Source organism: Streptomyces sp. CNX435 (genome assembly GCF_059570575.1).
The window spans coordinates 1-48,871 of the sequence record NZ_JCANTA010000035.1 but is presented as its reverse complement, the minus strand read 5'-3'; the positions used below and the strand labels follow the sequence as shown (position 1 = coordinate 48,871).

The 48,871-nt window shown below is 73.9% G+C and carries 37 protein-coding genes and 2 tRNA genes; 27 read left to right on the top strand and 12 right to left on the bottom strand.

Annotated features, from left to right (window positions below; all coding sequences use genetic code 11):
• Positions 1-1,331 (top strand): WD40 repeat domain-containing protein (locus tag T328_RS33880; RefSeq protein ID WP_496500091.1); only part of this gene is annotated, 1,331 nt, incomplete at its 5' end.
• A 24-nt stretch (positions 1,332-1,355) separates the two neighbouring features.
• Here T328_RS33880 and T328_RS33875 read toward each other — a convergent pair.
• From T328_RS33875 to T328_RS33865, 3 genes are all read right to left on the bottom strand, one after another.
• The gene (locus tag T328_RS33875) at positions 1,356-2,519 is read right to left on the bottom strand and encodes an alkaline phosphatase PhoX (RefSeq protein ID WP_496500090.1); all 1,164 of its coding nucleotides are present in this window, start codon (positions 2,517-2,519) and stop codon (positions 1,356-1,358) included.
• Positions 2,520-2,736: 217 nt separating this feature from the next.
• Positions 2,737-3,414, bottom strand: a complete 678-nt coding sequence (locus tag T328_RS33870; protein ID WP_496500089.1) for a hypothetical protein — start codon at positions 3,412-3,414, stop codon at positions 2,737-2,739.
• A 146-nt stretch (positions 3,415-3,560) separates the two neighbouring features.
• Entirely contained in the window at positions 3,561-4,391 is an 831-nt protein-coding gene (locus T328_RS33865) for a sirohydrochlorin chelatase (RefSeq protein WP_496500088.1), read from the bottom strand.
• 160 nt (positions 4,392-4,551) lie between these two features.
• Here T328_RS33865 and T328_RS33860 point away from each other — a divergent pair, with 160 nt between their 5' ends.
• Positions 4,552-6,645, top strand: coding sequence for a molybdopterin oxidoreductase family protein (locus T328_RS33860; protein WP_496500087.1), 2,094 nt, complete (start codon positions 4,552-4,554; stop codon positions 6,643-6,645).
• A 64-nt stretch (positions 6,646-6,709) separates the two neighbouring features.
• On the opposite strand, the gene cutA is transcribed toward T328_RS33860, so the two are convergent.
• Complete coding sequence (cutA, locus tag T328_RS33855; RefSeq protein ID WP_496500086.1) at positions 6,710-7,033, bottom strand: divalent-cation tolerance protein CutA; 324 nt, start codon at positions 7,031-7,033, stop codon at positions 6,710-6,712.
• Entirely contained in the window at positions 7,030-7,812 is a 783-nt protein-coding gene (locus tag T328_RS33850; RefSeq protein WP_496500085.1) for a sulfite exporter TauE/SafE family protein, read from the bottom strand. Before T328_RS33850 ends, cutA begins: the two co-directional genes overlap by 4 nt.
• Before the next feature lie 105 nt (positions 7,813-7,917).
• On the opposite strand from T328_RS33850, the gene T328_RS33845 reads away from it, so the two are divergent.
• The 7 genes from T328_RS33845 to dnaG all read left to right on the top strand — a co-directional run bounded on the left by T328_RS33845 (position 7,918) and on the right by dnaG (position 18,452).
• Positions 7,918-8,655 (top strand): SanA/YdcF family protein, encoded by a 738-nt coding sequence (locus tag T328_RS33845; RefSeq protein ID WP_496500094.1) that lies wholly within the window; start codon positions 7,918-7,920, stop codon positions 8,653-8,655.
• 257 nt (positions 8,656-8,912) lie between these two features.
• The gene (locus T328_RS33840; RefSeq protein ID WP_496500084.1) at positions 8,913-10,238 is read left to right on the top strand and encodes an NAD(P)/FAD-dependent oxidoreductase; all 1,326 of its coding nucleotides are present in this window, start codon (positions 8,913-8,915) and stop codon (positions 10,236-10,238) included.
• A 1-nt stretch (position 10,239) separates the two neighbouring features.
• Positions 10,240-12,894 carry a nitrite reductase large subunit NirB gene (nirB, locus tag T328_RS33835; protein WP_496500083.1) on the top strand — a complete coding sequence of 885 codons (2,655 nt, stop codon included), beginning with the start codon at positions 10,240-10,242 and terminating at the stop codon, positions 12,892-12,894.
• Positions 12,891-13,283 carry a nitrite reductase (NAD(P)H) small subunit gene (locus T328_RS33830; RefSeq protein WP_496500082.1) on the top strand — a complete coding sequence of 131 codons (393 nt, stop codon included), beginning with the start codon at positions 12,891-12,893 and terminating at the stop codon, positions 13,281-13,283. Before nirB ends, T328_RS33830 begins: the two co-directional genes overlap by 4 nt.
• A gap of 185 nt (positions 13,284-13,468) precedes the next feature.
• Complete coding sequence (locus T328_RS33825; protein WP_496500081.1) at positions 13,469-14,764, top strand: deoxyguanosinetriphosphate triphosphohydrolase; 1,296 nt, start codon at positions 13,469-13,471, stop codon at positions 14,762-14,764.
• A gap of 328 nt (positions 14,765-15,092) precedes the next feature.
• Entirely contained in the window at positions 15,093-16,388 is a 1,296-nt protein-coding gene (locus T328_RS33820; RefSeq protein WP_496500080.1) for an NAD(P)/FAD-dependent oxidoreductase, read from the top strand.
• 123 nt (positions 16,389-16,511) lie between these two features.
• Positions 16,512-18,452: a DNA primase gene (gene dnaG / locus T328_RS33815; protein ID WP_496500079.1), complete on the top strand. Its 1,941-nt coding sequence runs from the start codon at positions 16,512-16,514 to the stop codon at positions 18,450-18,452.
• A gap of 26 nt (positions 18,453-18,478) precedes the next feature.
• On the opposite strand, the gene T328_RS33810 is transcribed toward dnaG, so the two are convergent.
• A complete protein-coding gene (locus T328_RS33810) occupies positions 18,479-18,781 on the bottom strand; it encodes an SPX domain-containing protein (protein ID WP_496500078.1) in 303 nt (100 codons plus the stop codon).
• A gap of 351 nt (positions 18,782-19,132) precedes the next feature.
• Here T328_RS33810 and T328_RS33805 point away from each other — a divergent pair, with 351 nt between their 5' ends.
• A complete protein-coding gene (locus T328_RS33805; RefSeq protein WP_496500077.1) occupies positions 19,133-20,236 on the top strand; it encodes an RNA polymerase sigma factor in 1,104 nt (367 codons plus the stop codon).
• Positions 20,237-20,476: 240 nt separating this feature from the next.
• Entirely contained in the window at positions 20,477-21,910 is a 1,434-nt protein-coding gene (locus T328_RS33800) for an alpha-amylase (protein WP_496500076.1), read from the top strand.
• A 95-nt stretch (positions 21,911-22,005) separates the two neighbouring features.
• Here the strand turns inward: T328_RS33800 and T328_RS33795 are convergent, their stop codons facing one another.
• A complete protein-coding gene (locus T328_RS33795) occupies positions 22,006-23,046 on the bottom strand; it encodes a LacI family DNA-binding transcriptional regulator (RefSeq protein ID WP_496500075.1) in 1,041 nt (346 codons plus the stop codon).
• A gap of 148 nt (positions 23,047-23,194) precedes the next feature.
• Here T328_RS33795 and T328_RS33790 point away from each other — a divergent pair, with 148 nt between their 5' ends.
• The 7 genes from T328_RS33790 (at position 23,195) to T328_RS33760 (ending at position 35,072) form a co-directional block, all read left to right on the top strand.
• Entirely contained in the window at positions 23,195-24,469 is a 1,275-nt protein-coding gene (locus tag T328_RS33790) for an extracellular solute-binding protein (RefSeq protein WP_496500074.1), read from the top strand.
• 44 nt (positions 24,470-24,513) lie between these two features.
• On the top strand, positions 24,514-25,452 hold the full coding sequence (locus T328_RS33785) for a carbohydrate ABC transporter permease (protein ID WP_496500073.1): 939 nt from the start codon (positions 24,514-24,516) through the stop codon (positions 25,450-25,452).
• Positions 25,449-26,321, top strand: coding sequence for a sugar ABC transporter permease (locus T328_RS33780; protein ID WP_496500072.1), 873 nt, complete (start codon positions 25,449-25,451; stop codon positions 26,319-26,321). Before T328_RS33785 ends, T328_RS33780 begins: the two co-directional genes overlap by 4 nt.
• 103 nt (positions 26,322-26,424) lie before the next feature.
• Positions 26,425-28,116, top strand: coding sequence for a glycoside hydrolase family 13 protein (locus T328_RS33775; RefSeq protein WP_496500071.1), 1,692 nt, complete (start codon positions 26,425-26,427; stop codon positions 28,114-28,116).
• A gap of 92 nt (positions 28,117-28,208) precedes the next feature.
• Positions 28,209-28,859, top strand: coding sequence for an SLATT domain-containing protein (locus T328_RS33770; protein WP_496500070.1), 651 nt, complete (start codon positions 28,209-28,211; stop codon positions 28,857-28,859).
• Between the two features lie 7 nt (positions 28,860-28,866).
• Complete coding sequence (locus T328_RS33765) at positions 28,867-32,997, top strand: FtsK/SpoIIIE domain-containing protein (RefSeq protein WP_496500069.1); 4,131 nt, start codon at positions 28,867-28,869, stop codon at positions 32,995-32,997.
• Positions 32,994-35,072: a metallophosphoesterase family protein gene (locus T328_RS33760; RefSeq protein WP_496500068.1), complete on the top strand. Its 2,079-nt coding sequence runs from the start codon at positions 32,994-32,996 to the stop codon at positions 35,070-35,072. The genes T328_RS33765 and T328_RS33760 overlap by 4 nt, the downstream gene beginning before the upstream one ends.
• A gap of 160 nt (positions 35,073-35,232) precedes the next feature.
• Here the strand turns inward: T328_RS33760 and T328_RS33755 are convergent, their stop codons facing one another.
• On the bottom strand, positions 35,233-36,831 hold the full coding sequence (locus tag T328_RS33755) for an FGGY family carbohydrate kinase (protein WP_496500067.1): 1,599 nt from the start codon (positions 36,829-36,831) through the stop codon (positions 35,233-35,235).
• A gap of 129 nt (positions 36,832-36,960) precedes the next feature.
• Entirely contained in the window at positions 36,961-37,296 is a 336-nt protein-coding gene (locus tag T328_RS33750) for a YtxH domain-containing protein (protein WP_496500066.1), read from the bottom strand.
• A 180-nt stretch (positions 37,297-37,476) separates the two neighbouring features.
• Between T328_RS33750 and T328_RS33745 the strand changes: the two genes are divergently transcribed.
• Both T328_RS33745 and T328_RS33740 read left to right on the top strand, forming a co-directional pair.
• Positions 37,477-37,549 (top strand) — tRNA-Asn (locus T328_RS33745).
• 257 nt (positions 37,550-37,806) lie between these two features.
• A tRNA-Ile gene (locus tag T328_RS33740) sits at positions 37,807-37,880 on the top strand.
• Between the two features lie 72 nt (positions 37,881-37,952).
• Here the strand turns inward: T328_RS33740 and T328_RS33735 are convergent.
• Positions 37,953-38,291 (bottom strand): hypothetical protein, encoded by a 339-nt coding sequence (locus T328_RS33735; RefSeq protein ID WP_496500065.1) that lies wholly within the window; start codon positions 38,289-38,291, stop codon positions 37,953-37,955.
• An 86-nt stretch (positions 38,292-38,377) separates the two neighbouring features.
• Positions 38,378-38,539 carry a response regulator transcription factor gene (locus T328_RS33730; protein WP_496500093.1) on the bottom strand — a complete coding sequence of 54 codons (162 nt, stop codon included), beginning with the start codon at positions 38,537-38,539 and terminating at the stop codon, positions 38,378-38,380.
• Positions 38,540-40,689: 2,150 nt separating this feature from the next.
• On the opposite strand from T328_RS33730, the gene T328_RS33725 reads away from it, so the two are divergent.
• The 7 genes from T328_RS33725 to T328_RS33695 all read left to right on the top strand — a co-directional run bounded on the left by T328_RS33725 (position 40,690) and on the right by T328_RS33695 (position 48,217).
• Positions 40,690-41,301 (top strand): (2Fe-2S)-binding protein, encoded by a 612-nt coding sequence (locus tag T328_RS33725; RefSeq protein ID WP_496500064.1) that lies wholly within the window; start codon positions 40,690-40,692, stop codon positions 41,299-41,301.
• Positions 41,301-42,272 (top strand): FAD binding domain-containing protein, encoded by a 972-nt coding sequence (locus T328_RS33720; protein ID WP_496500063.1) that lies wholly within the window; start codon positions 41,301-41,303, stop codon positions 42,270-42,272. Before T328_RS33725 ends, T328_RS33720 begins: the two co-directional genes overlap by 1 nt.
• Positions 42,273-42,274: 2 nt before the next feature.
• Positions 42,275-44,503, top strand: a complete 2,229-nt coding sequence (locus tag T328_RS33715) for a xanthine dehydrogenase family protein molybdopterin-binding subunit (RefSeq protein ID WP_496500092.1) — start codon at positions 42,275-42,277, stop codon at positions 44,501-44,503.
• Between the two features lie 23 nt (positions 44,504-44,526).
• Positions 44,527-45,672 carry an XdhC family protein gene (locus T328_RS33710; RefSeq protein WP_496500062.1) on the top strand — a complete coding sequence of 382 codons (1,146 nt, stop codon included), beginning with the start codon at positions 44,527-44,529 and terminating at the stop codon, positions 45,670-45,672.
• 200 nt (positions 45,673-45,872) lie between these two features.
• Positions 45,873-47,003 (top strand): sensor histidine kinase, encoded by a 1,131-nt coding sequence (locus T328_RS33705; RefSeq protein ID WP_496500061.1) that lies wholly within the window; start codon positions 45,873-45,875, stop codon positions 47,001-47,003.
• The gene (locus T328_RS33700; protein ID WP_496500060.1) at positions 47,000-47,668 is read left to right on the top strand and encodes a response regulator; all 669 of its coding nucleotides are present in this window, start codon (positions 47,000-47,002) and stop codon (positions 47,666-47,668) included. Before T328_RS33705 ends, T328_RS33700 begins: the two co-directional genes overlap by 4 nt.
• A gap of 225 nt (positions 47,669-47,893) precedes the next feature.
• Complete coding sequence (locus T328_RS33695) at positions 47,894-48,217, top strand: hypothetical protein (protein WP_496500059.1); 324 nt, start codon at positions 47,894-47,896, stop codon at positions 48,215-48,217.
• A gap of 141 nt (positions 48,218-48,358) precedes the next feature.
• Here T328_RS33695 and T328_RS33690 read toward each other — a convergent pair.
• The coding region (locus tag T328_RS33690) for a class I adenylate-forming enzyme family protein (RefSeq protein WP_496500058.1) at positions 48,359-48,871 on the bottom strand (513 nt) is incomplete at its 5' end.

Below are 48,871 nucleotides of genomic sequence, written 5' to 3'. Positions count from 1 at the left end.
CCGCACCCCCCGCCCCCGGCGACGTCACGCGCACCGCCGCCGCCCCGCCGGGCGCCGCGCCCGGCGCACCCACCCCTCCCGCCGCCCCCGGGCCCCCCGGCACTCCGGCGGCGCCCGCCCCGGACCCGTACGCCCAGACCCGGACCGTCACCGCCGGCGCCCCGCCGGCCCCCGGCGCCGTGCCCCACCCCCCGGACCCCGGCGACGGCACCCGGACGCCCGCGCCGCTGGCCCTGCTGCTGGGCGGGGCCGGCGCGGTCGTCCTCGTCGTCGTGCTCCTCGCCGTCCTCCTGCCCTCGTCCGGCTCGTCCGGCTCGTCCGGCTCCCCCGGCAAGCAGGAGGGGGACTCCCCCTACGACTCGTACGAACCCACCGGCACCCTCGCCTTCCCCGCCCGGTCCAAGGGTGCCGCCGGCATCGCCTTCAGCCCGGACGGCAAGACGCTCGCCACCGGCGACGACGACGGCAAGGTCCGGCTCTGGGACGTCGCCGCCCGCAAGGTGCGCACCGGCTTCACCAACCGCGACCCGGCCGACAACATCTCCAGGGTCAACAGCGTGGCGTTCAGCCCCGACGGCAGACTCCTCGCCACCGGCGGCGCCACCGGCACGACAGGGCTGTGGAACGTGGCCGATCGCCGGCAGCTCTACTTCCTCCACATGGGCGGCGAGAGCGTGGAGTTCGCCCCGGAGGGCGAGGCGCTGCTCGCCCTCGGCAGCAGGACGGGCTCGGTGTACCTGTGGGACCCGGCCGAGCGCTCGGACGACATCGTCGCGTACTTCGACCACGAGTCGCCCGTCTCCGGGGTGGCCTTCAGCCCGGACGGCAGGACACTGGCCTCCGCGAGCGACGACTCCGGCAGCAATCGCACCCCGGAGAACTCGGTGCGCCTGTGGGACGTCGCGGGCCGCGACCCGGAACCGTACGGCCAGGGCGACCCCCGCGCCGCCCTCGACCACAGGTTCCCCGTGCTGAGCGTGGCGTTCAGCTCCGACGGCAAGACCCTCGCCACCGGCGACGGCGACGGCGTGGTGCGGCTGTGGGACACGGCCGACGGCCGGCGGAAGGCGACCCTCCGGAACGACTACCTCACCTCGGTCGTCGACCTGGCGTTCAGCCCGGACGGCAGGACGCTCGCGACCACCACCGCCCTCGGCGGCGGCGTCCTGCTGTGGAACGTGGCCGACGGCAAGCCGCGCGCCCTGCTGGAGACCGGCGAGGACGAGGGGAAGGGCGTGGTCGAGGACGTGACCTTCAGCCCGGACGGGAAGCTGATCGCGGGCAACGACCGCAAGGACCGCGCGGTGCGGCTGTGGAAGGCCCCCCGGTGAGTCCGCCGGCCGGCACGGGAGCGGTCAGGTGCGGAAGGGGCCCGTCACCTCGTACGTGAGGCCGCCCGCGGAGCTGCCCGAGGTGCCGCGCTGGCTGGAGAAGTACAGCCGCGTGCCGTCCGGGGTGAAGGCCGGGCCCGTGATCTCCGAGCCGCCCTGGCCCTCGACGCGCAGGAACGGGGCGACGACGTCGTCCGGGGTGATCAGGCAGATCTCCATGGTGCCGCCGTCCTCCGCGACGTAGAGGTCGCCGGCGCGGCTGCCGGTGACGTTGTCGACGCCGGTGAGCGGGGCGGTGCCGGAGACGAGGGAGTCGTCGTAGGCGAGTTCCAGCGTCTCCGCCGCCGCGTCGTACTGCCAGACCCGGCCGTCGCCCTTCGTCGTGAACCAGCAGATGCCTTCGTCGCTCGCGTAGTGGCAGCCCTCGCCGCCGTCGAACCGCTTGGCGCCCGCCACCTGGTCCCGCGTCGCCGCCGACGCCCCGCCCGGGTCCGGCACCGGCGCCCACGTCACCGGGCCCGAGGTGCCCGATCCCATCCGCAGCACCTCCAGCGTGCCCGCCGACAGCGAGCCCCAGGTGGCGGGCCGGAAGCGGTAGAAGCAGCCGTCGGAGACGTCCTCGGTGAGGTAGACGACCTGCCGCTCCGGGTCGGCCGCCGCCGCCTCGTGCTTGAAGCGGCCCATCGCGTCGCGCCGCACGGCGGCCTTCGCGCCCCAGGGGTCGGTCTCGTAGACGTAGCCGCGGTCGACCTCCTCGCACGACAGCCAGGTGTCCCACGGCGTCCTGCCGCCCGCGCAGTTCTGCCGGGTCCCCGACAGGATGCGGTACGCGCCCGCCACCTCGCCGGCGGCGGTGAAGCGTATCGAGCCGGCGCCGCCGGAGGGGTTGACCTCGGAGTTGGAGACGTAGATCCAGCCGTCGCCGTCGGCGAAGCAGGCGCCGCCGTCGGGCGCCGGGTGCCAGGTGTACGACGTACCCGCCACCGGCTGTCCGGAGCGCGCCACGACCCGGCTGCTGAAGCCCTGGGGCAGCCGGATCCCGTTCGCGTCCGCCGGCTCCAGACCCCCGTACGGGCCGGTCCCCGGCTGCGCCGGGTCCGCCGCGGCCGATCCCATCCACAGGCTGCCGCCGAACGCCGCCGCCGAACCGCCGACGACCGCTCCGCGCAGGAAAGAACGGCGCTCCACGACCATCCACTCCTTGAGGTGGGGGGAGCCCGGGACAGCCGCCCGCGGGCCGCATGTCGCACGTTAGAGCTGCGAGGTTGACGGAGCATGAACACCCATCCGTCCATGGGTTCCCTGCAGTCCAACAGGCAGGGAGCAGGGCCGGGCCGGGACCCCCGACTCCGTGCGCACACATCCCCACCGGCTGTAGTACCAGCCATCCGCCGGGAAAGCGCGGCTAGCTCACGCCGGTGCCGCAGTCGGTACGGATGTGCGGGCTGGCGGCCCAGGACTCGCCGACCGTGACGGGGTCGACCTCGACCCTGACCGCGAGGCGGTAGTTGTACGTGCCCGTCCTGCCCTGCGGGCACAGCTCCGTGACGGCGGGGCCCTGCTGGCTCTGCGCCCTGGTCCACGGCGTGTGCTGCGGGTCGCCGTAGTGGCGCCAGCCTGACCAACTGTCGCGCTCGAGCGCGTAGACCTGCCGCATCCGGCCCGGCAGCTCACCGTGGCACTCGGTGGCGAACTCCTCGCCGCCGATCTCGGCACGGGGCTTGGCGCCGCCCTCGACGATCTCCCCCTCGACCGCGATCGGCTCGACGGTGGTGGTGCACCACCAGTCGCTGACCGTCTCGATCCGCACCGTCTCGCACTCCGTGACGGCTTCCGGCGCCCGGTAGTCGAGGGTGCGCACGGCATCGGGGTCCTCGGGAGCCGCGTCGACATCGCCCACGATCATGGCCACCGAGCCGTCCTCGAACTCTTCGGCACGGTAGGCGAGCCGGGTGCGGTCCGGTGGCGCGGGAGTGTGCTCCGGGCTCCACGAGGCGCACGGCGTCGGGGACTCGGGCAACACCGAGCTGCCCGGCTCGCGGACGTCCTTACAACCGCTGACCCCCAGCACGACTGCCGCCACCACAGCCCATATTAAGCAGCCACGTCCCCGCACCGTCGTCCCCCCCGTCATCCCCGTCGCCCCCGTGTCCGCATGCCCGAACACACCGGGGCGCCACCGTAACAGGACACGATCCGACCCGACCCGCCGTATCGCGCGAGGCGTACTCAGGCAGCGGCGCGGGCGGATGAGGGGGAGGCAGCGCGTTGCTCGTCGTAGCGGTGGAGTACGAGCCGCGCGAGCGCCGGGTGCGCGCCGAGGGGCGCCGCGGCGGGCAGGCCCAGGGCGCGGGCGTCCGCGGCGGTGCGGGCGGCGAAGAGGCCGGGTGCCGTGAAGCAGCAGGCGACCCCGATACGGCGGCAGCCCCGGGCGGCGAGGGTACGGGCCGCCTCCGCGACGGTCGGCGCGGCTGCGGAGGCGTACGCGGGCAGCACGGGCACCCCGAGCCGGGCGGCCAGCAGCGCGGCGGTGGCCCCGGTGTCGGCCGCCGACCGGGCGGCGCGGGACCCGGCGGCGGCGAGCACGACCCCGTCGCCGCCGCGCCAGCCGGCTTCCGCCAGCCGGTCGGCGAGGGCGGCGGCGAGGAGGGGGTGCGGGCCGAGGGGGGCGGCGACCCGGGCGGAGAAGGAGACGGCGGCGGCGCCCTCCGGGATGTCCCGCGTCACGTGGTGGCCGCGGCCGAACAGCAGCGGCACCAGCACCGCCTCGCCGCCCTCCCGCGCCAGCGCCGCCAGCGTGTCCGGCAGCAGCGGCTCGTTCAGCTCCACGTGCCCTAGCCGCACCGGCACCTCCGGCCGCAGCGTCCGCACCGCCGCCAGCAGCGCCCGTACCGTACGCACCGCCTCCGGATCGCGGCTCCCGTGCGCCACCGCCACCAGCACCGGCGCCTCCGGGCGCCCGCGCGGCCGGCCCACCGCGGCCAGCCGCGCGGTCAGCTCGGCCGTGATCCTGGTCAGCAGCTCTGCCGCGGTCCCCGGGGGCGGTGAAATGGCCGTCATAGGGCGAGCCTGGCGCAGCGCCGTTGCACCCCTGTTTCACCGCCGGGTCGTCGTGTTGACGGCTGCTCACGCCCGTACGCCCCGGCCGCTGAGGTCGCCGAACCCGTCCCGTAATATCCCCGTTCACCAGGGGTGACATCCGTCCCGCACCCTCACTGACATGGACGTCGACACCCACTGCCCGTACTGCTCCCTCCAGTGCGGCATGACGCTCGCCACCGCCGCCGAAGGCGGTCTCGATGTACGGGAGCGCACGGCGTTCGACGTCAACCGCGGCGCCCTGTGCGGCAAGGGCCGCACCGCGCCCGCCGTCCTCGACTCCGCCGCCCGGCTGACCGAGCCGCTGGTACGCGACGACCCCGCCGCCCCGCTCCGCCCCGCCTCCTGGCCCGACGCCCTCGACCGCGTCGCCGCCGGCCTCGCCCGCGCCCGGGACGCGCACGGGCCGGACGCCGTCGGCGTCTTCGGCGGCGGCGGGCTGACGAACGAGAAGGCGTACGCGCTCGGCAAGTTCGCCCGTATCGTCCTCGGCACCTCCCAGATCGACTACAACGGCCGTTTCTGCATGTCCTCCGCCGCCGCCGCGGGCAACCGCGCCTTCGGCCTCGACCGCGGCCTGCCCTTCCCCCTCGCCGACATCCCCCGCACCGGCTGCGTCGTCCTCGTCGGCGCCAACCCCGCCGAGACCATGCCGCCCGCCCTGCGCTACTTCACCGAGCTGCGCGCGAACGGCGGCACCCTCGTCGTCGTCGACCCGCGCCGCACCCGCACCGCCGAACAGGCCGACCTGCACCTCGCCCCGCGCCCCGGCACCGACCTCGCGCTCGCCCTCGGCCTGCTGCACCTCGTGATCGCCGAGGGCCGCACCGACGACGACTTCATCGCCGCCCGCACCACCGGCTGGGCGGACGCCCGCGCCACCGCCATGGCGCACTGGCCGGAGCTGGTCGAGCGGATCACCGGCGTGCCCGTACCGCAACTGCGCCGCGCCGTCGAGCTGTTCTGCGCGCCGGAGTCGGCCATGGTGCTCACCGCCCGCGGCCCCGAGCAGCAGGCCAAGGGCACCGACACCGTCGGCGCGTGGATCGACCTGTGCCTGGCCACCGGCCGCGCCGGGCGTCCGTACTCCGGCTACGGCTGCCTCACCGGCCAGGGCAACGGGCAGGGCGGTCGTGAGCACGGCCAGAAGGCCGACCAGCTCCCCGGCTACCGGATGCTCACCGACCCCGCCGCCCGCCGGCACGTCGCGGCCGTCTGGGGCGTGGACCCCAGGACGCTGCCGGGGCCGGGGCGCAGCGCGTACGAGCTGCTCGACGCGCTCGGCGCCCCCGGCCCGGACGGGGTCCGGGCGCTGCTGCTCATGGGCTCCAACCCGGTGGTCTCCGCGCCGCGCGCCGCGCACGTCGAGCGGCGGATCCGGTCGCTGGACTTCCTGGCGGTCGCGGACGTGGTGCTGTCCGAGACCGCGGCGCTCGCGGACGTCGTGCTGCCCGTCACGCAGTGGGCCGAGGAGACCGGCACGCTCACGAACCTGGAGGGCCGGGTGCTGCTGCGCCGCCGCGCCGTCGACCCGCCGCCGGGCGTACGCGGCGACCTCGACGTGCTGCGCGGCCTCGCCGAGAAGCTGGCGCCGGAGCGGGCGGCGGGGTTCCCGGTGGCGGCGGAGGAGGTCTTCGCGGAGCTGCGGCGGGCGTCGGCCGGGGGGAAGGCGGACTACTCGGGGATCTCGTACGAGCGGATCGAGGCGGAGGACGGCGTGTTCTGGCCGTGCCCGGAGGGCGGGGAGCCGACGCCGCGGATGTTCCTCGACCGGTTCGCGACGCCGGACGGGCGGGCGCGGTTCTCGGGGGTGCAGCACCGGCCGGCGGCGGAGGAGACGGACGCGGAGTACCCGGTGTGGCTGACGACGGGCCGGGTACTCGCGCAGTACCAGTCGGGCGCCCAGACGCGCCGGGTGAGCGAGCTGAACGCGGCCTCCCCCGGGCCGTACGTGCAGATGCACCCGGAGCTGGCCGCCCGCGTGGGCGCCGACGACGGCGACCCGGTCGCGGTTCTCTCCCGACGCGGCCGGGCCGTCGCCCCGGCGCGGATCAGCGCGGCGATCAGGCCGGACACGGTGTTCATGCCGTTCCACTGGCCGGGCGCCGGGCGCGCGAACACGCTGACCAACCCGGCGCTGGATCCGGTGTCGCGGATGCCGGAGTTCAAGGTGTGCGCGGTGCGGGTGGAGCGGGCGGCGGGGGAGGGGGCGTAACAGGGGGAGGGAACAGAACGGGGGGGCAGGTCGCGTACGAACCGGGCAGGTCGCGTACGAACCGTCAGCGCGCCGTCGTCTCGCCCTCGACCCACGCCAGATACCCCGCGCTCCCGTGCGTCACCGGCGTCGCGATGATCTCCGGCTCGTCGTAGTCGTGCGCCGCCCGCAGGTGCGCCTCCAGCTCCGCGTACCGCGCCGTCGTCGTCTTGAGCAGCACCTGCCACTCCGTCGACTCCTCGACCGCGCCCTGCCAGCGGTAGACCGATGTGACCGGCGCGCTCACCTGCGCACACGCCGCCAGCCGCGCCTCCACCACCCCGCGCGCCAGCGCCTCCGCCTTCTCGCGGGCGTCCGTCGTCGTGAGCACCGTCAGGAAGTCCGTCATGACCACTGATCGTAGGCGAGCCTGGCGACCAGCCCGACGACCGTGACGACCAGCACCCCGCGCACGAAGCCGCTGCCCTTCTTCAGCGCCATGTGCGCGCCGAGCCAGCCGCCGCCGAGGTTGAACACCGCCAGCGGCACGGCCAGCGACCACAGCACCGTGCCCTGGACCGAGAACATCACCAGCGCGCCGAAGTTGGTGCAGACGTTCACGATCTTGGCGGTGGCGGACGCCTGCACGAGGTTCAACTGCAGCACGGCCGTCAGCGCGAGCACCAGGAACGTGCCCGTGCCCGGGCCTATCAGCCCGTCGTAGAAGCCGATGCCCAGCCCCGCCACCACCACCGCGACGGCCACCCGCCGCGCCGTCACCGGGCCGGTCGCGGGCGCGACGTCCGTGCCGAACGACGGCCGCAGCACGACGAACCCGAGCACCGCGAGCAGCACCCCCATGATCACCGGCCGCAGCACCTCGCTGCTCACCCCGGCGGCGAAGAACGCCCCCAGCGCCGACCCGGCGAGCGCCGCCGCCCCGATGCGCACGGCCAGCCGCACGTCGACCGGGGACTTGCGGGCGTACGTCACCGCCGCCGCGGAGGTGCCGACGATGGCCACGGCCTTGTTCGTACCGAGCAGATACGCGGGCTGGTGGTGCGGGAAACCGAGGAGCAGCGCGGGCAGCAACAGCAGCCCGCCGCCGCCGACGACGGCGTCGATCCAGCCCGCCGCGGCGGCGGCGAAACACAGCATGACCAGGGTCAACACGGGTATGTCGGGCATCGTCGGGCGAGCGTAACCCGGGGCGGCGGGCGGCCCGGTCGGCGGGGTGGAACCAGAGATCGTGCGGGGCGCGTTCAAGGGGGTGGGAGGGGAGTCTTCGTGGGGATTCTGTGGGGGGACCGGGCGATACGGCTGGCGGCGCGGGTACGGGAGCGGCGCCCGTGGGTGCGGCTGCCCCGGTCGCCCCGGCTGCCGCGTACCCGGGCCGGGCGGCGGCGGGCGCTGCGCGCGGCGGTGCTGGCCTGCGCCCTCGGGCTGCTGCCCTCGGCGTGGCTGTTCGTCGCCGCCGGCGACCGCGTCGTGGCCGCCGAGCGGGCGCCGCACGCGCCGGTGGCCCTCGTCTTCGGCGCCGGCCTGTGGGGCGAGGAGCCGTCCCCGTACCTCGCGCACCGGCTCGACGCCGCCGCCGAGCTGTACGAGCTGGGCAAGGTCGACGCCATCCTCGTCAGCGGCGACAACAGCACCCGCGACTACAACGAGCCCACCGTCATGCGCCGCTACCTCGTCGGTCTCGGCGTCCCCGCCGACGCCGTCGTCCGCGACCATGCCGGCTTCGACACCTGGGACAGCTGCGCCCGCGCCCACCGCGTCTTCGGCGTCGACCGGGCGCTGCTCGTCAGCCAGGGCTTCCACATCCGCCGGGCGCTGGCGCTGTGCCGGGCGGCGGGCATCGACGCGTACGGCGTCGGGGTGGACGAGCCCCGGCGCGGGGCGTGGTACTTCGGCGCGCTGCGGGAGATCCCCGGCGCGGTGAAGGCGGCGTACGACGTGGCGTTCACGCCGGACCCGCACCACCTGGGCCCGCGGGAGCGGGGCGTGGACGAGGCGGTGGCGGCGGGGTAGGCGGGGGCGTGCGTCGGGTGAGGTCCGGTGCTCCTGGCAGCTCTGCTATGCCCGGCCCTCGGGAGTGACCAGTTGGGGGCTGATGAATCGGCTGTTCCAGACGAAAATCGGTCCCTAACTGGTCAGATCGGGTGGTGCGCGGTCCCGCGCCGCCCGCGCCCTGCTCACAGCGGCGGGCGGGCGCCGCTGAGGGCAGCGTTGCGTACAGGAAACCGGCGTGATGCGGCGGGGTAACGGCCCCGGCGCAGGGTGGACCCATGAGCCCGACCGTGTCCGTACCCGCAGCTCCGGCGACCGCCGCGGCCTCCGTGGAGGGGCGCCGCGTCGTGATCGTCGGCGGCGGCATGGCCGGTACCCGGCTCGCCCGGCAGCTGGCGCCCGCGGGGGCGCGGGTGACGCTCGTCGGGGAGGAGCCGCACGCCGCGTACAACAGGGTGCTGCTCGCCGAGGTCCTCGCCGGGCGCTACGAACCGGGCGTGATCCGCCTCCCCGACCTCCCGGCGGCCCCGGCCGTCCGCACACTGCGCGGGGTGCGCGCGGTGCGCGTCGACCGTGCCGCGCGCCGGGTGCAGTGCGACGACGGGCGGGCGATCCCGTACGACGTGCTGGTGCTGGCCACCGGCGCCGGGCCGGTGCTGCCGCCGCTGCGCGGGCTGTTCGACGACGTCGAGGGCGGCAGCGCGCTGCCCGCCGGGGTGCATGCCTTCCGCACGATGGACGACTGCCTCGCGCTCGCCGGGGCGACGACGCCCGACGCGGCGGCGGTCGTGGTCGGCGGCGGGCTGCTCGGCGTCTCGGCGGCGCGGGCGCTGGCGCGCCGCGGGGCGCGGGTGGTGCTGGCGCAGCAGGGGGAGCGGCTGATGGAGCGGCAGCTCGACCCGGCCGCGGCGCGGCTGCTGCGGGCGCACCTGGAGGAGCTGGGGGTGGAGGTGCACACGGAGTGCCGGGTACGCGGGGTGCGTACGAGCCCGGCGCCGCCGGGAGACGCCGCCACCCGTGCCGTCACCGGCGTCGAACTCGCCGACGGCTACGTCCTCGACGCCCGGCTCGTCGTCCTCGCCTGCGGCGTCCGCCCCCGCGTCGGGCTCGCCCGGGCCGCCGGGCTCGACATCGCCAAGGGCATCGTCGTCGACGACGCACTGCGCACCAGCGACCCCGCCGTCCACGCCATCGGCGACTGCGCCGAGCACGACGGGATCCTCTACGGCCTCGCCACCCCCGCCCTCGAACAGGCCGACCTGCTCGCCCGGGTCCTCACCGGCGCCAGCGGCAGCCGCGCGCACCGCTACGCCGGCACCCGCGCCCTCACCCGCCTCACCCTCCCCGCCGCCGACAGCCCGCTCGACCTCGCCGCCTTCGGCGAGACCGAACCCGCCCCCGGCGACGACGTCGTGCACCTCGCCGACGCCACCCGCCGCGTCTACCGCAAGGTCGTCGTCCGCGAGGACCGCCTCGTCGGCGGCATCCTCCTCGGCGACCTCGGCGCGGTCGGGAACCTCGCCCGCGCCTGGGAGGACGACGAGCCGCTGCCCGCCGACGCCCCGCTGCACCACCTGCTCACCGACCACCTCGGAGGCTCCTGAGATGTCGACGACCACCCGCACGCCGCCGACCCCGCAGCCGCCGCAGGCGCCCCGCACCCTCGTTCTCGTCGGCCACGGCATGGTCGGCCAGCGCTTCCTCGAAGCGCTCGCCGAGCACGGCGTCACCGACACCGACCGCGTCATCGTCTTCTGCGAAGAGCCCCGCCCCGCCTACGACCGCATGCACCTCACCTCCTACTTCTCCGGCACCACCCCCGACGAGCTGTCCGTCACCCCCGCCGGCTTCATGGCCGAGCACGGCATCGAACTGCACGTCGACGACCCCGTCGTCGCCGTCGACCGCGAGGCACGCACCGTCACCTCCGCCGCCGGCCGCACCGTCGGGTACGACGTGCTGGTGCTGGCCACCGGCTCGTACCCCTTCGTCCCACCGGTCCCCGGCAAGGACGCCCGCGGCTGCTTCGTCTACCGCACCGTCGACGACCTGCTGGCCATCGAGGCGTACGCGCAGGGCGCGACCGCCGGCGTCGTCGTCGGCGGCGGGCTGCTGGGCCTGGAGGCGGCCGGCGCGCTGCAGGGGCTGGGGCTGCAGACGCACATCGTGGAGTTCGCGCCCCGGCTCATGCCCGTACAGGTCGACGAGGGCGGCGGCGCGGCACTGCGCCGCACCATCGGCGACATGGGGCTCGACGTGCACACCGGCGTCGCCGGGAAAGAAATCCGTACCGACGAGGCGGGCGCCGTGACGGCGATGGAGCTGTCGGACGGCTCGGCCGTCGCCGCGGACCTCGTCGTCTTCTCCGCCGGCGTACGCCCCCGCGACCAGCTCGCCCGCGAGGCGGGCCTGGACGTCGGCGAGCGCGGCGGCGTCGCCGTGGACGAGCGGTGCCGGACCTCCGACCCCGCGGTCTTCGCCATCGGGGAGTGCGCGCAGGCCGCAGACGGCCGGGTGTACGGGCTGGTGGCACCCGGGTACGACATGGCCGAGACCGCCGCCGCCGCGATCGCCGCGGCGCAGCCGGCGCCCCCCGCGGCCGCCGCCGCCAAGACCTTCACCGGCGCCGACACCTCCACCAAACTCAAGCTCCTCGGCGTCGGCGTCGCCTCCTTCGGCGACGCCCTCGGCGCCGCCGACGGCTGCCTCGACGTCGTCTACTCCGACTCCCGCGCCGGCCTCTACAAGAAGCTCGTCGTCGACCGCGACGGCACCCTCCTCGGCGGCGTCCTCGTCGGCGACACCGACGCGTACGGCATGCTCCGCCCCCTCACCGGCAGCGTCCCGCCCGTCCCGCCCGAGCAGCTCGTGCTGCCCCCCGGCGCCGGTGCCCCCGTCGCCCTCGGGCCGTCCGCGCTCCCCGACGACGCCGTCGTCTGCAACTGCCACAACGTCACCAAGGCCGCCATCCGCGGCGCCGTCGCCGACCACGACTGCACCACCGCCCGCGAGGTCGAGAAGTGCACCCGCGCCGGCTCCGGCTGCGGCTCCTGCGTGAAGGTCATCACCGCGCTCGTCAACGACGAGCTGGAGGCGCGCGGCGTCGCCGTCGACAAGGGCCTGTGCCGCTGCTTCGCCCACACCAGGACCGAGCTGTACGAGATCGTCCGCGTCAAGCGCATCAGCTCCTACGTCCGCCTCCTCGACGAGCACGGCCGCGAGGAGGCCCGCAGCGGCGACGGCTGCGAGGTCTGCAAGCCGGCCGTCGCCTCGATCTTCGCCTCGCTCGCGCCGGTCATCGGCGCCGACGGCTACGTGCTCGACGGTGAGCAGGGCGCCCTCCAGGACACCAACGACCACTTCCTCGCCAACCTCCAGCGCAACGGCTCGTACTCCGTCGTCCCGCGCGTACCCGGCGGCGAGATCACCCCCGAGAAGCTGATCGTGCTCGGCGAGGTGGCGCGCGACTTCGGGCTCTACACGAAGATCACCGGCGGCCAGCGCATCGACCTCTTCGGCGCCCGCGTCGACCAGCTCCCGGCCATCTGGGCCCGCCTGGTCGACGCCGGGTTCGAGTCCGGGCACGCGTACGGCAAGGCGCTGCGCACCGTGAAGTCCTGCGTCGGGTCCACCTGGTGCCGCTACGGCGTGCAGGACAGCGTCCGCATGGCCATCGACCTGGAGCTGCGCTACCGCGGGCTGCGCTCGCCGCACAAGCTGAAGAGCGCAGTCTCCGGCTGCTCGCGCGAGTGCGCCGAGGCGCAGGGCAAGGACTTCGGCGTCATCGCCACCGCGAACGGCTGGAACCTGTACGTCTGCGGCAACGGCGGCGCCACCCCGCGCCACGCCGACCTGCTCGCCCAGGACCTCACCGACGAGGAGCTGATACGGCTCATCGACCGGTTCCTGATGTTCTACATCCGCACCGCGGACCGGCTGGAGCGCACCTCGGTATGGCTGGGGCGGCTGGAGGGCGGCCTCGATCACCTGCGGGACGTCGTCGTCGACGACTCGCTCGGCATCGCGGCCGAGCTGGAGGAGCTGATGGCCGCGCACGTCGCGCACTACCGCGACGAGTGGGCCGCCACCCTGGCCGACCCGGAGCGGCTGGCGCGCTTCGTCTCGTTCGTCAACGCGCCGGGCGTGCCGGACCCCACCGTGCAGTTCGTCCCCGAGCGCGACCAGGTCAAGCCCGACCTCACCCTGCTGTCAGGCCCCGCCATCCCGGTGCGCGGGGCCCTGGAAGGAGCATCCGCATGACGACGACGATGACGACGGCGGACGCCCCCGCGCGGACCGTGCTGCGCGTCGAGATCCGCACCGCGGCCGGCTGGCACCCGGTGTGCGACCTCGGCCTGCTCACCCACGGCCGCGGCGTCGCGGCGCTGCTTCCGGACGGCACGCAGGCCGCGGTCTTCCTCGGCCGCACCGGCGACGCCTACGCGATCGGCAACCGCGACCCGTTCACCGGGGCGTACGTGCTGTCGCGGGGGCTAATGGGGTCGACACCCTCCTCCCAGGGGAGCCGGCCGTTCGTGGCGTCGCCGCTGCTGAAGCAGCGCTTCGACCTGGAGACCGGCCGCTGCCTGGACGACGAGGAGGTGGCCGTGCCGGTGTATGCGACGCGGATCGCGGAGGTGACGGCGTAGCGGGGGGTACGGACCGGGGGCCGGGGGCCCGCGTTCGTACGGACCGTGGACGACGGTTCCGTACGAACCGGGGGGTCCACGTCCGTACGAGCAGGTGCCGCTCCGGGGGGTCCACCTCCGTACGGGCAGGGGCCGGCCCGTACCGCCGCGGACCCCCGCGGCGCGCCCGGGCTACCGTTCGACCCATGGGGTACACCGACGCCGACCTCGAACGCTGGGCCCCCGAGCCCGACAAGCGCCCCGGCCGCACCGCCTTCCAGCGCGACCGCGCCCGCGTGCTGCACTCCGCCGCGCTGCGCCGGCTCGCGGGCAAGACCCAGGTCGTCACGCCCGGCGTCAGCGACGACGGCGCGGCCGAGAGCGACCAGACCGTGACGTTCGCCGACGCCACGCCCCGCACCCGGCTCACGCACTCGCTGGAGTGCGCCCAGGTCGGCCGCGAGCTGGGCGCCGCTCTCGGCTGCGACCCCGACCTCGTCGAGACCGCGTGCCTCGCGCACGACCTCGGCCACCCGCCGTTCGGGCACAACGGCGAGCAGGTCCTCGACGAGCTGGCCGCGCCCTGCGGCGGCTTCGAGGGCAACGCGCAGTCGCTGCGCCTGCTCACCCGGCTGGAGCCCAAGCGCTTCACCGCCGACGGCCGGCCCGTCGGACTCAACCTCACCCGGGCGGCCCTGGACGCCGCCACCAAATACCCCTGGCCACGCGGCGGCGCGCCCGGCCGGACAGGTGCGCCGGACCCGGTCAAGTTCGGCGTCTACCCCGACGACCTGCCGGTCTTCGACTGGCTGCGCGCCGGCGTGCCCGCCGCGCCCGCGCCGGCCACCTGCTTCGAGGCGCAGGTCATGGACTGGTCCGACGACGTGGCGTACTCCGTGCACGACGTCGAGGACGGCCTGCACGCCGGGCACCTCGACCCCGCGATGCTGCTCGCCGGGCCGGAGCGCGCGGAGGTCCTCGCCGTCGCCGCCGGCCGCTACGCCCCGGGCACGGCCGCGGCCGAACTGGCCGACGCGCTCGACCGGCTGCTCGCCCAGGAGTGGTGGCCGCACGGCTACGACGGCACCGCCGCCGCGCAGGCCCGCCTCAAGGACGCCACCAGCCAGCTCATCGGCCGGTTCTGCCTCGCCGCCGAGGGCGCCACGCGCGCCGCGTACGGCACGGGCCCGCTGTCCCGCTACGCCGCCGAGCTGATCGTGCCGCGGCCGGTGCGGCTGGAGTGCGCGGTGCTGAAGGCGGTCGCGGACCGGTTCGTGATGCAGCGGCCGGACCAGGCGCGGCTGCGGGCGGACCAGCGGGTCGTGCTGGCGGAGCTGGCGGAGGCGCTGACCGCGGGGGCGCCGGCGGGTCTTGACCCGCAGTTCCGCGCGCTGTACGGCCAGGCGGCGGACGACGCGGGGCGGCTGCGGGCGGTGGTGGACCAGATCGCGGCGCTCACGGACGCGGCGGCGCGGCGGCTGCACGCGCGCCTGACGAGGTGAACGGCGAGATCCGGCCACCGGCGCGCCGGTGGGCGCGGGGGCGGGCGCGGACCCGATAGCGCCCCCGGTCGGGTACCGGGGTAAGGTCCCGCCCCCGTGCCCGCTCCTCACCGTCCCCACCAGCCCGTTTCCCCACCACCCGGCCGCGCCCCGGCGCGCGCGCCCACCCCGCCGCCCGCCCCGTCCGCCACCCCTCCGCCCGCACAGCCCTGGCGAGCCTCCCCCTTCCGCCCCCACGCTCCGTGCGGGAGGCTCGCGGTGGCGGCAACGCGACCGAGGACACGGCAAAATGGATGGTCGGGGCCCGGAAGCCAGAGGAGGGCGTGAAGTGGTCGACGCACATCAGACGTTCGTCATCGTCGGAGGAGGACTGGCCGGTGCGAAAGCGGCGGAGACGCTGCGATCGGAAGGATTCAGCGGCCGGGTCATCCTCATCTGCGACGAGCGCGACCACCCGTACGAGCGACCGCCGCTGTCCAAGGGCTACCTCCTCGGCAAGGAAGAGCGCGACAGCGTCTTCGCCCAGCCGTCCGGCTGGTACGCGGAGGCCGAGGTCGAGCTGCACCTCGGGCAGACCGTCACCGCGCTGGACCGCGCCGCGAAGGCCGTGACCCTCGGCGACGGCACCCGAGTGCACTACGACAAGCTGCTCCTGGCCACCGGCGCCGAGCCGCGCCGGCTCGACATCCCCGGCACCGACCTCGCCGGCGTCCACCACCTGCGCCGCCTCGCCCACGCCGAGCTGCTGCGCGGCGTCCTCGCCGCCCTCGGCCGCGACAACGGTCAGCTCGTCATCGCCGGCGCCGGCTGGATCGGCCTGGAGGTGGCCGCGGCGGCGCGCTCGTACGGGGCGGAGGTCACCGTCGTCGAGCCGGAGCCCACGCCGCTGCACGCGGTCGTCGGCCCGGAGATCGGCCAGGTCTTCGTCGACCTGCACAGCGAGCACGGCGTGCGGTTCCACTTCGGCGCCCGGCTGACGGCGATCACCGGCAAGGACGGCATGGTGCTGGCCGCGCTCACCGACGACGGCGAGGAGCACCCGGCGCACGACGTGCTGGCCGCCATCGGCGCCGCCCCGCGCACCGCGCTCGCCGAGGCCGCCGGGCTCGACGTGGTGCCGCGCGAGCAGGGCGGCGGCATCGCCACCGACCCCTCGCTGCGCACCTCCGACCCGGACATCTACGCCACCGGCGACGTCGCCGCCGTCTCTCACCCCGCCGCCGGCTCCCACGCCGCCGTCTCCCCCGCCGCGGGCGGCGGCCACCTGCGGGTGGAGCACTGGGCGAACGCGCTCAACGGCGGCCCGGCCGCGGCCCGCGCGATGCTCGGCCAGGACGTCACGTACGACCGCGTGCCGTACTTCTTCTCCGACCAGTACGACATGGGCCTGGAGTACTCGGGGCACGCGCCGCCCGGGTCGTACGACCAGGTGGTGTGCCGCGGCGACGTCGGGCGGCGGGAGTTCATCGCGTTCTGGCTGAAGGAGGGCCGGGTGCTGGCGGGGATGAACATGAACGTGTGGGACGTCACCGAGGGCATCCAGAACCTGATCCGCTCCGGCGCGCGGGTGGACCCGGAGCGCCTGGGCGACCCGGCGGTGCCGCTGGCGGACCTGCTCGGGTAGGGCGCGTCCGACCGCCGCGGCGGGCCCGCGACCGGGCAGGAGACGGTCGCGGGCCCGTGGCGCGTCTCCGCCCTCTCGCGCCTGACGGCCGTGGCTGTCGGCGCCCGGCCGTAGACTGCACTCGTGGCAGGCAGGATCAACGATGACGACGTGAGGGCGGTCAGGAACGCGGTTCCGATCGACGCCGTCGTCTCCGAGTACTTGCAGCTCCGCCCCGGCGGCGGCGGAAACCTCAAGGGCCTGTGCCCCTTTCACGACGAGAAGTCCCCGTCGTTCCACGTAAGCCCGGCAAAGGGCCTCTACCACTGCTTCGGGTGCCAGGAAGGCGGGGACACGGTCGACTTCGTCATGAAGGTCGAGCACCTGTCCTTCTCCGAGACCATCGAGCGCCTCGCCGCCCAGGCCGGCATCACCCTGCGGTACGAGGAGGGCGGATACACCCCCGGCCGCCAGCAGGGCGAGCGGACCCGGCTGCTGGAGGCGCACAAGGCCGCCGCGCAGTTCTACGCCGAGCAACTGGGGTCCGCGGAGGCGGAGATCGGCCGCGGGTTCCTGGCGGAGCGGGGGTTCGACCAGGCGGCGGCGGAGCGCTTCGGCGTGGGGTACGCGCCGGCCGGCTGGGACCACCTGACGCGGTTCCTGCGCGGCAGGGGGTTCACGGACAAGGAGCTGACGCTCTCCGGGCTGGCGCAGGACGGCCGCCGCGGGCCCATCGACCGGTTCCGGGGGCGGCTGGTGTGGCCGATCCGGGACATCACCGGCGAGGTCGTCGGCTTCGGCGCCCGGCGGCTGCGCGACGACGACAACGGACCGAAGTACCTGAACACGCCGGAGACGCCGATCTACCGCAAGTCCCAGGTGCTGTACGGGATCGACCTGGCCAAGCGGGACATCGGCAAGCAGGGCCGGGCGGTCGTCGTCGAGGGGTACACGGACGTGATGGCCTGCCACCTGTCCGGGGTGACGACGGCCATCGCGACGTGCGGCACGGCGTTCGGCGGCGAGCACGTGAAGATCCTGCGGCGGGTGCTCACGGACAACTCCCGCTCCGAGGTCGTGTTCACGTTCGACGGCGACGCGGCCGGGCAGAAGGCGGCGCTGCGCGCCTTCGAGGACGACCAGAAGTTCGCGGCCCGTACGTCGATCGCGGTGAGCCCGGGCGGCATGGACCCGTGCGACCTGCGGCTCGCGAAGGGCGACGAGGCGGTGCAGCAGCTGGTCGAGGACCGCTCGCCGCTGTTCGAGTTCGCGATCCGCTCGTTCGTCACGCAGCACAACCTGGATACGGCGGAGGGCCGTTCGGCCGCGCTGGAGCAGGCGGCGCCGGTGGTGGCGCGGATCAAGGACGTCTCGATCCAGCACGACTACGCGGTGCGGCTGGGGGGGATGCTGGGGATCCTGGACGAGCGGTTCGTGATCAACCGGGTACGGCAGCTCGCGCGGTACGCGTCGCAGGGCGGCCCGGGCCGCGGCCGGGGCGGACCGGGCCGGGGACACGGCCCGGCGCAGGGCGCCGGCGCCGGGCAGGGCCCGGGTCCGGGGCGTACCGTCGGCGCGCCGCCCGCCGCCGGCGGCCCCGCGCTGTACCTGCGGACCCCGGCCCTGCACGTCGAGCGCGAGCTGCTGAAGCTCGCGCTGCAGCACCCCAAGCTGGTCGCCCCCGCCTTCGACGCCTACCTCGCCGACGAGTTCACCGCCGCCCCCTACGCCACGGTCCGCGCCGCCATCGACACCGCCGGCGGCGTGGCCGCCGCGGGCGACGACGCCGCCTACCTGGCCCGCGTCCGCGACGCGGCCCCCGACGACGGCGTCCGGTCGCTGATCACGGAGCTGGCCGTGGAACCGCTGCGCAGCCGCCGCGAACCCGACGCGATCTACGCGGGCGAACAGCTCGCCGGCGTCCGCCTGGCGGCGGTGGACCGCCGCATCGACGACGTCCGCAGCACGGTCCACCGCCTGGGCGCGCAGGGCCCACCGGATCAGTTCGAGGCGGCGCAGCAGGAGCTGTGGACGCTCCAGCAGTACCGCGAATCCCTCCGCGCCCGCGGCGCCGCTGCGCTTTGACGCGGACGCGGAGGGGCGACGCCGGGTCAGCCGCCTTCGGCGGCCGTCTCCGGCGGGTTGATCCCGAGATGCTCCATGATGGCCACCTGCCCGGACACCAGTACACCGAGCAGTCTGCTGTGCTCTTCAAGGATTTTGCCTTGGTCGAGCTGAGTCGTCCGTAGAGCCTGGAGCAACTGCACGTCGGTGCGCCGGTGATCCTGCAACGCAGCCACGCCGTGGTCCGCGTTGACCGCCAGATGCCGGGTGGCGGCCTGTTGTTCGGTCACCTCGTGTACCTGTGCCTCCAGCGTGTCGAGGCGTCGGCGCAACTCGTCGATCTCACCCATGAAGCAACGGTCCTTCCCGTGCCGAGGGAGCAAGCGTTGCCGTCAGAGCGCATGAAGGTCAAATCACCGTGTGACCACACTGTCACACTACGCAAGGAACCGCTGCCCCGAGCGTGCGCATTCGCCCGTTGCGTAACCATCCGGTCACGGCACAGACACAAATAGTGGCCGCACGACCCTACTGCCCGGCCTGTGTCGTACCCCACACTGGGGGCGGTGCCTGAGTCCTCGGAGCGTGGCGGTGTTGCCCGGAAGGGGCGACAACCCGCCAGGGATCCGCTATCCACGATCGGGACGGAAGGCGGCGAGTACGCCGCAGCCGTTCCGCTGCCCCACGTCCCCGAACCGGCAGTGACCACCCTGGAGGTCGCCCCCGTGCAGACCCAGACCCTCAACTCCTCCGTACGGCCCGCGCGCGACGGCGCGCCGGACGTCCTGACCCTGCCGAACGGGGCTCCGGCGGGGCTCGACGAGCCCTCGGCCGCCGGTGAGCCGGCGCCGCCCGCGCCGCCGCCGGCGTCTGCCGTGCGGCCCGAGCGCGGCGGGCCCTCGTCCGACCTGTTCCGCCAGTACCTGCGCGAGATCGGCCGGATTCCGCTCCTCAGCGCCGCCGAGGAGGTGGAGCTGGCGCGGCGGGTCGAGGCCGGGTTGTTCGCCGAGGCGAAGCTGGCCAGCGAGCCGGACCTGGTCACGCAGCTCGCGCTGGACCTGGACCGGCTCGTGGTGCTGGGCCGCATGGCCAAGCGCCGGCTGATCGAGGCGAACCTGCGCCTCGTCGTCTCCGTCGCCAAGCGGTACGTGGGCCGCGGGCTGACGATGCTCGACCTCGTCCAGGAGGGCAACCTCGGGCTGATACGCGCGGTGGAGAAGTTCGACTACGCCCGCGGCTACAAGTTCTCCACGTACGCGACCTGGTGGATCCGCCAGGCCATGTCCCGCGCCCTCGCCGACCAGGCCCGCACGATCCGGGTGCCGGTGCACGTCGTCGAGCTGATCAACCGCGTCGTACGCGTCCAGCGCCGCATGCTCCAGGAGCGCGGCTACGAGCCGACGCCTGAAGAGGTCGCCACTCACCTCGGGCTGCCCGAGGAGCGGGTGAGCGAGGTGCTGCGGCTGGCGCAGGAGCCGGTGTCGCTGCACGCGCCGGTCGGCGAGGAGGAGGACGTCGCGCTCGGCGACCTCATCGAGGACGGCGACGCCGCGTCGCCCGTGGAGTCAGCGGCGTTCCTGCTGCTGCGCGAGCACCTGGAGGCGGTGCTGTCCACGCTCGGCGAGCGCGAGCGCAAGGTCGTGCAGCTGCGCTACGGGCTGATCGACGGCCGGCCGCGGACGCTGGAGGAGATCGGCCGCATCTTCGGCGTGACGCGCGAGCGGATCCGGCAGATCGAGTCCAAGACGCTCAACAAGCTGCGGGACCACGCCTTCGCGGACCAGCTGCGCGGCTACCTGGACTGAGGGAAACCGGTCCGGCCGGACGGGCGCGTGGGGCCGGTGAAGGACCCCCGCCCGGCCGGACCGGCGCCTGCGAAGTTAACACCGCCGGGGCCGCGTTGAAAGACCTTGCAAGCATCTTTCCTATGGGTTGACGGCGTTCCGGCGCGCCCTCTACGGTCGCTCTGCAAAATCTTTCACCCCGAACACCGATACACCGATGTGGCTGTGGCGCGTCAGCTCTCCGAAGCGAGGAGGGTACACATGGCTCATCCGGTACGTGCACGGCTGCGCGGCTCACGCCTGCTGCCCGGGACGGCACTCGCCGCTCTCGTGCTCGGGCTGCTGCCCGCCGCCACGCAGGCCAGCACCACGCACGCCAGCACCAAGCCGGCCGCCGCCGGCAACGACGTCATCGCCAACCTGTGGTCCTGGAACTGGAAGTCGGTCGCCGCCGAGTGCACCGACGTCCTCGGCCCCGCCGGGTACGCCGCCGTCTGGGTGGCGCCCCCCGCCGAGTCCCTTTCCCATCCCCAGCACCACTGGTGGGACGTTTACCAGCCCTACAGTTACGCGCTCAACGGCCGCCTCGGCAGCGAGGCCGACTTCACCGCCATGACCGCCGCCTGCAACGGCGCCGGCGTCGCCGTCTACACCGACGCCGTCGTCAACCACACCGCCGCGCAGACCGGCACCGGCTACGCCGGCACCGCGCTCGGCGACAAGTACGCGCCGCCCATGTACTCCCGGGCGGACTACAACGTCGACGTCTGCAACCGCGAGATCGGCAACTGGGACGACAAGTGGGAGGTGCAGAACTGCGAGCTGCTCGGCCTGCCGGACCTGAAGACCGGCAGCGACTCCGTACGCGACAAGCTCGCCGGATATCTCAACTCCCAGATCGCCCGGGGCGTCTCCGGCTTCCGCGTGGACGCCGCCAAGCACATCCCCGCCGCCGACCTGGAGGCCGTCGCGGGCCGGCTGGACGACACCGCGGCCGGCGGGCGGCCGTTCGTCTTCCACGAGGTCTTCCCCGGCGGCACCCCCACGCCCGACGAGTACTACGGCAGCGGCAAGGTGCTGGACTTCTTCTTCGGCGACCGGCTGAAGGCCGCCTTCCAGGGCGACATCGCCCAGCTGGAGAACCTCGGCCCCGACCAGGGCCTGCTGCCGGCGCAGAACTCGGTGTCGTTCGTCACCAACCACGACACCGAGCGCAACGGCCGGCACCTGACGTACAAGGACGGCGACACCGCCGTGCTGGCCAACGTCTTCCAGCTGGGCTGGAAGCACGCGCCGCCCACGGTCTACGCGGGCTTCGAGTTCGCCGGCAACGACGACTCGCCGCCCGCCGACGCCGGCGGCTTCGTCACCGGCACCGACTGCGGCGCCGGCTGGTACTGCCTGGACCGCGACCCGCGCATCACGGGGATGGTCGGCTGGCGCAACGCCGTCGGCGACGCGGACGTCACCGACTGGCAGTCGCCGCGCGGCAACGTCGTCGGCTTCGGCCGCGGCGACCGCGGGTTCCTGGCGATCAACAACACCGGAGAGCGGCTGAGCCAGGAGTTCGGCACGGCGGTCGCGGACGGCGAGTACTGCAACGTGCTCGACGGCTGCGCCACGAAGGTCACCGTCGCGGGCGGCCGGGCAACGCTCGACCTGCCCGCCAAGGGCGCCGTCGCGTTCCATCCGTAGCGGGTCTGGGGGCATAGCCCCCAGATTCATCTCTTTGTTATGGCACCCGGGCCCGGCGGAGCGGTTTTGGCACCCGGGCCCGGCGGCGGAGCCGCTTACGCGGGTGCCGAGGCCGTCGACCCCCGCACCACCAGCTCCGGGTGGAAGACGAACTCGCTGTGCGGCGCCGGCGTGCCGCCGATCTCCTCCAGCAGCGCCCGCACCGCCGCCTGCCCCATGGCCGTCACCGGCTGGCGCACCGTCGTCAGCGGCGGGTCGGTGAAGGCGATCAGCGGCGAGTCGTCGTATCCCACCACCGACACCTGCCGCGGCACCGCCAGCCCCCGCTGCCGCGCCGCGCGGATCGCGCCCAGCGCCATCATGTCGCTGGCGCACACGATGGCCGTGCAGCCGCGGTCCAGCAGCGCCGCCGCGGCGGCCTGCCCGCCCTCCAGCGAGTACAGCGAGTGCTCGATGTCCGCCCGCGCGTCCGCCTCGGTCACGGACAGCACCTCGCGCAGGGAGTCGAGGAACCCCTCGACCTTCCGCTGTACGGGCACGAAGCGGCCGGGTCCGAGCGCGAGCCCGATCCGGCGGTGGCCCAGGGAGGCCAGGTGGGTCACCGACAGCCGCATCGCGTCCCGGTCGTCGGGGGAGATGAACGTGCCCTGGAACTTCTCCGAGTACCCGTTGATCATCACGAACGGCACGCCCTTGCCGCGCAGCCGCGTGTAGCGCTCCATGTCGGCGGTGGTGTCGGCGTGCAGCCCGGAGACGAAGACGATGCCGTCCACGCCGCGCTCCACGAGCATCTCGGTCAGCTCGTCCTCGGTCGAGCCGCCGGGCGTCTGCGCGGCCAGTACCGGGGTATAGCCCTGCCGGGTCAGGGCCTGGCCGATGACCTGGGCGAAGCCGGGGAAGATCGGGTTGTCCAACTCGGGTATGAGCAGGCCGATCAGGCCCGCGCTGCGCCGGCGCAGCTTCACCGGCCGCTCGTAGCCGAGCACGTCGAGCGCGGCCAGCACGGCCTGCCGGGTGGTGTCCGCCACGCCCGGCCTGCCGTTCAGCACCCGGCTGACCGTGGCCTCGCTCACCCCGGCCTGGGCCGCGAGGTCGGCGAGCCGCGCGGTCGCGGGACCTGACTGTTCCTGGCGCACGTCGTGCCTCCCTGGTTCTCGGATGCGACCGTAACTCCTTGCAGAAATCTCTTGCAAGGTCTTTCGGTGGCATTTCAATCCTGTTAGCTTCCTCGGCGTCCGGCGCCGCGCTGTGCGGTCGCGGTTCCCTGTTGAAGGAGAGTTCACTATGCGACGTGGCATAGCCGCCACCGCCCTGGCCGCATCACTTGCGCTGGTGGCGACGGCCTGCGGTGACGACGGCGACGGCGGGAGCGCCGGCGGGCCCGTGACGATCACCTGGTGGGACACCTCCAACGCCACCAACGAGGCGCCGACGTACAAAGCGTTGATCAAGGAGTTCGAGAAGGCCCACCCGGACATCAAGGTCGAGTACGTCAACGTCCCCTTCGACCAGGCGCAGAACAAGTTCACCACCGCCGCCGGCACCAAGGGCGCCCCCGACGTCATCCGCACCGAGGTCGGCTGGACCGCCTCCTGGGCCAAGTCGCAGTTCCTCGCCCCGCTCGACGACACCGCCGCGCTCGCGAAGCCGGACGACTTCACGCCGTCGCTGCTCAAGCAGGCGCAGTACGAGGGCACGACCTACGGCGCCCCGATCGTCACCGACACGCTCGCGCTGATGTGGAACAAGGACCTGCTGAAGAAGGCCGGCCACGACGCGCCGCCCGCCGACTGGGACGAGCTGATGGACGTCGCCGCCGACGTCGAGGACAAGACCGGCGCCGACGGCTTCTGGCTCAACAAGGACCCGTACTACACCCTGCCGTTCCTCTTCGGCGAGGGCACCGACATGGTCGACGCCCAGGCGGGGAAGATCACCGTCAACTCGCCCGGCGCCGTCACCGGCGTGGAGAAGGCCAAGGAGATCGTCGACGCGCCCGGCACCGCCGACCTGGACGTCACCGCCGACGCCTACGCCCACATGCAGGACGCCTTCGTGGGCGGCAAGGTCGCCATGATCATCCAGGGTCCCTGGGAGCTGACGAACGTCTACGCCGGATCCGCCTTCAAGGACAAGGCCGACCTCGGCATCGCCCCCGTCCCGGCCGGCTCCACCGGCGAGGCCGGCGCCCCCACCGGCGGCCACAACCTCTCCGTCTACAACGGCTCCGACGAGGCGCACCAGGAGGCCGCGAAGGAGTTCGTCGGCTGGATGACCTCCGCCCAGACCCAGTCGAAGATCGCGCTGAAGAACGGCACCCTGCCCACCCGCACCTCCGCCTACACCGACGAGGTCAAGGCCGCCCCCGGCATCGCCGACTACCAGCGGGTCCTCGCCGACACCGCCCAGCCGCGCCCCGCGCTGCCCGAGTACAGCACGCTGCTCGGCGACGACTTCGCGCAGAACCTCACCGCGATCCTCAAGGGCGACACCGGCGTCGAGGACGGACTCGACGCCACCGCCGAGAAGTTCGGCGAGCTGGTCCCCGACTTCGCGTAGAGCCGCAGAGCCGTAGAGCCGCAGCGCGCCGGAAGGGCACCGAAGTGATCAGCAGCCTCAAGAAGTCGTACAGCCGTCACTGGTACGCCTACGCCATGGTGGCCCCGGTGGCCGCCGTGCTGGCCGTGCTCGTGGCGTACCCGCTGGGCCGCGGCATCTACCTGTCGCTGACCGACGCCACCAGCGACAACGTCGGCCGCACCATCGGCGTCAACGAGATCCCGGACAGCTTCTCCTTCGTCGGCTTCGACCACTACGTCGAGATCCTCACCGGCAGCGCCGCCGACACCTTCTGGAAGCAGCTCGTCTGGACGCTGTTCTGGACCGCGGCCTGCGTCGCCCTGCACTACGGCATCGGCCTGGGCCTCGCCGTCCTGCTCAACCGCAGGATGCGCGGGCGCACGGTCTACCGGCTGGCGCTGATCCTGCCCTGGGCGGTGCCGACGTTCGTCACCGTCTTCTCCTGGCGAATGATCCTCGCCGACGGAGGGGTGCTGAACTCCGCGTTCGCCTCCGTCGGCATGCCCGAACCGGCCTGGCTCAGCGAGCCGTTCTGGCAGCGGACGGCGGCGATCGTCGTCAACACCTGGTGCGGGGTGCCGTTCATGATGGTCTCGCTGCTCGGCGGGCTGCAGTCGATCCCGAACGAGCTGTACGAGGCCGCCGAGACGGACGGCGCCACGCCCTGGCAGCGGTTCCGGTACGTGACGCTGCCCGGGCTGCGCGCGGTGAGCAGCACGGTGATCATGCTGGGCGTCATCTGGACGTTCAACCAGTTCATCGTCATCTTCCTGCTGTTCGGCTCCACCGCGCCGGACACCGAGATCCTGGTGACCTGGGCGTACCGGCTGGGCTTCGGCCAGACGCCGCGGGACTACGCCGGCTCCGCCGCGTACGGCGTGATCATCCTGTCCATGCTCGTCGTGCTGGTGTCGGTCTACCGGCGCTGGCTGAACCGCAACGAGGAGGCGGCCGTCCGATGACCCGCCCGCACCGCCCCGCCGCCTCCCGCCCGCGCCGCCGCGGCGAGCGCGGCACCGCCGCGTCCGTCGCGCTGCACGGCACGCTGCTCCTGGCGAGCTTCATCGCGCTCTTCCCGGTCGCCTGGCTCGCCTGGATCTCCCTCGGCCCCGACAAGACCGACTTCCTGCACGCCGGCGAGATCGCCGGGAAGATCAGCCTGTCGAACTACACGACCGTGCTGTCCGACACCGACTTCCTCCGCTGGGCCGGCAACTCGCTGATCGTCAGCCTCGGCACCTGCCTGGTCGGCGTCTTCGTCTCCGCCAGCGCCGCGTACGCCGTCTCGCGCATGCGCTTCCCCGGCCACCGGCAGCTGATGTGGACGTTCCTGGTCACGCAGATGTTCCCGTTCGCGATCCTCATCGTGCCGCTGTACAACATCCTGGCCGGGCTCGACCTGCTGGACACGTACTGGGCGCTGATCGCCGTCAACCTCACCCAGGCCGTGCCGTACTGCGCCTGGCTGCTCAAGGGCTACTTCGACACCATCCCACACGAGATCGACGAGGCCGGCCGGGTCGACGGGCTCACGCCCTTCGGTACGTTCTGGCGGCTGGTGCTGCCGCTGGCCCGGCCGGGGATGGCGGTCGCGGCGTTCTACACCTTCATCACCGCGTGGGCGGAGTTCGCCTTCGCGTCGGTGTTCATGCTCAGCTCCGACAAGTACACCCTGCCGATCGGCCTGGCGACCTTCGTCAGCGAGCACGACCAGCAGTGGAACCTGATGGCCGCCACCGGCGTGCTCATCGGGATCCCCGCGGCCGCGTTCTTCTACCTCGTCCAGCGCCATCTGGTGACCGGCCTGACGGCCGGCGCCGCCAAGTCGTAAGCCTCCTCTCCTCTGCTACGCCCCTCTGCTGCTACGCCCCCACCCGCAAGCCACTGGACGCGGCCCGCACGGCCGCCCGCCCACTCCACGACCCGGGGAACACATGACCCAGCACCTTGCCGCCCGTACGGCCGCCGACTCCGCCGATGCCCTCGACTGGTGGCGCGACGCGGTGATCTACCAGGTCTATCCGCGCAGCTTCGCCGACGGCGACGGCGACGGCACCGGCGACCTGCCCGGCATCCGCGCCCGGCTGCCGTACCTCGCGCGGCTCGGCGTGGACGCGGTGTGGCTCAGCCCCTTCTACGCCTCCCCGCAGGCCGACGGCGGCTACGACGTCGCCGACTACCGCGCCATCGACCCCGTCTACGGCACCCTCCACGACGCCGACGCCCTCATCCGCGACGCCCACGAGCTGGGCCTGCGGATCATCGTGGACGTCGTCCCCAACCACTCCTCCGATCGGCACGAGTGGTTCCGCCGCGCCCTCGCCGAAGGCCCCGGATCCCCGCTGCGCGCCCGCTACCACTTCCGCCCGGGCAAGGGCCAGAACGGCGAACTGCCGCCCAACGACTGGGAGTCCATCTTCGGCGGCCCCGCCTGGACCCGCTGTCCCGACGGCGAGTGGTACCTGCACCTCTTCGCCCCCGAGCAGCCGGACTTCGACTGGGACCACCCGGCGGTCGCCGACGAGTTCCGCTCCATCCTGCGCTTCTGGCTCGACATGGGCGTCGACGGCTTCCGCGTCGACGCCGCCCACGGCCTGGTCAAGGCCGCCGGGCTGCCCGACATCGGCGACGCAGACCAGCTGAAGCTGCTCGGCAACGCCACCGTGCCGTACTTCGACCAGGACGGCGTGCACGACATCTACCGCAGCTGGCGCCGCGTCCTGGAGGAGTACCCGGGCCGGCGCATCGGCGTCGCCGAGGCGTGGACGCCGACCGTGGAGCGCACGGCCAACTACGTACGCCCCGACGAGCTGCACCAGGCGTTCAACTTCCAGTACCTCGGCACGTACTGGGACGCCGCCGAGCTGCGCCCCGTCATCGACGCCTCCCTGGCCGCCATGCGCCCCGTCGGCGCCCCCGCCACGTGGGTGCTGTCCAACCACGACGTCACCCGGCACACCACCCGCTTCGCCAACCCGGCGGGCCTCGGCACCCAGCTTCGCTCCGCCGGCGACCCGGCGCTGGGCCTGCGCCGCGCCCGCGCCGCGACGCTGCTCATGCTCGCGCTGCCCGGCTCCGCGTACCTCTACCAGGGCGAGGAGCTGGGCCTGCCGGACGTCACCGACCTGCCCGACGAGGTGCGGCAGGACCCGGCGTTCGCGCGCGGGGCGGGGCAGGACGGGTTCCGCGACGGCTGCCGGGTGCCGATCCCGTGGACGGTGGCGGGGAGTTCGTACGGCTTCGGCGCCGGCGGCAGCTGGCTGCCGCAGCCGGCGGGCTGGGGCGAGCTGAGCGTCGAGGCGCAGAGCGGCGACCCGGGCTCGACGCTGGAGCTGTACCGGGCGGCGCTGGCGGTACGCCGGGAGCACCCGGCGCTGGGCGCGGGGGACGGGGTGGAGTGGCTGGACGCGCCGGAGGGGGTGCTGCTGTTCCGGCGGGAGTCGGGGGACGGGGGCGCGGGGTTCGTCTGCGCGGCGAACACCACGGGCGCGCCGGTGCGGATCACGGTCCCGGTGGGGCGGGTGCTGCTGGCGAGCGCGGAGGTTGCGCACGATGCCGGTGAGGTGGAGCTGCCGGGGGACAGCACGGTGTGGTGGTCGGCGGAGGGGACGGAGGGGGCGGCCTGAACCGTACGGGACGGACCGCCGTACCCGCGTGGCGGACCGGCTCCGTCCGATAGCCTCGGTGAGCTGGACTGGGCCGAGCGCGGAGGCAGTTGATGCCGGGTCAGGAGACGGGGACGGCGCCGCACGTCCGCTTCGGACGGGGGCGGCACCGCGACCTACGGGGCCGCCCCTTCCCCGGCGCCGCCCTGGAGCCGGCGACGGGCGGGCAGCGGGAGGTCCTGCGGGAGCTGCGGACCTGGGCCGAGCGCGAGGCCGAGGACGCCGTCGAGTGGTACCTGCACGACAAGCGCCTCAAGCGCCGCGGCTCCCGCGTCATCAGCGCCCTGACGATCCTGCTCGCCGTCGCCGGCACGCTCGTCCCGCTGGCGAGCGCCATCTCCGGCGGCCCGCCGCAGGGCTGGGGGTACGTGCTGCTGGCGCTGGCGGCGGGGTGCAAGGGGTTCGACCACTTCTTCGGACTGTCGTCGGGGTGGATGCGCGACATCACCGCGGCGCACGCGCTGCGCGCGGAGCTGAACGACTTCCGGATGTCCTGGGCGGCGGAGCAGCTGCGCAGCTCTGACAGTACGGACGCTCCCCTCGACCCGGCGGCGCTGGAGCGCCGGCTGGCGCTGCTGACGTCGCTGGTGGAGGCCGTACGCCGGCAGGTGGAGGCGGAGACCGCGGAGTGGCTGACGGAGTTCCGCGCGACGGCACAGCAGTTGCAGGACAACGCGGGTCCGCCACCGGGCGCGGGGGCGTGAGGCGGGGGTGGCCACGGAGCGGATGCTGACGGTCGTCCTGCCGGGCGGTGCGGAGCGGGACGTGGTGCTGGAGGCGCCGGATGACACGGCGGTGTCGCTGGTGGCGGAACGGTTGTCGCGCTGGTTCGGCCGGGCCCCCGGCCCGTCACGGCTGTTCCGCGCCGACGCCACCGAGCTGCGGCCCGACGCCACGCTCGCGGAGGCGCAGGTACGCCCCGGGAGCCGGTTGTGGCTCGGCGAACCGCCCGTCGAACCGATGTGGAGTCACGTCACGCCCGAGTTCGTCCACGGCGAACTCCTCCGGAAGGGCTTTGCAGAACCGCACGCCGGCGGCATTCTCCTCGTCTCCCGTCGGGGAGGTGAAGCGGACACCCCGGGGGCCGAGCGCAGCGGCTGGCGGCGACTGCTGCCGGGTGCGTGGCGTGGCCAGCTCACCGGGCCGGGCTACAGGCGGTCGTTCCAGCATCCCGGCACGCTGCTTCTCGACGAAGCCGAGCTGTGGCATCGCGCCCCGGGCAGCGTGTCGTTCCTCCGACTGACGCTGGGCTTCGACCTCGACGAGTCCCCCAAGCCCAGTCGGCTGGTGCCGGTTCGGCTGGACCTGCCCAGGGTCGGGGTCCTCGGCTTGGCAGGTGAGCAGGCAGACGAGACCGCCGCGTGGCTCGTCGCCTCCATCCTGGCCACACACAGCCCTGCAGACGTTGACGTGCGCGTCTTGACCACCGGCCGGGACCGCGGCGTCTGGGATTTCCTCCGCCTGCTTCCCCACACCTTCTCCTCCGGCCCACGGATCGCCCACGACGTCGAGACGTCGGCCCGGCACATCTACGACCTCCTCAACCGCGGCTCCGCCCCGCCCGGGAGCCCTCAGCCGACAGCGGCCGTGCTCGTTCTCGACGAAGCCCGCAGGCTTTTAGTTGAGACCCCGGGGGTCGCGGAACTGCTCCGGAGTGGACCCGAGTACGGGGTGTTCTCGATCTGCCTGGAGGAAGACGGTCTTCTGCCCCCCTGGTGCCGCACGGTGGCCGAGATCGACGAGGGCGCCTCCCGGCTGCTGCTGGAGGAAAGGCCCGTACACGAGTACTGGCTGCCAGTCCAGGCCAGCCGCGCACAGGCCGACCACATCGCCCGCATCCTCGCCCCCCTCCGCGACCCCGCCGCCCACGCGGAGCCGGACAGCCCCCGCCTGTTCGACCTGCTCGGCCTCCCGCCGTACGACATCGACGCACAGGGCCGACGATGGCCGCACGCTTCCCTCGGGCTTTCCGCCCCGATCGGCGAGTCCCGGGGCGTTCCCGTTGCCATCGACCTCGTACGCGATGGCCCGCACGCCCTCGTCGCCGGTACGACCGGCTCCGGTAAGACGGAGTTCCTGCGCACCTGGATCGCCTCCATGGCCGCCTCCCACTCGCCCGACGAGCTGTCGTTTGTGCTGGTGGACTACAAGGGCGGCAGCGCGTTCGCCGAGTGCGCCAAGCTGCCGCACACCGTGGACGTGCTCTCCGAACTCGACGGCTATCTCGTCGAACGCACCCTCACGGGACTCGCTGCCGAGCTGCGCAGGCGCGAGGAACGGCTGTCGCGGGCCGAGGTGCCCGACATCGGCGCCTACGCCGACCTGTACCGGGCCGGGGACGCGCGCGTACCGGAACTGCTGCCCCGGATGGTCCTCGTCGTGGACGAGTTCGCCTCGCTGGCCCGGGAGTTCCCCGAGTTCGTCAGCGGCCTGGTGGAGATCGCGCGGCGGGGCCGCTCACTGGGCCTGCACCTCGTGCTCGCCACCCAGCGCCCCGGCGGCGTGGTGACCGCCGACATCCGGGCCGCCACCAACCTCCGCATCGCGCTGCGCCTCGCAGACCGGAACGAGAGCATGGACGTGATCGACGCACCGGACGCGGCTTGGCTCGGCAAGTCCGAGCCGGGGGCCGCGTACGTACGCACCGGCGCCGAAACGCTCGTGCGCCTGCGCACCGCGCGCGTCGCCGTCCGCCCCGTGTTCCGCCCGCAGCACTGGTCGGACGTGGGGGTACGCGACGCGCGCGACACCGGTCCCGAGGACAGCGGTGCGCTGCGCGTGGAGCCGGAGCCCGCCGGGGCGACGGACCTCGCCCAGCTGGTCGGCACCATCGAGGCCACCGCCGTCGGCCTCCGCATCCCCCGGCCCGCCGCCATCCTTCCGCCGCCGCTCGCCGATGTGATCCAGCTCGACCCACCGCTGACCGCGGCCGACCTGCCCGAGCGCGGGCGGGACCTCTTGCCTGTACCCATCGGGCTGGCCGATGTTCCTGATGACCAGTTCCAGACCGTCGCCGCGCTCGACCTCGCCGACAAGCTGCCGCTGCTCGTCGCCGGCGGCCCGCGCAGCGGGCGCTCGCAACTCCTGCGCACCGTCGCCGGCTCCGTCGCCCGCCAGCACAGCGTCGCCGACGTGCACCTCTACGGCATCGACTGCGCCACCGGCGCGCTGCAGGCCCTCGCCGAACTGCCACACTGCGGCGCCGTCGTCTCCCGAAACGAACGCGACCGGCTCACCCGGCTGCTGGACCGGCTCACCACCACCGTGCGGATCCGGCAGGGGGAGCTGGCCGCCGAGGCGTTCGCCGACATCGCCGCCCAGCGGCAGGCGGTGGCGGAGCACCGGCGGCTGCCGTACCTGCTGGTGCTCATGGACGGCTGGGCGGGCTTCGCCGACGCGATGGAGGACGTCGACTTCGGCAAGCCCGTGGACGACTTCATCCGGCTCTGCCGGGAAGGCCCGCGGGTCGGGGTCTGCCCCGTCGTCGTGGGCGGGCCGACACTGCTCCACGGCCGGATCAGGGCGACGGCGGCGGACGTGCTGGTGCTGCGGCAGCTCGACGAGGACGACTACCTGTACGCGGGCTTCGGGCCCCGGTTCGTACCCGCCCACATGCCGCCCGGCCGGGCGCTGCACGTCGGCGAGGGCAGGGGCCGTACCGTCATGCAGATCGGGCTCCTGCCCGGCGGCGCCGAGACGGCCCGCGACCAGGCCGAGGCGCTGGCCCGGATCGGCGCCGCCGCGCGCAAGCGCGACGCCGACGTGCCGCCCACCCGGCGCCCGTTCCGCGTCGACGCCCTCGACCTCGCCGCCGACCGCTTCCACGTCGGCGGCGGCACCGGCCGCCCCGTGGGCCGCGACGCGGAACTCGCGTGGCTGCGCGACCGGTACGCCACCGGCACCTCCGTCGCCCTCCTCGGCCCGCGCCGGGCGGGCAAGACATGGGTGCTCGGCGAGCTGGAGCGGCGCCTCGTCGCGGACGGTGCGCGCCGGGTGCGTAAGCTCACCGTTCCGCACCGCGCCAGTCCCGTCGACAGCCCGGACGAGCTGGCCGTCCTCCTCGACCCCGCCGTACGCGACGCGACGAGCCCCGCCGAAGCCCTCCTCACCCGGGCGAACGAGCCCGCGGCGCGCGCCGACCGGGAGGCGTTCCTGCTCGACGAGGTCGGCCGGCTCGCCGAGTACCACCCCGCGGCCGTCTCCTGGCTGCGCGACCTCGGCCAGGCCGGCGCGTGGCTCGTCTACACCGGCACCGAGAAGGACTGGCACACCGTCGTACGGTCCGCTCTCACCGCCCCCGGCTCCAGCTTCGGCAACGACGTCGACAAGCGCATCCTCGGCCCCCTCGGCGAGCCGCACGCGCTGGCGTTCCTCACCGGCACGGCCGCCAACCTCGGCGTCGACATCGAACCCGGCCGCGCGGGCGCGCGGATCCTGTCGCTGGTCGGCACCTGGCCGTTCTATCTGCAGGTGATGGGCGACGCGGTGGTACGGGCCGTGCAGGCGGACGACCGCGACCCGCTCACCAGCCCGGCGGCGCTCGAAGAGCTGCGCAGGCAGGAGCTGCTGATCGGCCGCGGCGAGCAGTTCCAGTCCCGCTGGGCGGAGATCGGCCCCGCGGGCCGCGCCGCGCTGCTGCAGACCCCGGGCGAGCCACCGCCGGAGCCGGCGCCGGCGCAGCGGATGGAGCTGCGGGACGTGGGGCTGCTGCGGCCGGGGGACGTGTGGCTGGCGGACCGGCCGTTCTTCGACTGGATCGCGCTGAGCCAGGTGAGCCTGCGGGACGAGTCGTCACACCCCCGGGCCGCGGGCCCTCGAAGCGATGAGGAGTCAGCCACATGAGCCTCTTCCGGCCGAGCCGGGCCTACCAGCGGGAGCTGGACGTCCGGTTCCCCGGCGACCACGTGCCCGGCTGGGCCCGCCCCCTGGTCGAGGGCCAGCTGCCCAACTCCGCCGCGTGGCTGGTGGAGCTGCCCCGGCGGGCGGGCAAGACGTGGCTGGCGCACGCCGTAGAACGGGCCCGGGGCGCCGACCGGCCGTCGCGCCGGGTGGACCTGCGCTCGACGGCCGAGGTGGTACGGCGCCGGGGGCTCGGGTGTCTGTCGGGCGGCAAGCAGGCGCCGCGGGTGCCGGAGGGCTGTGTGGTGCTGGTGGACGAGCCGGCGCTGGCGCGGGGCGCGGCGGCGGAGGCGGGCGGCGTGGCCCGCACGGGCGGCCCGGGCGCGGGAGGCTTCGGCGGCGGTTCGGCCCGTACGACGCACGGAACGGCCTCCGCACCCCCCGCCCTCGGCGGTGTCGACCCCGCGGCCCTCGCCGCCGGGCTGCAGCAGGTACGGGACGCGGGCGGGATCCCCGTCGTCTTCGCCACCCCCGCCGAGCAACTGCTCCTCGCCCCGCACCTCGGCGCCGACGCGCCGAAGGACGTGCTGCACCCGCCGCGGCTCGGCGCCGACGAGTGCGCGCGTATGGCCGGCCGGGCCGCGGGTTGGGCGCCCGGCGTCGTAGAGCTGCTGCGCGCGGCCGAACCGGCGTGGCTGCAGACGCCGTTCCTCCTCGAACTCGTCCTGCAGACCGCCGAGGAGCACCCCGCGCTCCGCGCCGACGCGGCGCGGCTGGCGACGGCCGCGTACGAGGAGGCGTGCGGCCGGCACCAGTACGTGCCGCAGTGGTTCCACGACGGGCTGGCCGCCGAGCACCGCGCCGCGCTGCGGGCGCGGCGGTGGCGGGACGCGGGCGTGGAGGTCGCCGTACGGGCCGTGCGCACGCCGCCCGCGGACGACCCCGTGCTCGTACGCCACCTGCCCGACGTGCTGCGCATCCACCACATCACCGACCTCCACCACGGCGGCGGGCTGCGCGCGAACGTGGACGCCAAGGACACCTCGCAGGCCGGGCAGCGGCTCGCGGAGCTGGCCGGCGCGGGCTCGCCGCTCGACGCGTACCTCGAACACGTACGCCAGCTCGCCGGTCAGGGCCGGGCCCCGCACCTGATCATCGCCACCGGCGACCTCGTGAACCGGCCCGTCGACGCCGACGGCGAGACGGCGCTCGGCTGGCTGCGCGCGCTTCAGGACCACCTCGCCGACCACCCCGACCTGCGCCGCGACGACCCGCGGGTGCTGCTGACGGGCGGCAACCACGACGTGTCGTGGGAGCTGTGCCTGGAGGAGGACCCGCAGGCGCGGCACCGCTGGTTCGCCGCCGTCTTCGCCGACTACCCGCACCCCGACCTGCACGAGCCCGACCCCGCCGCCCGCCGGGTCTACGTCATCTACCCGGACGCGGGGCTGCGCGTGGCGCTGCTGGGCACCGCGGAGTCCGGCGGCGAACCGGCGCACGACCGGGACCGGGAGCGGCTGGAGCGGTTCCGTGCGCGGTATGTGGCGGCGGCGGACGCGGCGGACGGCGAGGCCGTACGCCGCATCGTCCTCGACTTCGAGCGCCACGACCCCGGGGTCATCGCCCGCGGCGTCCTCGACCGGCTCACGCGCGAACCGGGCTACGTCACCCTGGCGGCCCTGCACCACCCGCTGTCGCCGGTGCCGGCGGTGGAGATCGCCCCGTACTCGGGGGTGGTCAACGCGGGCCAGGCGAAGTGGACGCTGGCGGACGCCGCCACCTCCCTGGTCCTGCACGGCCACACCCACCTGGGCTTCACCGCGGCCGAACGCCTGCTGGGCACCGCCCGCCCCTGGACCACCCGCATCGCGGGCGCCCCGGCGCTGGGGAGCCGCGAGTCGGACGAGCGCAACGGCTACAACGAGGTCTTCGTCGCCCGCGAGGGCGGCGAGCACGCGCTCGCCCTGCGAACGGTGCGCTTCGAGGCCGGCGCCTGGACCCCGGCGGCCCCGGTCGCCTTCCACCCCGGCGCCCCCGACGAAACCCCCCTCCCAGCCCTCTGCACCACCCCACCCTGACCGCAGCCCGCGGCGGTGGTGGCGGCGGTACGCGAGGGAAGCCCGGCGGCCCCGCGGCAGGCATCCGCGGTTGCCGCGGAGTCCGCGTGACGGCGGGCCGGGCCGACTCGCCGCCGTAGGGCAACCGCCTACCGGCCTGCGCGCCGCAGGCCCACCCTGCTCAGCCCGGCGCCACTTCCTGGCCCGCCCTCTGGCCCTGGCCCTGCCCCGGCTCGCCGCCCGCCGCACCGGCCGACGCCGCACCCCCCGCGCCCGCCGCAGGCGACCCCGCGCCAGCCGCAGGCGCCATCGCCTCCGGGTACACCGACTCCCGTACCGCCGCATACTGCTGCCGTACCGCCTGCCCCAGCGCCAGGTCCTCGTCCGCCTCGAACGTCTCGTGCGGCCCCGTCTCCCACACCGGCGGCGCCTCCGCGCTCAGCCGGCCCTCCGCGACGCCCAGTGCCCAGGCCGCCTGCCGGGCCGCGCCGAGGGCCGCGTAGTCGGCGGACGCCGGGACCACCACCTGCGCCTGGAAGACGGCCGGGGCCAGGGCCTGGACCGCCGGGAGTCCCGCCGCGGCGCCGAGGAGGAAGACGCGGCGTACGGTGACGCCGCGGGCGCGCAGGACATTCAGCGCGTCGGCGAGGCCGCACAGCATGCCCTCGAACGCGGCCCGCGCCAGGTGCTCGGGGCGCATGCTCTCGCGGCGCAGGCCGTGCAGGGAGCCGGCGGCCTGGGGGAGGCTCGGGGTGCGTTCGCCGTCGAGATAAGGGAGGAGTACGAGGCCGTGGGCGCCGGGCGTGGAGGTCAGGGCCAGCTCGGAGAGCCGCTCCAGGTCGGTCGGCGCCAGGCCCAGCAGCTCGGCGGCGCCGCGCAGGGCGCGTACGGCGTTGAGGGTGTGGACGACCGGCAGGTGCATGCCGGTGGCGTCGGCGAGGGCGGTGATGGTGCCGCCGGCGTCGGGCAGCGCCGCGTCGTGGACGGCGTAGACCGCGCCGGAGGCGCCGAGGGTGACGACCGCGTCGCCGGCGCCCACGCCGAGGCCGAAGACGGCGGCCATGGTCTCGCCGGTGCCGGCGGAGATCAGCAGCCCCTCGGGGGTGCGGCCGGCCGCCTCGGCGGGGCCCAGCACCTCCGGCAGGCCGGCCTCGTGGCCGAGGGCCAGCTCGACGAGGTCGCGGCGCCACTCGCCGGCGGGCCCGGCGTGCGCGGACCAGTAGCCGGTGGTGGAGGCGGAGCCGCGGTCGGTGGTGCGGCGGCGCGGCTTGCCGAGGAGCTGCCAGACGAGCCAGTCGTGCGGGGTCATCAGCTGGGCGGTGCGCTTGGCGTGGTCGGGCTCGGCGGCGGCGAAGCGGCGCAGCTTGGTGACGGGCAGCTTCGCGTCCGGCACGGCGCCGACGGCCTCGGCCCAGGCGGCCCGGCCGCCGAACTGGTCGACGAGGTCGGCGGCGGCGCCCTGGGCCCGCTTGTCGTTGCCGGTGAGCGCGGGACGTACGGGCGTGCCCGCGGCGTCCAGCGGGATGACGGCGTGCTGCTGGGCCGCGACGCCGATGGCCTGCACGCCTTCGAGTACGCCGCCGTCGGCGGCCTCGCCGAGCGAGAGGAGCCACGTCTGCGGGTCGGCCTCGTACGCCGCCGTCGCTGCCGCCGCCTCGTCGGCGGACTCGGGCACGGGGTGCGGGGCGTAGCCCTGCTTGAGTACCGCGCCGGTGTCGGCGTCGCAGACGACGATGTTGGTGCCTTCAGGCGAGCTGTCCAGACCGGCGACTATCCCCATGCCGCAGATGATGCCCTATCGGCGGGGCCGGTCGGGCACCGGCGCGGTTTCGGCCGCGGGACCGACGTGATCCGGCCCATCTGGGCCGGGGCCGGTCGAACCGGTGCTCGCCCGGCGGGCGCCCCGGGGTCAGGTGTTCGTCGTACCCCAGTCGTCGGACTCCTCGCGCCGGCCGCGGCTGCCGTTCGCGTGCCCGTTCCCATGCCCGTTCCCGTGGTGGAAGTGCATGCGCGCGGCGACGTTCTCGGGCACGACGTCCGCGAACTTCGTGGAGATCGAACTCGCCGCCCTGGTCACGGCGTCCCGGCTGGTCAGCGCCGCGGCCTCGGCCGCGTTGCGCACCGCCGGGGACTCGCTGAACTGCTGCGCCGCCTTCCGCAGCTGCTCGTAGCGCTCGCGTCCGGCCCGACTGCCCAGGACGTACCCGACCGCGATTCCCGCGAGGAAGCTCATCCGGTACCGCATGGTCTCCACCTTCCCTCGGCCTACTCGACTGGCCTGTCCTGCCCTGCTGTCACCGGTACGGGTACCCGGGGAGGGGGAGGGGTGAATACCGATTTCGGAGCGGACCCAGCCATGCGCTAATGTATTGCGAGCAGCACAGGAGCGCCCTCCGGGAGCCGGAAGGGCCTCCGTGCGGAGCAGTCCTCCGTAGCTCAATCGGCAGAGCAGCCGGCTGTTAACCGGCAGGTTACTGGTTCGAGTCCAGTCGGGGGAGCAGATACGCGAAGGCCCCGACCGGGGCCTTCGCCCCTTTTTTGCCCCGCACGGCCCCGCACGGCTCCGCACGGCTCCGCACGGCCCCGCACGCCCCTCCCAGCCCGCCGCCCCGGAACCGGAAGCGGTCTTCCCGCGTCTTTCCGGACATGCGCAGCGGCCCGGCCCCACCCTGACGACGGGGTCTCCGGGCGACAGATCGTATGAGCGGCTATGCTGCGGCAGACGGCGCGTACATCTGTACGTGACGCGCCGTACGGGGCGGTAGCTCAGCCGGTTAGAGCAACGGACTCATAATCCGTCGGCCGTGGGTTCGAGTCCCACCCGCCCCACTTTCCACTCTCTGCGAAGGATCGTTTCTGCCAGAGGTTCCTGCCGATTCCTCGTCGGCCTTCGGGCGGGGTTCAGGCCGGAAGTTCGGGCTGTAGCAGGTCGCGGATGACGGCGTGCGCAACGACCTTGGGTCCTTCGGTGATCAGCAGTTCAGCCCCGAGGTGCAAGTGTGGTCTGGCGAGGTCGGGGACGAGGAAGCCGATCCTGGCGAGGTCTGAGCCGTCTGACAGGGTCCCGGTACGCTGCACGAGGATGCTGAGGAGATCCGCGTCTGGCTGTGCGCTTTCGCTGCAGAACGTGGCCGTCGCCGCGTAGACCGGTGCGGTCGGCGGGCCCGAGATGCGGCCGCCCTGCGATTCAGGCAGCCATCGGATCGCCGCCACCGCCAGGGGTTCCTTGAGCTCGAACACTTTCTCAGGCTATCTCCGTGTGGGTCTGGGCGCCGATACCGCCGGAACGGCGCTGCCGGGTGTCTGCGGGCCCGCGTGACCTCACGTTACGTCTCCTGGAACAACCGCATTCGGTGCGCCAGTGCCGCCGCCTCGCCGCGGCTGGCCACGCCGAGCTTGGCCATCATGTGGGACACGTGCACGCTGGCCGTCTTCGGAGAGATGAACAGTTCCTCCGCGATCTGCCGGTTGCTTCGCCCCTGCGCCACCAGCCGCAGCACGTCCTGCTCGCGAGCCGTGAGGCCGAAGTCGTCGAGTGGGTCCTGCGGCGCGGCCGGGGCGGTGCCGGCGGCCTCGGTGGGGAGCGGGATACGTGCGCGTGTCGCGAGGAGTTCGGCGTCCTGGCGCAGGGGGTCGGCGCCGAGGCGTACCGCCTCCGCGTGGGCCTGGCGCAGCAGCCGCGCCGCCTGCTCCCGGGCGCCGTCCGCGGCGGATTCGTGCCAGGACGTGCGGGAAGCCGTACGGCTCGAAGGCGGCGGCGGCCGTCGCCCACGCCGCCGGGGTGTCGTCGCCGCGTGCGCGGCCGAGTTCGGCTGCGAGCCACGCCGGCAGGGCGGACCAGCCGGGTTCGAGGCCCTCGGCCGCGGCGGCGAGCCGGTCCACGAGCCCGCGCAGCCGCCCGGCCTCGACGCCGGGTAGCCCCGCGGCGTCGCCGGTCAGTTGCGCGCCGGCGATGAGCAATTGGATGACGTACGAGTCCTGGCCGGGGACGGGCAGCAGTTCCAGGGCGGCTTGCAGCAGGTCCAGCGCCTCGGCGTAGTGGCCGCGGCCCGCCGCGCAGCGCAGCTCCACGACGGCGATGGGGAGGTCGAACTGCGGCTCCTTGAGCGTGCTCACCTGCTGCCGGGCCGCCGCCACCCGGGCCGCGGCGGCATCGTACGCGCCGCGCGCCACCGCGATCTCGGCCGGCCGCAGCTGCATGGCGGCCCGCGCCCGGGAGCCCTGGGCGTGCTCGCGCCAGGTGGCCAGCAGGGCTTCGGCCCGCTCCCAGTCCCCGAGCCAGATCAGGGAGTCCGCGACGTTGCCGGCGGTGAAGGCCGCGGCGTCGAGCAGTCCATGGCCGCGTAGCTCCTCGATGGCGGCGAGGCCCGTCTCGACCGCCTCCGCGGACCGGCCGGCCCTCTGCAGCGCGTCCGTCAGGTTGACGTTCGCCCGCTGCAGCGCCCGGGGTAAGGCCACCTGCCGGGCCAGCTCCCGCACCTTGTACAGGGCGGCGACGGCGGCGTCCGCGTCGCCCGCGTGCGACAGCAGGTTGGACAGGGTGATCCGCGCGCTCAGCTCCACCTCCGCGTTGCCGGCGATCCGCGCGTACTCCACCGCCCGCTCGCCCAGGGCGAGGGAGTTGTCATCGGCTTCGTGCAGCTGTTCCCAGCCGGCGACGTGGTCGAGCACCTCGGCGTGGATGGCCGACGGCGGGGTGTCGCGCACCAGGTCGAAGGCGCGGGCCAGCTCTGCCCAGCCGTCTCCGCCGCCGTGCTGGGCCGTCAGCATGGCACCCTCCATCCAGAACCACGCCGCCCGCAGTGGGTCGGTGCGCTCGTCGATCAGCCGCTGGGCCTGGCGGACCAGTTCCAGGCCGCGCCCGCCCCGGCCGTCGATGGACGCCGCCCGCGCCGCCTCCGCCAGCAGGTCGAGGACGTCGAGCCCGCCGGTTCCGGCGCCGGGGTCGGCGCCGGGCGGTGGCAGCTGCGCCAGTCGGATGGGCCGGGGGAGGTCGCGCCGCCGCTCCTCGGGCACGGCGTCCCACAGCTCCATCGCCCGTACCAGCAGCTCCAGCTGCTCGGCGTAGGCGCGGCGCTCGCGCAGTTCGGCGATCGCCTCCAGCACCGCGGGCAGGGCGCGGTCGGGCACCTGCGCCCGGTACCAGTAGCCGGCCAGCCGCACCGCCCGCTCCTCCGGCCGGACGAGCCCGGGACTGGCCTCGATCACCTCCGCGTACCGGCGGCTGAGCCGGCGGCGCTCGCCCGGCAGCAGGTCGTCCAGCACCGCCTCGGCCAGCAGCGCGTGCCGGAAGCGGTAGCCGTCACGATCCGGCGCGTCCAGCGCCACCAACACGTTCGCCTCCACCGCGGCACGCAGCCCGGCCAGCAACTCCGCCTCGGCGAGGCCGGTCACGGCGGGCTCCGCCTCCCCGCGGACCGGCCCCCGCCCGCGCGCACCGCTCCGGGCGGGGGCCGGGTGTGCGCCGCCCTCGGGCCGTGTTCCCGGGACGGTCCGCGCCGCACCGGAGGTCGTCGCCGTGACCAGGACCCGGCCCGGTCGGCCACGCCCGTGATCCACACCGCTAGTTCCCCGGAACTATCCGGGTTAGTGCGCCGGCCAGATGTGCGTCGGACCGGGGCTTCCTAGCGTCTGGGGCATGGATCATTCGACGGAACCCGATCGGCCTGACGTGTCCCGGCGGGGTTTTCTGGGCGGGTCGGCGGCGTTGTCGGCGGTGGCGGTGGGCGCGTTGCCCGTGGGTGCGGCGGACGAGGCGAGTGCCGCCGGGGCGGCGCAGTCCGGCGCCGCGCTGATCGATGTGACGTTGCGGGTGAACGAGGGTTCGCACCGGCTGCGACTGGACCCGCGCGCGACCCTGCTGGACACGCTCCGCGAGCGGCTTGAGCTGACCGGCACGAAGAAGGGCTGTGACCGCGGGCAGTGCGGCGCGTGCACCGTGCACGTCGACGGCCGGCGGGTGCTGTCCTGTCTGACGCTGGCGGCCAGCGTGCGCGACCGGCCGGTCACCACGGTGGAGGGGCTGGCGCGCGGAGGGAGGCTGCATCCGATGCAGCAGGCGTTTGTGGACTGTGACGCGCTGCAGTGCGGCTTCTGCACGCCGGGGCAGGTCATGTCGGCGGTGGCGCTGGTCCGCGAGGGGCGTGCCGGCTCGGATGAGGAGATCCGCGAGTCCATGTCCGGCAACCTGTGCCGGTGCGCGGCGTACCCGAACATCGTCGCCGCGGTCAAGAAGGGTGGTGGGCGTTGATGCGTCCGTTCGCCTACGCCGCTCCGCGCACGGTCTCCGAGACGCTTGAAGCGGCCGGGGACGACTCGGCCTACCTGGCCGGCGGTACCACACTGGTCGACTTGATGAAGCTGGAGGTCATGGCCCCGAAGCGGGTGCTGGACATCGACCGGCTGCCGCTGCGGGACATCCGCCTCGACAGGGCCGGCCTGCACCTGGGCGCGCTGGCGCGGATGAGCGAGGTCGCACACCACCACCTGGTCGTCGCCCACTACCCGGTCATCTCCCAGGCCCTCTTGCAGAGTGCGTCGCCGCAGCTGCGGAACATGGCCAGCATCGGCGGCAACGTGCTGCAACGCACCCGGTGCGGATACTTCCGCGACTCGGCCACGCCCTGCAACAAGCGTGAACCCGGCACCGGTTGCGCGGCCATCGAGGGGTACAACCGGATGCACGCGATCCTGGGCACCAGCGAGTCCTGCGTGGCCGCCCACCCCAGCGATCTCGCCGTCGCGCTGGTCGCGCTCGACGCCATGGTCCTGCTCCAGGGCCGGGCCGGCGAGCGACTCCTGCGGCTCGCCGACTTCTACCTGCTGCCGGCGGCCACCCCGCACCGGGAGAATCAGCTGCGGCCCGGCGAACTCGTCACCGGAATCGTCGTGCCGCCTCTCGACCGGGCCCGCCGCTCGGTCTACGTGAAGGTCCGCGATCGGCAGTCCTACGAGTTCGCCCTCACCTCCGTCGCGGCAATCGCCGACGTGCGCGGCACCGCCGTCGCCGACGTGCGGATCGCCGCCGGCGGCGTCGGCACCAAACCCTGGCGGCTGCCCGCCGTCGAGAACGCCCTCAAGGGCGGGCCGTTGCGTGAGGACACGATTCGCGCCGCCGCCGCGCACGCCGCCGACGGCGCCAGGCTCCTGCCGTACAACGGCTTCAAACCCCGGCTGCTGCGCCACACCATCGTCCGTGCACTGCTGAAGCTGGCAGGTTGACCATGACCAACACCCCGCTCGCGACCTCCGCCAACCGCATCGACGCACCCGGCAAGGTCACCGGCACGGCGAAGTACGCCGCAGACCACAACCCCGCGGGACTCGTGCACGGATACCTCGTCCTGGCCACCGTCGGCAACGGCACCATCCGGTCGATGGACGTGCGTGCGGCGCGCGACTCCCGCGGTGTGCTCGCGGTCTACACACCCGACGACCGACTTCCGCTGCACGGTGAGCCGCCAGGCGTGGCGCTCTATTTCAGCGAGACGCGGCGACCCCTGAGCGACCACGAGGTGCACTACCACGGGCAGATCATCGGGCTCGTGGTAGCCAGGACGTTCGAGCAGGCCCGCGACGCCGCCGCGCTGATCACGGTCGAATACGGCGAACGCCCCGTCAACGCCTCGTTTCAGGACAACATCGCCGACGCCGTCACGCCGACGCCGATCCCGTTGCCGCTCGGCCGGCCGATCGACATCCTCGCCGACGGCGTCGCCACGATCGCCGATGCGCTCGACGCGAGTCCGGTCACGGTTTCCGCCACGTACAACCATCCACCGCGGCACCACAATCCCATGGAACCGCATGCGGCGGTGGCGAGGTGGGACGGCGATAAGCTCACGATCCACAGCGCCACACAGGCCCCCGCCGCGCACGCCGCCGAACTGGCCGCGGCGTGCGCCGTCGAACCGGCGCAGGTCCACGTGATCAGCCCGCACGTGGGCGGTGGATTCGGCAGCAAGGCCTTCACCTGGGCGCCGACGTACCTGGCCGCCGCGGCGGCGCGGCGGCTTCGCCGGCCGGTCAAGGTCGCGACCACCCGTGAGCAGCTCTACACCGCAACGGGACACCGGTCCGCCGCGCACCAGACGGTCACACTCGGGTCGCACCGGGACGGCACGCTCAACGCGATCAAACACCTGTCGGTCACCCAGGCGATCGGCGAGGACCCCGGCACCCGCACGACGCTGAAGAGCTACGCCACCCCCAACCTCCACGTCAGCATGCGGGTCGCGGCCGGAATGAACCTCCCGACCACCACCATCCTGCGCGCGCCCGGCGAGGAGGTGGGGTCCTTCGCCGTCGAGTGCGCCATGGACGAGCTGGCCATCGAGCTCGGCATGGACCCGATCGAGCTGCGGATGAAGAACTACCTCACCACCTCACTGGCGTCCGACCCCGAAGGGCGGTTGCCGTATTCGAGCAAGCACCTCGACGAGTGCTACCAGGCCGGGGCGGAGCGCTTCGGGTGGGCCGGCCGGCAGGCGACGCCGCGCGCGGTCGCCGACGGCGACTGGCTCGTCGGGATGGGCATGGCCGGCGCGGCACTCGGGGCCTCGCGGGCCGCCACGACGGTGCGCGTGGTGTTCCGGGCAGACGGCACGGCCGGCGTGGCCACCGCCACGGCCGACCTCGGCACCGGCATGTGGACGGTCCTGGCCATGATGGGCGCCGACACACTGGGTGTTCCGCTCAGCCGGATCAGGCCCGCGATCGGCGACTCCCGGCTGCCCGTCGGCGAGGGTGCGATCTACGGCGCGCAGGGCTCCGCAGCGACGGCGACCGTCACACCCGTGGTGCGCGACGCGGCCCACGACGCCGTCGACGCGCTGATCCACCACGCGGTCACCCACCGGCGTTCGCCGCTGCGCGGCATGAAGGACGTGCGCTACCGGAACGGCAACCTCACCGGCGGCGGGAAGACGATCGGCTGGGGCGAGCTGCTCACGGCGACCCGGGCCAAGAAGGTCGGTGCCAGCACGACCAGTGGCCCGCCCGAGAAGTCGCCGTACGCGTTCGCCTCCTATGCCGCGCATTTCTGCGAGGTCCGGGTGCATCGCCTCACCGGCGAGGTACGGATGTCCCGGATGACGACCGCCGTGGACGCGGGTGCGATCGTGAACGAGAAGACCGCACGCAATCAGATCGTCGGCGGTGTCGTCTACGGCATCGGCCCGGCGCTGGCCGAGTCGGCACACGTCGAGGGAGACACCGGCCGGATCGCCAACGCCAACCTCGCCGACTACCTGATGCCGGTCAACGCCGACGTGCCCGACATCGACGTGCACTTCCTCGACTACCCGGACACCGACTTCTCTCCCGTGGGAGCCCGCGGACTCGGCGAACTCGGCACCATCGGCTCCGCCGCCGCCGTTGCCAACGCCGTCTTCAACGCCACCGGCAAGCGCATCCGCGACCTGCCCCTCACGCCCGACAAGCTCGCCGACTGACGGAAAGAGACCCCGAGCACCCCATGCTGGACCTCGCCACCGAACTGCTGCCCTGGGCCGGGGAAGGCCGCGACTTCGCGGTCGCCACCGTCACCGGTGCCGACGGCAGCACGCCCCGTGCACCCGGCGCCGCGCTCGCCGTGGACGGCGCCGGCACCGCGATCGGCAGCGTCTCCGGCGGCTGTGTGGAGGGCGCCGTCTACGAGCTGTGCCGGCAGACCCTGCAGACCGGTGTCGCCCATCGCGAGCGCTTCGCCCATTCCCCAGAGGACGCCTTCGCCACCGGGCTGACCTGCGGCGGGGTCATCGACGTTCTCATCACCCCGATCCGCGCGAACGCCGCGGAGCGCGCGGTGTACGCCGCCGCACTGAGCGCCGCCGCCCGTGGCGAGCGGGCGGCCCTGGCCCGAATCGCCGGAGGGCCGGCCCAGCTGCTGGGCCGGCCTCAGTTCGTACGCCCCGACGGCACGTACGAGGGCACCTACGGGCGCGGCGCCGCGCTCGACGCCAGGGCCGCCGCCGAGGCACGGGCCCTGCTCGACAGCGGCGTGACCGGCACCGTGGAGATCGGCGCCGAACGGGCGCGCTGCGGCGAGCCGCTGACCGTCCTCGTGGAGTCCTCCGCCCCGCCACCCCGCATGATCGTCTTCGGCGCGGTCGACTTCACCGCCGCGTTGGTGCGCCTCGGCACGTTCCTCGGATACCGCGTCACGGTCTGCGACGCCCGGCCCGTCTTCGCCACCCGGGCGCGCTTCCCGGAGGCCGACGAACTCGTCGTCGACTGGCCGCACCGCTACCTCGCCGCCACGCCGACGGACAGCCGTACGGCGCTGTGCGTGCTGACGCACGACGCCAAGTTCGACGTCCCCCTGCTGCGGCGGGCGCTGCGGCTGCCGGTCGCCTACGTCGGCGCCATGGGCTCGCGCCGCACCCACGAGGACCGCCTCGCCCGCCTGCGCACCACGGGCCTCACCCCGGCCGAACTCGCCCGCCTCCGCTCTCCGATCGGCCTCGACCTCGGCGGCCGCACCCCGGAGGAGACGGCGTTGTCCATCGCCGCCGAGATCGTCGCCACCCGCTACGGCGGCCACGGCCACCCCCTCACCGGCGGCCGCCACCCGATCCACCACGATCTGCCCCACGCGTCTGCCGCACGCCCAGAGCCGTGAACAGGCCGAACACGGGACACGGCCGGGACCTGTGCGTGGGTTGCCTAGACTCCTGGCACGCCGCACCCTGTGGGGACCTCGGCGTGATCGCGCTGCCGGGGGAGGGGGATGTGGCGATTCGAGTGCACCGCGGAAGGCCCGGGCGGCGGGCACCGCGGCCGGCGGACCAACCGCCCGAAGGTCGCCCCCGCCTGGAGTGGATGAGCGATGGTCTTCTCGTCCTGCTTCCGTGCCTGGTCGCCTGGGTGGTCACGGTCGCAGGCGGTCCTGAGGCGCGCTGGCAGCTGTTCGCCCTTGCCTTCGCGCAGTCGCTCGCCCTTGTCTGGTACCGGCGATTCCCGCTCGCCGTTCTGGTCGGGGTGACCGGCATCGAGCTGGTGCTCGCGGTCACCGGCCAGCCGGTCTTCGTCGGGGTCGTCGTGGCCGTATCGGGACTCGGCGCCTGGGGCCCACCGCGCCACCAGCGGCTCGGCGTCGCCTTCGGGCTCGGCGTGCTGGTCCTGATCCTGGTGCACGGCCTGCTCACCAAGGACGCCAACCTGGTCGTCCACGGTGCGGCGTTCGTCGTCGTGACCGTGATCTTTCTCGGCTTCTGGCTGATCGGCCGGCTCGGCGCGGGCCAACGTCAGCGGATCCGTGAGCTGCAGGCGTACTCAAGGCGCCTGAAGGCGGAACGCGAGCTGTTCGAGCGGCAGGCCGCGGAACGTGAACGGGCACTGCTGGCGCGCGAGCTCCACGACATTCTCAACCACTCCATGACCGCGATGGTGCTGGATGCCGACGCGGCGGCCGACAGCGGGGACAGCGCCGAGGCGCGAGCGACTCTGCGGCGCGTGGCGGAGACCGGACGCGACTCGCTCGCGGAACTGCGGCGGCTGCTCGGGGTGTTGCGGAAAGGGCCGTCGGGTGCCGATCACGACCCGTTGGTCGTGCCGCCACGGCTGGCGCAGCTGGACGAGCTGGTGGCCTCGCTTCCGGAAGGCGGGCCACGGGTCCGGCTGGAGCGGCTCGGCGACGTGCGGGTGCTGGCCGCCAGCATCGAGTTGGCGGCTTACCGTGTGGTGCAGGAGTCGCTGACGAACGTGACCAAGCATGCCGGGCCGGTCGACGTGGAGGTGTCGTTGACCTACTCGCCGGAAGGACTTGCCGTACGGGTCGCCAACACGGCGGGGACCGGGCCGGCGGCGGTGGCCGCCCAGGGCTCCGGGGGCATGGGACTGGCCGGCATGCGCGAGCGGGTCGAGATCGTGGGTGGGTCGTTCGAGGCCGGCCCCCGCCCGGCCGGCGGGTTCGCGCTGCGGGTGTTCCTGCCGGTGCGGAGCGTGTCGTGAGCCGGGTCCGGGTGGCGGTGTGCGACGACGAACAGCTGCTCCGCGAAGCGCTGGTGAAGCTCGTCAACGCCGCCCCCGACCTGGAGGTGGTCGCGGTGGCGGCCAACGGGCAACAGGCCGTGTCCGCCGTGGAGATGCACCGCCCCCACGTTGTGCTGATGGACATCCGGATGCCCGTCATGGACGGGATCGAGGCCACCCGGCGGATCGTCGGCCGCGCGGCTCCCGAGCAGCGCACCCGGGTGCTGATCCTCACGACCTACGACCTGGACAGCTATGTCTACGCCGCGCTGCAAGCGGGCGCGAGCGGGTTCCTGCTCAAGGACGCACCCAGCGAACGGCTGCGAGACGGCATCCGCATCGTCGCCTCGGGCCAGGCGGTGCTCGCCCCCGAGGCCACGACCCGGATGATCGAGGTGTTCCGCTCCGAACTCCCCACAGCCCAGGACCTGACACTCCTGCAGTCGCTTCGCAGCCTCACCAACCGGGAGCGCGAGATCTGCGACCTGGTCGCAACCGGGCTGTCCAACGACGACATCGCCGACCGGCTCACGATCAGCCGCTACACGGTGAAAGTGCACGTGTCGAGCATCCTGGCCAAGCTCGGCGTCCCCGACCGCGTCCAGGTCGTCCTCACCTGGTCCCGCCTCAGACACCACCTGTAACGCCGATCGGCTTCCGGCCCGTACGGGAACTCTCGCGAGCCCGGAGCCGACGGCCGCCTGCGCCGCGCCGAGGTCTCCAGGAACATCGGGCCTTGTCGCCGTTCCCGCCTCCCTGTTTCGCCGGCTTCTGGTTGTGTGTGGGAGAGAGAGACCACCGCGAGACAGCGCTCTCTATCCCCGCCGGGCCCGCCGCCGAGGGGCCGGCGACCGACCGCGGACGGGATCATGACGGAAGAATTCACCACGCGCCTCGACGACGGAATGCTGGGGTTCTTCCGGGACATCGCCGATGTCATGGTGCGGCGCATCGGCCTCTCCCGGGCCGAGGCCGTGGCCCGGATCAACGGCGCGTACGGCGGCCTGGAGATCGGGCCGTACCCCGACCTCATGTGCCACGAGCTGCCCGAATACTGGGCCTACGGCCTCTGCTACGCGGAGGACGTGCCGTACTGGGAGCCGAACGCGGACGCCGCCGCCTGGCAGCTCCGCCCGCCGCCGCCACGGGGCGGCCCCGAGTGGACCCTGCCGCCGGACGGACCCGGCGCCTAGCCGCGCCGACCCCGGCGAGCGGACCGACGTCGCCGCCGCCCGCCCCGGGCTGGTCCGCAAGGCCGAGCGGCTGCTGGCCGACGCCGTCGCGGCGGGCTGACGTACACCGCCGCGCGCCCCGGTCCGCGGAGGGCGCATGGGTCAGGGCCGGTCTGCGAGGCGGTCGTGGAGGAGGCGGGAGAGTTCCACGCGGCGGGTCTTGAGGGTGGCGGTGCGCGGGAGTTCGGCGAGGGGGAGGTGGACGGGGGCGCCGAGCTGGGGGTAGTCGGCGGTGGCCTGCTGCCAGCGGACGGGGGTCAGGGGCTTGTCGTCGCGGGTGCAGACGACGGGGACGGGCTCGGCGTCGGGGCCCTGGACGACGACGAGTTCGACGAGTTCGTCGAGCCGGTCCAGGACGGTGTCCTCGATCTCCAGGCTGGAGCCGATACCGGGGATGGTGTCGATCTCCCGGTCGAGCATGTGCAGACAGCCCGCACGGGTGCGGTAGCCGACATCCCCGGTGCGCCACCAGCCGCCGTTGACGTTCTCGTCGTAACGGTCCTGCTCACCGTGGTAGGTCTTGGCGATACCGTCCCAGCGAACCTCGATGAACCCCGGATTCGACTCCGAGACCGCCGCCCCGTTCTGCGACACCACCCGCACCTTCGCGCTGCC

Excerpts from the sequence above, each read along its gene's own strand:
- T328_RS33865 (WP_496500088.1), bottom strand. The coding sequence starts at position 4,391 with ATGACGGCCATTTCACCGCCCCCGGGGACCGCGGCAGAGCTGCTGACC.
- T328_RS33860 (WP_496500087.1), top strand. The coding sequence starts at position 4,552 with ATGGACGTCGACACCCACTGCCCGTACTGCTCCCTCCAGTGCGGCATG.
- cutA (WP_496500086.1), bottom strand. The coding sequence starts at position 7,033 with ATGACGGACTTCCTGACGGTGCTCACGACGACGGACGCCCGCGAGAAG.
- T328_RS33850 (WP_496500085.1), bottom strand. The coding sequence starts at position 7,812 with ATGCCCGACATACCCGTGTTGACCCTGGTCATGCTGTGTTTCGCCGCC.
- T328_RS33840 (WP_496500084.1), top strand. The coding sequence starts at position 8,913 with ATGAGCCCGACCGTGTCCGTACCCGCAGCTCCGGCGACCGCCGCGGCC.
- nirB (WP_496500083.1), top strand. The coding sequence starts at position 10,240 with ATGTCGACGACCACCCGCACGCCGCCGACCCCGCAGCCGCCGCAGGCG.
- T328_RS33830 (WP_496500082.1), top strand. The coding sequence starts at position 12,891 with ATGACGACGACGATGACGACGGCGGACGCCCCCGCGCGGACCGTGCTG.
- T328_RS33825 (WP_496500081.1), top strand. The coding sequence starts at position 13,469 with ATGGGGTACACCGACGCCGACCTCGAACGCTGGGCCCCCGAGCCCGAC.
- T328_RS33810 (WP_496500078.1), bottom strand. The coding sequence starts at position 18,781 with ATGGGTGAGATCGACGAGTTGCGCCGACGCCTCGACACGCTGGAGGCA.
- T328_RS33800 (WP_496500076.1), top strand. The coding sequence starts at position 20,477 with ATGGCTCATCCGGTACGTGCACGGCTGCGCGGCTCACGCCTGCTGCCC.
- T328_RS33790 (WP_496500074.1), top strand. The coding sequence starts at position 23,195 with ATGCGACGTGGCATAGCCGCCACCGCCCTGGCCGCATCACTTGCGCTG.
- T328_RS33780 (WP_496500072.1), top strand. The coding sequence starts at position 25,449 with ATGACCCGCCCGCACCGCCCCGCCGCCTCCCGCCCGCGCCGCCGCGGC.
- T328_RS33775 (WP_496500071.1), top strand. The coding sequence starts at position 26,425 with ATGACCCAGCACCTTGCCGCCCGTACGGCCGCCGACTCCGCCGATGCC.
- T328_RS33770 (WP_496500070.1), top strand. The coding sequence starts at position 28,209 with ATGCCGGGTCAGGAGACGGGGACGGCGCCGCACGTCCGCTTCGGACGG.
- T328_RS33760 (WP_496500068.1), top strand. The coding sequence starts at position 32,994 with ATGAGCCTCTTCCGGCCGAGCCGGGCCTACCAGCGGGAGCTGGACGTC.
- T328_RS33755 (WP_496500067.1), bottom strand. The coding sequence starts at position 36,831 with ATGGGGATAGTCGCCGGTCTGGACAGCTCGCCTGAAGGCACCAACATC.
- T328_RS33750 (WP_496500066.1), bottom strand. The coding sequence starts at position 37,296 with ATGCGGTACCGGATGAGCTTCCTCGCGGGAATCGCGGTCGGGTACGTC.
- T328_RS33725 (WP_496500064.1), top strand. The coding sequence starts at position 40,690 with ATGGATCATTCGACGGAACCCGATCGGCCTGACGTGTCCCGGCGGGGT.
- T328_RS33720 (WP_496500063.1), top strand. The coding sequence starts at position 41,301 with ATGCGTCCGTTCGCCTACGCCGCTCCGCGCACGGTCTCCGAGACGCTT.
- T328_RS33715 (WP_496500092.1), top strand. The coding sequence starts at position 42,275 with ATGACCAACACCCCGCTCGCGACCTCCGCCAACCGCATCGACGCACCC.
- T328_RS33710 (WP_496500062.1), top strand. The coding sequence starts at position 44,527 with ATGCTGGACCTCGCCACCGAACTGCTGCCCTGGGCCGGGGAAGGCCGC.
- T328_RS33705 (WP_496500061.1), top strand. The coding sequence starts at position 45,873 with ATGAGCGATGGTCTTCTCGTCCTGCTTCCGTGCCTGGTCGCCTGGGTG.
- T328_RS33695 (WP_496500059.1), top strand. The coding sequence starts at position 47,894 with ATGACGGAAGAATTCACCACGCGCCTCGACGACGGAATGCTGGGGTTC.